Raw genomic sequence first — 56,262 nt, 5'->3', positions numbered from 1 at the left:
GCCACTGCGCCGGTCCGTCCTGCCCGCCTCTCGCGGACGGAAGGACCACGGAACGCCCGCGAACGAGAAGGACGACGAAGCGAACGACGAAGCGAACGACGAAAAGAAGAAGGGCCGGGCACGCCCGTCGGCGCCCGGCCCCACTCCGCGTCAGCCCTTCAGCGACGCCATCCACGCCTCGACCTCGTCCGACCGGCGGGGAAGCGCGGCCGACAGGTTCCGGTTGCCGTCCTCCGTGACGAGGATGTCGTCCTCGATGCGGACCCCGATGCCCCGGTACTCCTCCGGCACGGTCAGGTCGTCCGCCTGGAAGTACAGCCCCGGCTCGACGGTCAGGCACATGCCCGGCTCCAGCGTGCCGTCCACGTACGTCTCCGTGCGGGCGACCGCGCAGTCGTGGACGTCCATGCCGAGCATGTGGCCGGTGCCGTGCAGCGTCCAGCGGCGCTGCAGCCCCAGCTCCAGGACCCGCTCGACCGGACCCTCGACGAGCCCCCACTCGACGAGCTTCTCGGCCAGCACCCGCTGGGAGGCGTCGTGGAAGTCCCGGTACTTGGCGCCGGGCCGCACGGCCGCTATGCCCGCCTCCTGGGACTCGTACACGGCGTCGTAGATCTTCTTCTGGATCCCCGAGTACGTGCCGTTGACCGGCAGCGTGCGCGTGACGTCGGCCGTGTAGAGCGTGTGGGTCTCCACGCCCGCGTCCAGCAGGAGCAGGTCCCCGGAGCGCACCGGGCCGTCGTTGCGCACCCAGTGCAGCGTGCACGCGTGCGGGCCCGCCGCGCAGATCGAGCCGTAGCCGATGTCGTTGCCCTCGACCCGCGCGCGCAGGAAGAACGTGCCCTCGATGTAGCGCTCGCTGGTCGCCTCGGCGCGGTCCAGGACCCGTACGACGTCCTCGAAGCCTCGCACGGTCGAGTCGACCGCCTTCTGCAGCTCGCCGACCTCGAACTCGTCCTTGACCAGGCGGGCCTCGGAGAGGAAGACCCGCAGTTCGGCGTCGCGCTCCGCGGTGACCTTGTCGGTGAGCGCCGCCTCGATGCCGGCGTCGTACCCGCGCACGACCCGGACCGGGCCGGTCGCCTCGCGCAACTTGTCGGGGAGCTCGCGGACGTCCGAGGCGGGGATGCCGTACAGCCGCTCGGCCTCCGTCAGGGAGTGGCGGCGGCCGACCCACAGCTCGCCCTGGCCGGAGAGCCAGAACTCGCCGTTCTCGCGGTCGGAGCGCGGCAGCAGGTAGATCGTGGCCTGGTGGCCGTCCGCGGTCGGCTCCAGCACCAGGACGCCGTCCTCGGTGAGGTTGCCGGTCAGGTACGCGTACTCGACCGAGGCGCGGAAGGGGTACTCCGTGTCGTTCGAGCGGGTCTTCAGGTTGCCCGCCGGAACGACGAGGCGCTCGCCCGGGAAGCGCGCGGAGAGCGCGGCACGGCGCGCGGCGGTGCGCGCGGCCTGCGCGATCGGCTCCAGGCCATGCAGCTCGGTGTCGGCCCAGCCGCTCTTCATGTTCTCGGCCAGCTCGTCCGACACGCCCGGGTACAGGCCGTTCTTGCGCTGCTTGATGGGCTCTTCTTCGTCCGCCTGGTCGGCGGCATCGTCAAGCACGGCTTCCGGGGTCTCCGGATTGAGCGCCTCCGACACGATCTGCCTCCTCGATACGACACTGGACGCAACCCATCGTACGGTCGTACGGAAGGGCGCCCGGGGCCGGAAGCCCCGATGACGTGCGGCTCGTCCGAGAGGCGCGCGCCTCCCTCGAACCACGCCGTGAACGGCCGACCCACTCGAACCGTGCCGTGAGCGTCCGTCTCACGTGAACCACGCCGTGAGCGTCCGGCTCACTCGAACCGTGCCGCGAGGAGCACCACGTCCTCCTCGCCGGCGGCGTTGTCGAGGTCGTTCGGCAGCATGGTTCCCAGGACGTGACCGGCGACGGCGCCCGGATCCGCGCGCAGCGCCCGGGGCACGCTCGCGGCGGCCGCGTGCAGTCGCGAGAACGCCCGGTCCATGGGATCGCCCGTACGGTGCAGCAGCCCGTCCGTGTAGAGCAGAACCGTCTCTCCTGGTTGCGCCCGGAACTCCACGCTGGGCGCCTCCCAGCAGGCGAGCATTCCCAGGGGCGCCGAGAGCGACGTTTCCACGTACTCGGTGCGCCGCTCGCCGATCACCAGCGGCGGACTGTGCCCGGCCCCGGCCAGCGTGATCTTGCGCAGGGCGGGCTCGCAGTACGCGAACAGGGCGGTGGCGGAGCGGGCCGGCTCGGTCAGCCGCAGCAGCAGTTCGAGGTCGGACAGGACGGCGACCGGATCCTCGCCCTCCATCACGGCGTAGGCCCGCAGTGAGGCCCGCAGCCGGCCCATCGCCGCGACGGCGCTGGGCCCCGCCCCGGTGACGGACCCGACCGCGAGGCCGAGCGCGGCGTCGGGCAGCGGCAGCGCGTCGTACCAGTCGCCGCCCCCGCGCGGCCCCGTACGGTGCCGGGCGGCGAGCTGGACCCCGGAGACGCGCGGCAGCCGGGAGGGCAGCAGTTCCTCGGAGAGCGTCGTCACGCGCGCGCGTGTGCGCTCCAGTTCCACCAGGCGGGTCAGGTGCTCGGCCGCGTACCCCGCGTAGAGGCCGGCCAGGTGGCGCTGCCGCTCGACCGGTTCGGCCGGTTCGTCGTAGAGCCACACCGCGGCGCCGAGGCGGGCCTCGGCCTGGGTGCGCAACGGCAGCGCGTAACTCGCGGCGTAGCCGAGCCGGACGGCCACCTCGCGGTGCCGGGGATCGAGCCCTTCCTCGGAGAGGAGGTCGGGCCGGGCGATCTCGCCCTCGCCGCCGGGGAGCCCGTCGAGGATCCTCCCGTACGACATGGAGCTGCGCGGGACGGTCTCGATGTGCCCCAGGTCCGCCCGGGCGAGCCCGAGTCCGGCCGTCGTGTCCGGTCCGAGCCCGTCGCCCGGTTCCAGCACCACGAAACCGCGCCGGGCGCCCATGAGGGAGGCGCCCGCGCGCAGCAGTTCCTGGAGCGCGTCCGCCAGGGAGGAGGTGCGGGCCAGACGCTCGGTGAGTTCGTGGAGGGTGGTGAGATCGGAGACCCAGCCCGCCAGCCTGTCCTGGAGAACGGCGCCCGGGGCGTGTGGAGGAGTGACGGACGGGGAACCCGGGGTGGCACGTGCCGGTGCGACAGTGTGTGCGGGTGACGGAACCGTTGAATCGATTCCGGCCACTTTCGGGAGGTGCGGGGCGTTCATGGCGTCCGGCTTTCCGACCGGTGCGTAGTGCTCGATAGCATCGCAAACCCCCATGTCATTCTGCGTCGCAGCAGTGTCTCCACATGTACACGCACTCGTAAGGAGATGTCCAGCATTGTCCTGCCGGGTTTCCCGGTGTCCGTGGAGCCGCTATGGAAAGGTAAAGTTGGCTTAAAACCGACTCCAGTCACGGCATATTGCGGTCGACTGGCGTTGTTCGACGGAGCGTCACAGCGGTCGTGGTGGGTACGTACTCGGTGAAGGCCAGGTGTGGTTGGGATCCTCCCGGAACCTGGCGACGGACCCGGGCGTCTTAACCACCGACGACCGTGCCCCATCCTCCCGTGGCGGAGGCGGCAAGAAGTACGCGGGACAGCAAACGCCATGCGCCGCCACCCCACGCCATGCCCGTGCTCGGAACGGACGCAGTGTGGACGCGGACGCAGCCGGCGCTCGGCCCACAGGGATTCCCCTTGTCCTTGTCCGGGGCGTCCTTGCCCGGGACGAAGGTGTGATGCGCCACCAGGTACGCACAGTGAAGTGATCGACACATGGTGTGATGTGGTTCCTCGGCGTTCAACGGAAAGGAACGAGCGCATATGCGCGAGATCCTCGGAAGGCGACGCAAACTCCTGTCCAGGCGAAACGACGGAAGGCCTGAGATGCTCAGCGCGGCCCTGACCTTCGCGACCGCCTGGCGGTGGCCCGTGCTCCCGGGCGTGGCCCCGGACCCGCAGGGGCGGGCCCGGTGCGCGTGCCCCGACCCGGAGTGCACGGTGCCGGGTGCCCACCCCTTCGACCCCGGCCTGCTCGCGGCCACCACCGATGAACGCATGGCGCGCTGGTGGTGGACGAACCGGCCGACGGCGCCGATCATCCTCGCCACCGGAGGAAGCGCCCCGTGCGCGGTGAGCCTGCCGGCTCCGGCCGCCGCGCGTGCGCTGACCGCGCTCGACCGCATGGGGATGCGCCTCGGTCCCGTGATCGCGTCCCCGACGCGCTGGGCGCTGCTCGTGAAGCCGTACTCCCTGGAGCAGCTGGGCGAGCTGCTCTACGCGAAGGACTACGTGCCTGGTTCGCTGCGCTTCCACGGCGAGGGCGGCTATGTGGCCCTGCCCCCGTCCGAGACCGGCCAGGGCGGGATCCGCTGGGAGCGGGCTCCACTGCCCGGTTCGGCCGCCCCCTGGGTGCCGGACGTGGAGGCCGTGGTGGACGCCGTCGTGGAGGCGCTCACTCGTACGGGTGTGAGCGCCCCCGAGTTGTAGGGGATTCGGGCGCGCGGCGAACCGCGCGCCCGCCCTCGCTCGTTATCGTCCCTCTCATGCTGCGCCACTCCGGGGGACGACTCCTGGACCCCCGAAAGATCCGCCCGCTGGTCCTGACGGGCACCTTCGTGCTCATGGCCGCGCTGCCGCTGGCCGTGGCCTCCGCGGGGCCGGTCTGGGACGAGGCCCCCGCCCCTGCCTCCGCCCCCGCCGATGCGCGCACCTCCGTACGTACGGACGTGAACACCTCCGCCCGTACGGTCGGGAGCGCCCCCGGGCACACCTACGGGCACACCTCCGACGGCGCCGTACGCGACGCGGGCCGCCGGGCCTCCGCCGGTGGCCGTGACTCCGGGGGACGTGGCTCCGAGGGGGCGCCCGTCTCCGGCCGGGAGGCAGGACACGACGACGGCGGAGAGGGCGTCCCGGCCCCCGCAGGGCCGGCTCCCGCAGGGCCGGCCCCCGCAGGGCCGGCTCCCGCCGGGGCCGGAAGCCCTCCGGCGCCGGGTGCGGCACCTGCCACCGCCGCCCGCTGCGGTCCCGAGGTCACCTCCCCCGTGGGCATCGAGGCGCAGACGTGTGTACTGACGCGGGGACGGGAGACCTGGGCACGCACCTATTACCGCAACGCGACCGGTGGCGCCCTCACGTCCGTACTGACGCTCATGGCGCCCGACGGCCGCACCGTGCGGATGCACTGCGCACTGGGCGCCGACGACGAGCCCGGGGCGTGCGAGACGCCGCGGCAGAACACCGCCGGCAAGGCGTCTGAACACACGGCGGTCGCCGAGTTCGCGGAAGGCGCCGGCAAGCCGCTGCTGCTGCGCTCGGGAAGCAACTCGCCGTCGCGGAACGGGCGTTGACTGCTTCGTTTTCGTTGACTGCTTCGTTGACCGTCTCGTCGACGACGTCCCCGCATCCGGGCGCGCATCTGCGCGGATATGCGCTCATGCGTCCGGGCATGAAAAGACCCGGTTGCTGGCGACGGGGGATGCACCAGCAACCGGGCTATTGGAACGGTAACAAGAGATCGGCTGTTCGCAAATTCGATCTCGGCTATTCAGACACCGATTCCCTTGTCATGAGCGGGAGTTGTGACAGGAGTCACCTGCATGGTGCACCTGTCCTACGCCCGTCCTCCGGCTGACCGACCGGTCAGCCGGAGCCGGGTGGACGCCGGGCGTCAGCTGAGGGTGACCTGACGGTTGGTGAGGCCGCCGCGGGCCCGGCGCTCGTCCGCGGTGAGCGGTGCGTCCGTGGCCAGCGCGGCGGAGAGCCGCTCGGCGAACTCCGACGCGGGCTTCTCGACGTCCTCCGCGGTGACACCGGTCGGCAGGTCCCACACCGGCACGGTGAGGCCGTGGGCGCGGAAGGAGCCCACCAGGCGGGTGCCCTCCCCGAGGCTCGACCCGCCCGCCGTGTGCAGCCGCGCGAGTGCGTCCAGAAGTTGCTCCTCGGGATGCGGCATGACCCAGCGCAGGTGGTTCTTGTCGGGCGTCTCGCACCAGTACGCCGCGTCCACGCCGGCGAGCCTCACCGTCGGGATGGCGGCGGCGTTGGCGCGCTCCAGGGAGGCGGTCACCTCCGTGGTCGCGTTCTGCGCGTCCGGGACCCAGAACTCGAAGCCCGAGTGCACAACTGGCTCGAACGCGCCTTCGGGGTCGAGGAGGTCCTGCAGCCGCACCCCGTCGCCCGGGGCGCGGCGGCCCTGCACGGGAGTGCCCGGCTCGGCCGTGAGCGCACGCTGGAGGGTGTCGGCCAGGTCGCGGCTGATGTCGCCGGACGCCGTGTCGTTCTGCAGGCCGATGAGGACCGAGCCGTCCTCGCGGCGCAGGGCCGGCCAGGCCATCGGCAGCACCGTCGCGAGCGTGACCGACGGGACGTCCTCCGGGAGAGGCTCCTTGAGGTGCAGCTCGACGGTGGCCGCGGGGACCAGCTCCCGCAGCGCGATCCAGTCGCCCTCGTTCGGCAGGCCCTCGAAGGGGCGCTGCACCAGTTCGGTCACGGCGTGCGCGGCGGCGCGTCCGTGACAGGCCTTGTAACGGCGGCCGCTGCCGCAGGGGCAGGACTCGCGTGCCCCGACCACCGGCACGTGTCCGTCGGCGCCGGCGGCGCGGGCCCCATCCTTCGGCTGCGGCCGCTTGGCCTTCGTCTGGGGTCGCTTCTTGGCCATCGTGGATGTCTCCCGGTTACGGCTCGACTCGTACGGGCGCGAGCCTAGCCGCTCGTACGAGGCCCCATGGGACCCTGTGACTGTTCTTCGGCCCGCTGCCGTGGCCCGTTTCAGTCCAGGCCGTCGAAGACGTCCGCGAAGCCCAGGTCGGACACCGCAGACACCGCAGACACCGCCGGAGCCGTGGCCCGTGCGGCGAAGTCCTTGCGACGGCGTACGGGCCGCGCGTCCTTGTGTACGACCGCCCACACCGTGACCTCGCCGCGGGTGTCGTCCCTGACCCCCCAGTCGTCGGCCAGTGCCGTGATGATGTTCAGTCCGCGGCCGCCGTGGGCGGTGACCGAGGGGGTGGCCGGAGCCGGACGGGTGGGACCGCCGCCGTCCGTCACCTCGACGGTCAGCCTGCCGGTCGGTTCGACGTGCCAGGCGGCCCGGACGTCCCCGTCCCCGGCCGGCGCGTCACCCAGCGGCCTGCCGTGCCGGCAGGCATTGCTCAATAGTTCGGAAAGGATCAATACGGCATCGTCGATGACCGTTTCCGCAACGCCTCCGGTGCGTAGTTGATCTCGCATCCGGTGTCGCGCCTCGCCCACGCCCGCAGGGCCATGGGGTACGGCCATGCTCGACGACGCGGGCACTTCCTGTGCCACCACCAACGCCACCCCCGAGACCTCCTTCGCCCCACGCCACGGTGTGGATGCCCTCCCGGACTGGGCCGGAAACCGGCCGTTGCGCGGGCGGTGACGCATTCGCAACGATCGAATACGGACCGAACGCGCCGGAGCACTCCCTGTAGTCGAGCGGCTCGAAAGTGGTGGTATGGCCTGAAAGGGACCTCGTGTGGGCGGTGTGTGGGCTCTCCGTGAACCCTCTGTGAACCGCCCGCGGGCGGTGGGCGCGGTGGGTGCGATTGGTGCGGGATCTGCGGGATCTGCGGGACCTGCGGGATCCGGGCGGCGGAGGTGTCAGCGGCCCAGCTGGTGCAGCACCGCGCGCGGGCGGTTGGTGATGATGGCGTCGACGCCCAGTCCGACGCACAGGTCGACGTCCCGGGACTCGTTCACCGTCCACACGTGGACCTGGTGACCGGCGCCCTTCAGGCGCTCGATGTACGCCGGTTGACTGCGTGCGATCCGCAAGGAGGGGCCGGCGATGCGCACACCCGGGGGCAGTCGTCCGTCGCGCAGCCGCGGGGAGACGAACTGCAGCAGGTAGACCGTCGGCAGCGTCGGGGACGCGGCGCGGACGCGCTGCAGGGAGCGCGCCGAGAAACTCATGACGCGTACGGGCGACTCCTCGGGTGAGGGCGGCGCGTCGAGGCCGAAGCGCTTGAGGAGGGCGAGCAGGCGCTCCTCGACCTGGCCCGCCCAGCGGGTCGGGTGCTTCGTCTCGACGGCCAGCCGTACGGGGCGGCCGGCGTCGACCACGAGTTCGAGCAGGCGCTCCAGTGTGAGGACGGACTGCTGCTCCCAGGAGGGGGGTCGCTGCTGTTCCCAGTCGGGCGCTTCGTCGCGGTTCTTCCAGGAGCCGAAGTCCAGGGCGGCGAGATCCGCGAGCTCCAGGGCCGAGACGGCGCCGCGGCCGTTCGAGGTGCGGTTGACGCGACGGTCGTGGACGCAGACGAGATGCCCGTCCGCGGTCAGCCGTACATCGCACTCCAGGGCGTCGGCCCCGTCCTCGATCGCCTTCTCGTACGCGGCCAGGGTGTGCTCGGGGGCCTCTTCGGAGGCCCCGCGGTGGGCGACGACCTGAGGCGGGTGCTGTCGTGCGTGGGTCACCGCGTCATGGTGTCACCGCACGTGGGTACGCGTACGGTCGACGCCGCGGAACACACAGTCCTTTCGTCCGACCTGTCCTATATAAGCAAAGACCGTGGAGTCACAGGTGCCGCTTATGGCGCCCTGACGTCCCGTGGGAAAAGCTGACGGCATACAAAAGCACCTGCACAACTGAATCGTGCCGGATCCGCACACGCGTGAGTGCAGTCTTGAATAGACGCGATCGAATGTGACTGGATGCGAACTTACTGAACAGTCGTGGATCGAGAGGAAGAGCTGTGAGCACCGAGAACGAGGGCACTGCAGTACCCCCGGCCCCGTCTGCACCTCCCGTGCCGGTGGACACTCCCGCTGCTTCCGTGCCTCCGGAACAGGCGGCCGCACCGGGGGCCGGCCCGGCGGGTCCCCATCAGGGCACGGCCCACCCGCAGGGTCCGGGTCCCTTCCAGGGAGACACGCCGACGACCACGTTGACCCCGGTGAACCCCGAGGCTCCCCAGGGTGCCGCCCCCGCTCCCGAGGCGGGCTCGTGGCCGCCGCCTCCGCCGCCGGCCGCGCCTTCGTACGGAGGCGGCGGCGGGACCGCTCCCGGTGTGTACGCGGCTGCCGGAACCAGCGGTGCTCCCGGTGCGTACGCGGCGACCGGGGGTGAAGGAGGCTCCGGACCGTACGGCGCAGGGAACGAGGGCGGTTCCGGACCGTACGGGTCCGGGGGCGAAGGCGGTTCCGGGGACGTGTGGGGCTCCTCGTACCGGCAGCCCGCGCCCGGGCCGAAGTCCGGCGGGCGCGGCGGTCTGATCGCCGGGGTCCTGGTGGCCGCGCTGGTCGCGGGCGGTGTGGGCGGCGGCGTCGGCTACTGGGCGGCGGACCGCAACGACTCCTCGGGTTCGACGACGGTCTCCGCGTCCGACAGCGGCGGCGACCTCAAGCGCGACGCGGGCACGGCCGCGGGCGTGGCCGCCACGGCCCTGCCGAGCACCGTCACCATCGAGGCGGAGGGCAGCAACGGCGAGGGCGGCACCGGTACCGGCTTCGTCTTCGACAAGCAGGGCCACATCCTCACCAACAACCATGTGGTGGCCGAGGCGGTCGAGAGCGGAAAGCTGTCGGCCACGTTCTCGAACGGCAAGAAGTACGACGCCGAAGTGGTCGGCAACGCCCAGGGCTACGACGTCGCGGTGATCAAGCTCAAGAGCGCGCCGGCCGACCTCAAGCCGCTGCCGCTCGGCAACTCGGACAAGATCGCGGTCGGCGACTCGACCATTGCGATCGGTGCCCCGTTCGGGCTCTCGAACACGGTGACCACGGGCATCATCAGCGCCAAGAACCGTCCGGTGGCGTCCAGCGACGGCAGTTCGAGCAGCAAGGCCTCGTACATGAGCGCCCTGCAGACCGACGCCTCGATCAACCCGGGCAACTCCGGCGGCCCGCTGCTGGACGCCAAGGGTGCGGTGATCGGTATCAACTCGGCGATCCAGTCCACGGGCGGCGGGCTGGGCGGTACGAGCCAGTCCGGCTCCATCGGCCTGGGCTTCGCGATCCCGATCAACCAGGCGAAGATCGTCGCTCAGCAGCTCATCAAGACCGGCGAACCCGTCTACCCGGTCATCGGAGCCTCCGTCTCCCTGGAGGAGGGCACGGGCGGCGCGAAGATCAGCGAAGAGGGCGCGAGCGGCTCCGAGGCGGTCACGCCGAACGGACCCGCCGACAAGGGCGGCCTCAAGCCCGGCGACGTCATCACCAAGCTCGACGACCGTGTGATCGACAGCGGACCCACCCTCATCGGCGAGATCTGGACCCACCAGCCCGGCGACACCGTCAAGCTCACGTACACCCGCGACGGCAAGCAGCGGACGGCCGAGGTCACCCTGGGCCAGCGCGAGGGCGACAGCTGATCCACTGTCCCCGTCCCCGTCCCCGTCCCCGTCTCCGTCCCTCCGCTCCGGCCTTTCGGCGGCGTGGGTGGGCGGTGCGGTGCGGAGCCGTCCTGCGGTGACCGCGGCACCCGTGGTGACGGTGGTGCACCCCGCACGTGATCACCAGGGTTTCAGGAGCGTTCGCGGGCGGCCGGACTGTTCAGGCAGAGAGCGATGTTGCGGACCGCGGCGGTGAGTTCCTCGATCACCCGGGCCGCCTGCTCCGCGTTGTGGAAGGCCGGGCGCTCCGCCAGGACCAGGCCGAGTTCCTGCGCGGACCGGAGGACCGGTCCGACGCTCTCGGCGTAGGACGAGGCAGTGGGCAGGCCATTGGGTGGGGCTGCGGGCGGGGCGGTGGGCGCGGGCGCCTCGGCCGTGGAGGCGGGAGGCCCCGGTGCCTCCGGCGCCATCGGCTCCGCCGCGGGTGCGCCGGAGGTCGCGGACGCCGGCCGGGGCGCCGGTTCGAGCACGACCGCCGTCGGCGCCGACGGCGGGCCGGCTGCCGGCGTACCGGACTCCGGCTCCCCCCGGTGCCTGTCGAAGGAGGTGCGCAGGACACTGAGGTCACCGGTCGTGGAGGCGCATTCCTCCTGCCCCGGCCGCGACGGCACGGACGGCACGGACGGCATGGACGACGCAGACGACGCGGACGACGCGGTACGGGGATCCTGGCCCACCCGCCGGACCTGCGTGAGCATGTCCTGCGCGTGCCGTGTGCGGGGGAGGACGAAGTGCTCGAAGCCCGGGAACTCGGAAGCCGAGGAGGACACGGGGGAGGGCGCGGAGGGACGCGGGCTGTACTCGGTCTGCCACTGCATGCGGTAGCAGTCGACCTGGTCGCTGCAGGAGGTGCGGGCGTGGAAGACGGCGGTGTCCTCCCCCAGGTCCGGGTACCAGAGGTTCGGGCCCGGGAAGCGCACGGTCCGCACCCGCGGTTTGATCGGCTCGGCGCACCCCATGCAGCAGTCCTCCGGCACCATGAGGGGGATGCCACCGTTCTGCTCGGGCCAGCGGGGGCCGCCCTCCCAGCGGTACTCCCCGTGACGGCACGGCGGCAGCTCGCCGCAGGCGTGGCAGACGGCATAGTGCTCGGGGAGGACCCGCCAGTCGTGGCTGGCGGGAGCGCACCAGTGCTTCGGTGTGGAGCGGGGCAGGTTCTCGTTGCGCAGCACCAGCACCACCGGACGCTTGTAGAACTCGGCCCGCTCGGGGGCCGGTTTGGCCGTCTGGTTGTTGGCCCGTCGCAGTTCGTTGGCGTGCCACCACAGTTCCACGTGGTCGCGCCAGGCCTTCTCGTAGGAGTCCGGCCACCGGTCGTTCGGGTAGCCGTCGATCTCCAGGATTCGCCACGCCTGCCGGTCGAGTACCACAACGGAGCCGGCCTGCAGCCGCATGTGCGTTCCGTTGTCCCCCTCGTCCGGCCAGTCGTGCCGGCCGATACGGGTGGTCTGGTCTGGGAGCCACCTGCGCATCTGCATGTCATGCTCCTCGGCAACGAAACTTCATAGTTTCAACTGGGGCAGTGGGCAACATTCTGGGCAATAAGGGCGTTTAGGCCGGTGTAGACACGCGCACGCCGCTGATCGAAGGTGATCGGAAACGCCCTCCATGTCGCCACTTCCTTTCGCGCAAGCCTTTGTCAGCAGGCTTTTTCCGGCTTCCGGCCGACGTCGGCCCCGGTTCTCGGCAGTGCTTCAGGAGAGGGCTCCGTACCCCGGCCACCGAATCCAACGCTCACCCGTACGTGTGATGACGCTCGGATCACCGGCACTCCGTACGTGTGGATCGCCCCGTGTGTCCGACGCCGTTGTGTCCTGCGACGGCACGTGGACGAGTCCGGAGAGTGGTATCGGGACGGGCGCCGGGGTCCACCCGTGGACCGTCATCCCGAGACGGGGGCCGGGGCCGGTAGTCTGTACCCGCTTCGTCCCAGGCGGGACGGGCCCAGGTGGGTTGCCCGAGCGGCCTAAGGGAACGGTCTTGAAAACCGTCGTCGCAGCGATGTGACCGTGGGTTCAAATCCCACACCCACCGCGCAGGTCAGACGTTGTGCAGGTCAGAAGGGGTGCCACTCTCCGGAGCGGCACCCCTTCTGTGTGACCTTGTCTCACCCTGATTCGGTGGTATCCCACTCCTGACCAGCGCGTGCGGCCAACCTGCGGCCAGGATTCAGGGCCCCTCGGCTCCCTCTCCGTGCTCCGCCAACCCCTGCTCGATCAGGGCGTTCATCTTCGATTCCTCGCCGTCCAGCACCTTGGCGTAGTAGCGCTGGAGGACGGCGACGCTCTGTCCCGCGCGCCGTGCCGTCTCGGCGAGGCTCACCCCTGAGCGGAGCCAGAACGACACACAGGCGTGCCGTAGGTCGTACGGAATGGCGGCCAGCGGAGAGGCCACCTGCGCGGCGGTGAGCGCCTTCCTGCGAGCCTCCTTCCACACCGCGCCGTACTCCTGCGAGCGGACCGGGCCGCCCCGTACCGCGCTGAACAGTTGGCTACCGGCCGTGGTGCCGAACGTCTTGATGTGCGTCCGCAGGATGGCGACCAGGACCGGCGGAATGGGAACGGGCCGAACCGCGCGGAGGGCTCGGTGCTTCAGTTGCCGTTCCTCGTACGGCTTGCCGTCGTCGGTCCAGGCGGAACCCACCTGCGGGCGGGCGCCGGCGAGCATGAGCCGCCCCCATCCCTCGTCGGGCAGTTCACACTGGTCCGGACTCAGCATGGACACTTCCTCGGGTCGCATCGCGGCGTAGTAGATGCAGGCGAAGAACGCGACCAGGTGAGCACCGCGCGGACCCTGCGCGCGGACGGCGTCCAGCAGCGCCCGCGCTTGGGCGGGTGTGGCAACGCTGCGTACGTCCAGCTCTTCCACGGTTTTGGGGGTCTCCCAGTGCACCCGAAGCAAGGGATTGCCGGGCAGCAACTCGTGTTCGACGGCCAGACGGAGGCAATTGCTCAGCACCGCACGGCGGCGCCGAAAGGTGTTCGCTGCGGCTGGCTTTCCGTCCTGCCGCTTGGCCAGGTGTTCCAGCACGGTGCGCACGCGCTTGGCGTTGTCCAGGTCGACCACGGCCGGCGCATTGCGCTCTACCCATGCCAGGGCTCCGGCCTCCGCTTCCGGAGGGTCCTGGTCATGACGACCGGCATTGAACCCCCACTGATAGAGGGCGCGGCGCAGCAACTCGTCTTCCGGGCGCCCGCGGCCCGCAGGGCACAACGCCATCGTGGCGATGGTCAGGCTCTCCGCGATGCTCGCCCGGTGCTTCGCTGCCGCTGTCGGCCACTTCCGGGCGGCGTGAGCACGCGCGTGGGCGTACCAGCTCGTGCGGTTGCGCTCACGCACCTCGGAGACGGGGAGCCCGGTCTCTGCATCGAATGGCTCGCCCTTCCGGGTAGCCGTCAGGAGCTCCGCCCGGCGGGCGTCCGCGAGCGTCTTGGTCGTGAACCTCTCCTGAAACTCCGTCCCATCCACCTGCCAGCGAAGTTGGAACGGAGCTGCCTTGCTGGGGCGTTTCCGCACGCTCCAAAGGCGCACGTCGTAGCTGTGCATTGATCTCCCTCACACGGAAGGAGGGGCCCCGCCGATCAGTCGGCGGGGCCCCTCCGGGGCGGTCTAGTTCAGACGCTCATCTCGTGCTTCGCCCACCACGCGTCAAGGTCGCTCCTTCGGCAGCGGAGTTGCCCGTTGGGGAGCTTGATGAGCTTGGGAGCCTTGCCGCGGGCGCGCATCCGGTAGAACGCGGCGCGGCTCATCTTGATCTCTTTGAGGACTTCGCGGAGTTCGAGCTTCTCGGTGCTGGGCAAGGCCGTGACTCCTTCTCGGGTGAGACGTCCCGGGGTCCCTCTGGGAAGTCCGCTACTTCCGCTACCGCCGCTACCGTGCAGGTCAGGGGCCTGTTTGAGGTAGCGGGAAGGGGTAGCGGTAGCGGATGGGTAGCGTTGGGGTAGCGGCAACTGGTGCCGGTTGCCGCTACCGTGTTGTTGCTGGTCAGGCCGTGTTTTCGGTGCCCGGTAGCGGAGGTAGCGGACTTTCCGGGGGTGGGGGGCAGTAGCGTTGCCACGCGTCGTGCAGATCGGTGGCGTAGTAGCCCTTGAGGACCCCGCCCCCGCCGGTTTTGATGTTGCGGGAGCTGATCGGATCTCCGTCGGCGGTGACGTACTCGCTGAGCATCTTGGAGAGCCGACGGGAGTCGAGCGGCTTGCCGTTGAAGTCGGCCCACGGCGCGTCATCGAGGGCGTTGAGCCGGTCCAAGATGGCGACGGTGGGCAGGCGGTCGATGCCAGCCAGGACGTGGTCGCGCAGGTCGGTCAGGAGCCGGACGCCGATGCTGCCCTTGTCGTTGGCGCGAGAGGCTTTGACCATGGTCAGGCAGGCTTCCCGGGCCCGCTGCGGCCAGTGCCCGCCGACCGCGTCCGCGATGGCCAGCAGGGGTTCCCACACGTCCGCGGGCCGGTCGGCCACCCCTTCGGGCATCTCGGGGAAGACGTCGGTGACCTGGTCCTGGACGGTTTCGGCCCACTTGGCGAGCCGGTCCCGCAGGGCGTTGCCCTCCCGCACGTGGATGCGGGTGCGCCACTGCTCGATCGTCTCGTTGCGGGCCCGCCGGCGCATGCGGACGATGACGGACCGCGTCATGATCGTGTCGGGCAGGGAGCCGAGTCCGGCGACCGCGACGGCGCAGTACGAGGGGAAGCCCTGTACCTGCTGGTTGGAGCCGTCCCCGACGCACCGGTACATGACGCGTCCGCGGGTGTGGCCGGCGTTGATGAACCCGCGGAGCTGTTCGTTCTCCCCGGCTTTCGGCCCGAAGATCGTGTCAATCTCGTCGAACAGGATCGTGGGCCGGCCACCGTCAACGCCGGACACGGAGCGGAACAGCGCGGAGGCGGAGGCGTCGACTGCGGCCATGGACCGCGGCACGAGAGCTTCCACCACCTCCAGCGCTCGGGACTTCCCCGACCCGGGTTCGGGTGAGAGGAACGCGAGCCGGGGTGTGGAGTCGAACGCGTCGAGCAGGTGGGCGTGGGCGTCCCACAGGGTGACAGCGACGTAGGCGGCTTCGGTGGGAAAGACGTTGAAGCGCCGGTGGAAGGCTTCCACCTCATCCAGCAGCGTCGCGCCGTCGATGGGGTCGGGTGCGCTCATGCGGCGGCCCTTCCTTCCTGCGTGGTGCCGTGCGGGCAGATGCCGACGGTGACGCGGATGGTGAGTTCGATGACGGCAGAACGGCCCCGGACGCGTTCGTGGTGCCCGCAGGCACAGAGCCAGTCGGCTACGGGCGGGTGGGTGAACTGCACCTGCAACCCCTGCCAGATGCCGGAGACGGTGACCACGTCCGGGTCACGGCCAAAAGCAATGCGGACGCCTTCGGCGGCGACCTTCGGCGCGCTACGGCCGGTCGCGGGATCGGCCGGTTCGGCGATGCCGGACCCGGTGGGGGTGCCGGGGATGCTTTTCAAGAGGGGGACGGGGTGGCTGGTCATGCTGCCGTCCTCGGGCGGCATGTACGGATTGACCAGTCCAGTGCGCTGCGGATCGTGGACCGGCACTCGGCCGCGGTGAGTCCGGCGGCCTCTCCCTCTCCTTGAAAAGCGTCTTCGACCACGTGGCGGGGGATGTCGCCCCATGCGACGAAGCGGCCCATGGCGCGGGCGCTCTCCAGAAGCCGGGCGTTGCGTGTGCCCTCCGGGGCCTGCCGCACGTTCCTGCGCCCCCAGATCAGCGCGGCCTCAGCACCCCGCCCCGTGCGCGCCACCGGTGCCGGCGCGGGCCGGGGTGAGGTGGATGGGTGCGGCGGGACGAGCAGGGCCAGCAGCGCCGGGGGCAGAGGGCTGAGGAGCGCGGGGCCCGCAACCTCATACATGCGGCCGTCGACAGTGCTGCCGGCGGCAACGACGTAGCCGCCCCATGCCCGGGTGTCGACCAGCGGGGCGAGGGTCCCGGCGGTGTTGTGCAGCCGCACCGCGGCGGGGGCGGTGAAGTACAGGTGCTGCCCGCCGCTCGCGGTCCGGATCGTGCGGGTGCGCGGGACGGGGAGCCCGGTGCGCTCGCAGAGCGCCTTGAAGGTCGCCGCGCCGCAAGGCGCGTCCGCACTGCCGTTGCTGTTGTCCTGGCTTTTGGGCCTGTCCAGGTCGATGACGAGCAGGCCGGCGGGGCCGGTGGCAATGCCGACGTTGAACGGCGCCCGCGCCCAGGCCGCGCGGATACGGTCGGGGTCGGTGGTGGCGCGCTGTTCCCACTTCGCGTGGCCACTCGCACACGGGCCGGTACGGGGGCACGCCGTCTCACTGTGCAGGGCGGGCCGCTTCGTGCCCGGCCGCAGGGGGAAGACGGGCCAGCCGCGCTCAGCAGCGTTCAGCGCGGCGTTCATCAGGTGGGTGTTCATGCCGCCTCCTGATCGGTGAGCAGCGTCTGCCGGTGGGTAGGGATCGCGCTGATGACGCGCTCGCGCCACTTCAGGGCATAGTCGATGCAGTTCGCGCAGTTCTTGTGCGGGTGGCCGGGCAGCGGCGGGCGGCGGCGCGCGTGGGAGCTCCACGCGGCGGAGTCCGCGGACGCGAGCAGATGCCCGACGCGTTCCAGGCCCAGGATCTTGAAGCCGAAGCCGTGCAGCTTGAAGCCGTGCGCGGCCATCGCGGTAACGATGGCTGCGCCCTCGCGGGTGGACTGCAACCGGCACACCGACCCGAGCCCCACTACCGGCTCACGCCGCAGGTCGACCCCGGCGTTCTCGAACAGCTCCACGCACCGCTCGTATTGCGGGATGCTGCGCCCCTGCAGAACGGGGGCGATGCGCAGGTCCGGGGCGAGGGAGCGCAGTTCCAGGAAGTTGGCCACCGTGAGGCGCTGGTGTTCGGCGACGCTGAGGTGAGTGCCGACGAAGTACTGCCCGCCGAAGGTGCCGCCGTGGATGATGGCGTCCTCACACATCCAGTCCTGTTGCGCGGCCCAGTCGTAGGGGCCGGCGTGCTCCCAGATGCGGCGCAGAGAGTCGATGTACTGGCGCGGGGTGCGGGTCCAGGTGCCCTTTTCCTTCAGTTCCATGAACCCGCCGGAGTCGACCGCGTACGGGCCTTGGGCCACGTCCCACTTCACGGCGCGGTCGAAGTGCTCGGACTTGAGGAACAGCGGCACGTCGGTCAGGCGTAGCCAGTGCCGTTTGTGGGTGGTCAGGTAGAACCGCATTGAGCCCGCGGCGGGAGCTCCCGCCGTACGGGCCCGCGGGATGGTTGTCGGGTCTGCGTTCATGCCGCCACCTCCCACGCGGGAGCCAGGGAGCGCAGGGCGGTGCGGCCGATGTGTTCGGCGTAGGCGGGCGGGATGCATTCGCGGATGCCGTCGCGGGTCATCCACGGCACGCCCATGACGCGGCGGGCGAGGGGCACGCCGGAGAAGTTGCCGACGAACTGCCCGTAGTGACCCGGCGGGACGGGGCGGCCCATCTTCGCCTGCGGCACCGTGTGCGCCGGATGCGGAGGCTGGTCGAGCGTGAAGCCGCCGCCGGGCTCGAAGTACCGGTGCCGGTAGGTCTTCAGGGCGAACATCGTCCCGCAGAGCATCACCGGTTCACGGAGCTTGGGCAGCGCACCCCGTACGTTCTCGATCACCCACGGGCGGCCGGTCGTTTCCAGGGCGGCGCGGGTGGGCTCGATGAGGTCGGGGTGGGTGTTGCTGTGCAGGCGCTGGCAGTCGCTGTCGAGCTGGCACGGGGGTGAGGTGTGGATGAAGTCGAATTCGGCTCCGTGCTCGCGGATGAAGTCGACCGCGTCGCCCTGGACGAACCGGTAGGGGTAGAGCGGCTGGGGGTCGATGTCGATGCCGGTCACGTCAAAACCGGCGTCGTTGTAGCCTTTGCCTGCTCCGCCCTGGCGGCAGAACGCGTCCAGCAGCCGCGGCCGGTGGCCGCGCACTCGCCGGATCGTGGTGGGTTGGGTCATGCTGGAGACCTCCAACAGGTCTGTTGAGGACGGTTGGGCCGGGGCGACCGCGAATCTTTGCCGAGAGGGGCGGTCGCCCCGGGCGTAGCTAGAGGTGCTTGGTGCGGGTGAGGCGGAGGGTGATTCCTCCGATGCCGAGGGGTCCGGCGGCTCCGGCGATGACGGTTGCGGTGTGGGCGGCGGCGTCGAGCAGCGCGCACAGCGCGACGACCAGCCCCCAGCCGCCCAGGGCCGCGGCTGCGGCGACGGCGAGCGGGATGAGGATCCGGCGCCACGGAAGGCCGGCCGGGCCGGTGGTGTGGACGACGATGACGACCGGCGCGCCAGTGGCTTCGGCGCGGCGGTAGGCGTCGGCGGGGACGTGCGGGGCGATGATCCCCGGCGGGTCTCGGTGAGCCATCGACGGCTCCCTTCGGGTGAGCCGAGCGCACGCGTCCGCAGGGGCGTGCGGGCGCGTGCGGGTGGGTGTGACGCGTAGGCGTCAGAGGGTGTGACGGGCGGGTGTGATGACGCGTCACACCCGTGTCTGCCTAGGGGTTTGGGTGTGACGGGCCCGTCACGTGTGACGGGCGTCAGGCGGCCGTGAGGACGGGGACGATGCGCCAACGGCCGGTGATGTTCGTCGCTTCCAGGCGGCCGTCGAGGGCGGCTTCCTTCAGCCGCTTGGACACCCAGGAGCGACCCAGGTTGTGCCGGTCGCACCAGTCCATGAAGTCGACCGGGCCCACGATCATCTGTCCGTTGTGCTCGAACTCCGCGAGCGCTTGGGCGAACAGTTCCCGCGCCTCCTCCGGCGACGGCTTACGCCCCGACTCCTGCCCGAAGATCGGCGTATCGTCGCCGGCCTGCGCGCCGGGCAGGTCGGCTTCCGGATCGATGTCGACGTCTTCCGGGTCCACCCGCGGGCCGACGGTGTCCATGTCGTCCTCCTGAACGGCCCGCAGTCCTGCCGGCTGCGCGGCGGCGTCTTCGTCGGGGCGGCCGGTGTAGGCGGTGCCGGCGACGCTGCGAGCGGCCCCGGCAGTGACGGGGTCGGCGCCGGCGCCGTTGCGCTGGGTCCAGGTGGCGAGCATTTCCATGACCGGCAGTGCCCGGTGGGTGAAGCGCCGGGTGCGGCCCGGGGAGGCGTAGCGGTCCTCGGGGATGCCGGGGGAGACGGCGTAGCAGTAGCCGGGCCGCCGGTTGCCCCACGCCCCGGGGTGCGCGCCCGCGGCCAGCACCTCGTCCGGCAGGGAGAATCCCTCGTCCCGCGGGTCGCACCCGAGGGCGATGACCGATGGCAGGGACGCACGCGTGCTGGTCGACATCTGGTCGTAGGAGGGGCGCTGAAGGGAGACGATCAGGCAGACGCCCGCGGAGCGGGCTTCCTGGGCGATGCCGGTGAACGCGCTATCACCCAGCGCGCGCAGGGTGTTGGCGGCCTCCTCGAACCAGGTGACCAGGAACGGCATCCCCGCGCACCCGCACGCCGTCCCGTCCGGCCGGCAGGTGTGCTCGGCGCTGTTCTGTGTCTTAGCGGCTTCGGGGACCCACTGGCGGTAGCCGTGCGCCCCCAGCCAGCGGGTACGGGCGGGGATGACGGCTTCCACCGCGGCCACCTGGATCTCTGTGGATGCGCCGCCTTCCGCGGCCCAGTCGAGGGCGGGGCGCAGGGTGGCGAAGTCCTGGTACATCTTGGGGTCGGAGAACCACACGATGACGTCCCGGCGCGAGAGCACCTCGGTGAGGAGGTTGAGGGCGGCGTCGCCCTTGCCGGAGCCGGTCCCGCCGGCAATGAGGATGTGGGTGGAGTTGCGGCCCGCCTCCGGGTCGCCGGGCAGCCAGATGAGCAGCGGGGCGCCGTCGTCGTAGCGGCCGATGACCAGCGGATCGGCGATCGAGCCGCCCACGTTCGACGGTCCCTCCCACTCCACCACCTCCGACAGCATGTCTTCGGGGACGATGACCAGCTCCCCACGCCGGTTCGAGTCGGGGTCGGGGGTGTAGCGCACGGCGGAAGTCGGCAGGTCCAGGGCGGAGGCGAGGTTGCCCAGGGCTTTGGCCATGTCCTCGTTGGTCTGCTCGCCCGGGGCGAGCGCGACAGGAGCGGTGACCCGGTTGGGCTCCACCTTCGCCGCGCCGATCTGCGCCCGGGCCAGTCCGACCTTCTCCAGCAGGCCCTTGTCGCCGCTCTCGCCCGAGGGGTCGGAGGTGCGCAGGAGCATCCGCACGTTCCAGGACAGCGCCAGCGCGGGCCCGCCCATCAGGTACAGATCGTCCAGCGGACCGGCCATCGGTCCGGCCAGGCAGGCGGCGGTCACCCAGGCCGACCCGGACGCCACGGTGATCGCGGAGTGCAGGCGCCGTTGCGCGCTGGTGGAGCGGCCGATCCACCAGGTGGCGCCGGACAGCGCCACGGACGCGAGGGTGAGGCCGACGCCAGCGGCGGCGGACTCGCCCCAGCGCCAGTTTCCGAGCGCTCCGGCCACACCGGCCGCCCCGACTCCCAGCCAGGGGGGAAGGTGCGGCTTGGCCCGGTTGAGGAGGTAGGCGCCGATGCTGCCGCCCGTGCTCTGGCCGGCCAGCGGGTAGGGGGCCATGACGCTCCCCTCCTCGGGAAAGTCCGCGCGGCTGCGGCCGCGGGTGTTCCTGCTCATACGGTGGCCTCCCTTTCTACTGCTGGGCCCAGTTCATGACCGGCGCCTGCGGCTTGCGGGCACGGTGGCGCACCCGGTTGATCTCCTCCTCGTATTCCTGCTGGAAGGTGGCGTAGCAGGCGGCGGCGCTGCGCGCGGCATGGCGCAGGTCATCGGCGGCTTTCTGCATCTTGCGGGCCACCTTCGCGGCCCGGATGCGGGAGCCGAAAGCGCGCCCGTCCGGGTCGGGGACCGCGGCCAGGACGCCCTTGAGGATCTCCGCGCCCATGGCCACCTCGATGGAGAGCGTCACGCCGGCGGCCCGCAGGGTGTTGCAGTAGTCGCGCACCTGCGCCGGGGAGGTGAACTCCGGGGCCGGAAGCAGCGAGCTGCCCTGCGCGTGCTGGACGACCGCGCCGTTGCCCCGGTTAATGTTGATGTTGACGGGCGGGACGAACGTACTGCCCATCGCACCGACGAACCCGCCGGCCGCGGCTCCCGCGTTGGCGAACTTGTTGCCCTTGTCTGCCATGGAGGTCTCTTCTCAGCTCAGTGGGTGCGGCGGACGATGAGCCAGGCGGTCTGTGCGGTGAGCAGCATCAGCAGCCACCACACCTCCAGCGCTCCGGCCAGCGGCCCGAAGCCGGCGGCCAGCGCCAGCCACGCCAGCGAGGAGGCGGCCAGGGCGGCCAGGGCGATACGCCAGGCCAGGGCGGTGCCGGCGGCGGGGCGGCGGCGCTGCATGACCAGCAGCCACACCAGCGGACCCGCCGCGACAGGGGCCAGGACCAAACCCGACCACCACGCGATCATGTGCAGGACGGCGCTCACCACCAGGGCGAGCACGGCGAAGCCGGTGGGGGCCAGCGCGCCGCGGAAGTGCCACAGCAGAGCTCCCACGGCGGCCAGGGTTTCGCGGGTGAGGGAGGGGCGTTCGGGCATCACGACCACGAACGGCTGAGCACTACGGCGCCCGCGCTGGCGCGGGATACGGACAGTGGTGGCCCCGGCGGGCACCTTCACGGTGCGGCGGGGGCGGGTACGGCTGGTCACAGCGAAACTCCCAGACAGGTTGAGGGATGTTCAGGCGGCGCGCTGTTCGTCATCGGGAAAGGCGCAGGGCACGCACACCCCCAGCGAGGTGGGGATGACGTAGCCGGCATCGCGCCGGCACTGCGGGCACGTGCGGCGCGCGGTATTCGCCCTGGCCAGCGCGGCCCGCTTGGCCGGCGTCATCGGGCGCACGGGCTTGGCCCGGTCGAGGCGGTAGAGGTAGGCCACCAGCGGGCCGCGCCGGTAGCGCGGGCGCAGCACCTGCCCCGCGATCGGCTGACCGCCGGGGCGCAGGCCCCGGGCGCGGAGCTGACGGCGGGTGGCCAGACCGTCCGGGGCGTAGCGCCAGGGGAAGGTGGGTATCCCGTGGCGGGCGCCGGTGGGGTCGAAGCACTTGGCGAAGGAGTACGACATGAGCGCCGTCCTGCCGTTCAGCCGGCGATCGTGGCGGGAAGGTCGGCCAGGTACGGTTCACGGGCCTTGACCCGGCCACGCGCGGTGCGGGCCGTCGACTCCGACGCCCCCAGCCCCGCCGCCGTCATCGCCTGCGTCATCCGCGCCGTACTCGGCTGCACGAAATCCGTGCCATACAGCGCCCGCACCAACTGATCGATTCGGTTCGCGTAGACCACCGGCGCGCACAGGTCGACGGGCGTCGAGGCCGCGTCGACGGAGGCCGGCTCCGGGTCGACGGGCGTCGACCCGGCCACCGGCGCCACCGGCACAGCCGGAGCCACGGGCACCGGATCGAGCACCGGAGGCACAGGCGCGGCCGGTGTCTCGGGCTCGCGGTCGACGCGCACGTCGACGGGCGTCGAGGGTGCGTCGACGCCCGTCGAAGCGCGGCGGGCAAGGTAGGCGTGCACCTGCCGCATCAGCGCCCCGAACGCCAGCAGCGCGGCCACCGGGGGAACCGCGGCCACCACGTAGTTCAGGGCGTCCGCGTCCTGCCCGACACCGGCCACGTTCAGCGCGATGGAGGCGCCGTCACCTGCGGTGACCAGGCCAATGGCCCACCAGTCGACCCGGTGGGCGAGGGAGGCGCGCAGGATCAGCAGCTCTCCGATCACGATGAACAAATCCACCGTGGCCGGCCACGCCCAGGAGCGGGCGACCGCTTCCTGCATGCCGTGCCGGGCGGCAACCTCCTGCAAGTGCTCATAGGAGAGCCAGAACGCCACCGCCGTCAGCAACACCGTGAGCACCGCAGCCAGCGCGGTGATGGCACGATCCACAGCGACGGGCGTCGAGGTGGCTTCGACGGGCGTCAACGACGCGTCGACGCGAGCCGCGGCACTCACGCCGCACCCCCGGCCGGTACCGGGGTGACGATATCCGCGTAGCCCGTCAGGTGGACCGCGGCGCCCGCATGGTCGACGCCCGCGCGCAGGACCCCGGTCTGCCCGTCATTCTGCTCGCGATAGGTCACCGCCTCCGGGACGATCCCCAGCGCCTCCCGCCACCTCTCGAAGCCGGAAAGGTCGTCGTAGAACGTCAGCTCCAGGCGCTGCGGGTAGATCGTGGACACGTGCACGCTCGGAGCCGGCAGGTGCCCGAAGTCCACCGCCAGCAGACGCAGCGCCCGCAGCGGCACGGCCACCTCATCCAGCGTCAGGCTCTCCCTCATGCCGCCACCGCCCTGGAGACGACCAGGAAGCGGTCCGTGTCCAGGTCCATGACGACCGTGACGCTCTCGCCCTGCTCCCGCAGCGCGACGGCCCGCTCCTCCGCGGGCCAGCTCCCGCGCGGGTGACCAGCGGGGAAGCTGTCGAGGATCTCGCGTTCGCTCATGCCCCAACCCCCGCGAACGTGATCGAGCGGTTGGCCAGCTCACGGCGCGCGGCCAGCACCCGGCGACGGGCCCGACGGATCCGCCGCGCGTCCAGCTCGCTCGGGGTCCGGTCAAGGGTGGTGATCTGCGCGTCCAGCAGCTCGACACCGGCCAGGATGAACGGCATCTCCCGCTCGATCGCGTCCAGCTCCGCGGCCGTCGGCTCGCAGTCGAAAACGTCGGCGGTAACAACCGCCTGAACAGCACCGATGTGCTTCATGGGTCGTGTCTCCCTAATCAGTGGAACGGCCCGAACGCGGTCCCCGGGGTGCCACCCGGGGACCGCTCGCCGTTGAAGTCGGATCTCCGGCTCCCCTCAGCGCTGCTCGTACGAGACGAGCAGCGGAGGCAACCGGCCGCAGCGTTGAGCTGCGGAAAGGTCGAGTCGCGCTGTACCGCACACGTGAGATTCCGTGTGGCCGCCTACTTGGCCGAGGAGAGGCGGCGTGATCCCCATTCAGTTGTCAAAGAGCCTGTGCTTCCTTCGTACTCACCCCGCGGGCTTTCCTCCGGGCACTTCTGTGCAGGTCAAGCAGCCACGACAGACCACCCCCGGTTTGCCTAGGGGGGCTTGACGTCTCGCTTGATAGGTACGGTAGGCAAACTGGGAACTGCGCGCAACCCCCTCTCGCGGTAGAGTCTGCTATCCCCCCTAGGCGATGATCGGAGAGTCGTGCACTACGACATGGAGCAGGTCCCTGGGATCGCGGACCCCGTAGACCGGGCCAAAGCCGCAATCGACCTGATGGCGCGGTATCAGAGCCACGTGAATGAGCTGTCCCGCATCCGCCGGGAGGCGATCGAAGAGGCGCAGGCGTCGGGCATGACCCAAGCCGAGATTGCGAAGCGACTCGGAGTCAGCAGGGGGCGCGTGGGTCAGCTCGCGTCATCAGGGCCCCCGCCGGAGCGCGCGTTCTTCGGTACGGACCTCGTCACGGTCTCGCTCGGAGGCAAGTACGAAGCAGGGAAGACGCCCGATCAGAACCCCAGCGAGGTGGTCGCTCGGGAAGACCTCAGCAACTTCGAGCACCTTCGCAAGCTGCTGGGTGGCATGAAGCTGGACACGCAGTACGAGGTGATTCCGCCAACCGGAATCGTCAACCTGAACAGGGACAACCACGTCGTCGTCTGCGGCCCCCGCCTGTCCCCGATCGTGGCGCAGGTGCTCGAAGGGGACGACAACCTTCGGTTTGCCAAGGATCACGCGTGGCACCTGGTCGACCAGGTAGCCGGGAAAGAGTTCCGGTCACCACAGGATGAGGACGGGTCGGCCGGCGATGTTGGATACCTGGGACGTCTCCCTCGCCTGGACGGAAAGGGAACGTTCCTCTACATCGCCGGTGTCCACGCCATCGGAGCGAACGGAGTCGTTCACTTCCTGGAGAACAACCTGGCAGAGCTGTATAGAGAGGTCCGCACGCGCCGCTTCTCCACCCTTGTTTCGTGCCGTTACGACCCGACAACGCTCGAAGTGCTGGAGAGTCGACGCGTCACCCCGCTGTACCGACACGAAGGCTGAGCATGCGCGTCGCGATTGACACCCGCCCTGGTGGAGCCGCATCCAATGAAGATTGGGTGGCCGGCACGCCAGCTCTTGCCGTTGTGCTAGACGGACTCAGCACTGCGGGTCTGGGCACAGGATGCCGTCACGGCGTTCCGTGGTACGTCGCGCACCTGGGCAGTCAGCTCATGGCCGCACTGGCCGATCCGGAGCGCTCACTGTCGTCCGGCTTGGCCGATGCCCTGGAACGCGTTGCGGCCAAACACCCCGAATGCGACTTGGGGAATCCGGGGACCCCGTCCGCGACGGTGGCCGTCCTCCGGCAGCGCGAAGGTTTTTTCGATCACCTTGTCTTGGCCGACTCCCCGATCGTGCTCGAAGGTCACCACGGCTTCTCTGTCCTCACGGACCTGCGCGTAAAGGAGATCCTTCCGGAGTTGAAGGCGGAAGTCGATCGGTACGAGACCCATACGGCAGAGCACAAAGAGGCTCTGCGCCGTCTGGTGCTCGCGCAGCGGCAGACCCGCAACACGGCAACCGGGTATTGGGTCGCGGCTTCCGGACCCGAAGCCGCTGAACACGCGCTGACCGGCAGCACCCCCGCAGAGGATCTACGCGCCGCCGCGCTCTTGTCCGACGGGGCATCGTGCCTCGTGACGGACTACGAAATGGCGACCTGGCCCGACGTCTTCAGGACGCTCCGTGCCGGCGGGCCACGAGAGCTGATCGACGCGGTTCGCAAGGTGGAGGCCACAGACCCTCACGGGCAGCGGTGGCCGCGCTACAAGTCTGGGGACGACGCTTCCGTTGCCTTCTGCGAGTGGGGATAGTGCCTGCTCAGAGCTGACGCGCTCCGTCTCAGTTTCCGTCTCATTCACCCTCGTCCGGAGCCGTTCGCAGCGGTTCACGCAAGGAACGGGCGTACGAGAATGAACGAGGTTGAACGCGTGCGGATCAAGCGCTGACCAGCACGAACAGACCTCGAAAGCGAGTATGGAGCAAGTCGCCGATTGTTCAAACTCCTCCGCTACTCGAAATCGCCGAAAGTAGCAACAGAACGGTCCGCATCAAATGCTGAAACCTGCATTATCGCTCGTTTTCCGGGAGTAGCATCAAGAATTCCTCTCACGACTACCGGCCGACGCTCGCCATGATAGCGAGCGGCGCGCCGGTAGACGTCCAGGGGGAGCTCAAATGAAACCACCCTGGTTTTTCCATCAAGCACTGTCTCCATGGAAACATGCCCGGTGTTCTCGTTTTTCTTGAGTGATAGACGTCTGATTACGCCGTACAGGATTCGTTCCGCAGGGGCGTTGGCCTCTTTTAGATCGCTCTCGACCTGCTGAATTAGCTCAGCTGATCCACCTGCGAACACAATATTTCCGGCTGTTGAAGCGGGAGGGAGAGATGTGGGAGCCCAGTTAAAGGTCACGTCGAATACATCGACGCCACCCTTACCGATAACGTCGAGTACGGCGGCGCACAGCTCACTGGAGACGCCTTCATCGACCGCGTCGCGCATCTCGTCGCTAGTTGGCGCGTGGTCTCGTACTGTGGTCATCTCGGCCAGTACCTCAAGGGCTCCCGAGAGGGTAGTTAGCATCCGCCGTTCGAAGTATGAATTGTCGGCGCCTACCTCAATACGAGGCTCATCAAAACTATTGTTTACCAACTCGCCGAAGCGAGCATTGCTGATAATCGGAACGATGTAGGAACCTGGCCTTGTTTGACCCAGGCGCATGCGGCGGGCGTGCCTGTGAGCGGCTTTGGGCATTGAATTCCCATAGTATCCCTGGCGGTGCAAGGTTGCGGCGGCAGCTGAAACCATGAGCCGGTGAGCGGAATTAAAAAGCCCGAGTCCTGCTAGTAGCGGAATAGTTCCATCGGAAATGTCTTCGTCTTCAGCTCTCAAATCCGTGACGTCAATAAACTGGCGTGAGATTTCTAGTCGGATTTCATCCGGTGACCGGTTTTCTTTTTTCGCCAATTCGCCTGTGAGGATGTGTAGCGTTTTCGAGAAGTCGGGCGCATCCGGCTTCTTAGGAACAAGGATTGAGGTGTCTTCATCGCCCCCGGGATGCCAAATCTCTGCGAGTGGTCCTGCAAGTGATCGCTGCCAACCTGAACGACTCAAATACGAAACGATCTCATCGACACCGACGTCGGAAGTATCCATCACACCCCGTCCCCGCCAGCGGACCCGAACAAGCGCTTATGGGCGTAAGTGAAGACATCTTCCATTCCCGCCTGGTCAATCCTTTGCGCTTTAGGCAGGTGGATTCTCTTGGTTTCCTGTCCGACTACCTCGGGGAGGTTTTGAATCTGAGCGTAATAGCCAGAGCAGTGCATTAGAAGCGTCTCGCTATCGTGCGCAAGCCACTCCCCAACGTCTTTAGTCACAACGACCAAGCCGAGATATCCGGCTGCGCTTCGCTCTCGCTCCCTGAGGGCATCGTACGTCTGTATATCCAGATCAAACGCGTAGGTTTCGCCGTCCCCAAGGATAGTTGGGGAAAATGTGCATTTCATCTGGAATTCGACAAGAATGTGATTGCGCTTTAGCGTCACATCTACGCCGTCTTTGTCTACGTTCCAAGTAGCGGATGTAGCTCCAGCGCGTGTGGCCACGGCTGAGAGGTAAGCAAGGCTAATCTGCTCTTGCTGCCAGCTCGCCGGCTTCGCCACATGGCCCCCCTTGATCACGCTAAGCCAAGCGTATCTCACCCTCCGCCATTGTGGTGATTGGTGACAGGGGCGCGCTCCTGCTGACCGATTTAGTGAATTTTGCACCTTTGGTTCGCTTACGTGAAGGCTTGCCTGGCGCATCAGCATCCCTTCACGCTCCTCATGCGTGCCGACAAGGGCACTAGTTCAAGCATCGTCGCACGCATGTACGACACTGCGTCCAGTGCTTCCGGGTGGATACCCGCGGGTGAGCCTTGTGCGTCCGAGGATGGGGTATATCCCCGCGAGTCGCTAGCCACGACTCGCATGACCTCTGTGTGCGTGCGGGCTTGGTCAATCGTTTCGTGGCTGGAGGAGTAAGCGATGCTACGGCTCTGGGAAGCGGAGCGTGAGGGTCATGCGGCCCTCGGCCATCCTCCGGCCAGAATGGACTTGTTCTGAAACTTCACGAGCCGAAACTTGCTGGTCAGGAAGCGTTTTGCGGCGCGGTAGCGGTCGGTCTTGAAAACCGTCGTCGCAGCGATGTGACCGTGGGTTCAAATCCCACACCCACCGCACGTGAACGGCCCCTGACCAGGTGAATCGGTCAGGGGCCGTCGTGCTGCGCGCTGTCCGTGGGTGACTGTCGTTCCCCGGGGTTCCCCGCTCGATCGGGCACGGAGGGGGCACGGGATCTTCCGCGCTCTGCAGACGTGAGTACTCCTACGGCTTCGGCAGTTCGGTGACGAACGTGCCGATGCCCGGCTGCATCTGCGCCAGTCCCGCTTCCCGGAGTTCGGTGAGGACACGTCGGGCCGTCATCTGCGCGATACCGAACGCACCCTGAATCGCGAGAACGCCCGGCAACTGACTTCCCGGACAGATTCGCCCCGGTGCTTCGTGGCGACGGCGCATCTGAGTACCTGTGCTCATGTGCAGTGCCCGCTCCAACACCATGCTGACTCCATGTACTTAGCAGATCGGCCTGAAGACGGGACGGCAGTGGGCAGGGGGCAGGCGGATGAACCATCAACCGGCCGGCAGATCGCGGTCAGCGTGGCGCTGCTCGTCATCGACTTCATGGTCATCGCCTGTGCTGTGTACGTCTACGGGATGACGGGGTGGGCCGAAAGCTACGACAGTGACAACACCAGTCCGTCGAGTGCGTCGGAGATGGCATCGCAGGCATCGTGGCTTCTTGTCGGTGGCGCAGTAGTCACAGGCGGTGGCCTCCTGGCCAAGGGTTGGCGTATTGCTGGCATCGTGCAGCTGGTTGTCCTTGGGGGTGCGGCGGTGCTGTTCTCTTCTGCTGTCGGTGGACAGCCCGCCCCTGCCCCTGTGCCCATGTGTCCTGTGCCCTGTCCGTGAGGAACCGTCGTTCCTCGGAGCGCCTCGCTCGATCGGGCACGGATGAGGCGCGGATGTGCGCGGATGGGCACGGCCGCCCGATCGTCGGGCTCTGCCGAGGGTGACGGTTCATTTGAGTGGCTGTACTCATGCGGCAGTACCTGCCACGGCAGGATGCTGGGCGGTATGCGGCCAACAGGATGTCAGCGGTTGAGGGAACGTCGGCGAGCATGAGACCTGGGGGTGCGCCGTCGACGGGTGAGCAGGTCGGGGTCGGCGTGGTGCTGCTCGTCGTCGACCTGATGGTCATCGCCTATCTGCTGTTCGTCCGCTACGGGACGGCGAGCTGGGCTGACGTCTACGACAGCGGCAACCCGCCGGATGCGCCCGGGGAAGCATTGCGGGGAATGTGGCTTCTTGTCGGTGGCGCAGTGGTCACGGGCGGTGGTCTCCTCGCCCTGGGATGGCGCATTCCGGCAGTTGTGCAACTGGTTGTCCTGGTAGCCGGAGCGGGGCTGCTCGCCTGCTTCGCCGTCCGCGGATAGCGCACCTCTGCCGAGCAACCTCAAGCCACCGCCCTCCCCGGTTTCCATGGGGAGAGCGGCCGGCGGTGTGACCGAAGCGTCTGTGCCCGTCCGACCTGCGGCGGGTTCAGGTGTCAGGGGCGGCGGGTCGTCATGCGGGAGGCCGATGTGATCGTCGAGCGGGCCTCGCGCTCGGTGAGGCCCGTGCGGACGGCGGCGTCCACCAGGGCTTCGGTGAGCTGCGGGCCGAAGCCGTTCTCGTACGCGCGGCAGGCCGCCCAGAACAGGCGGGTGTTGCGCTGTCCCTCGTGCGCGGCGAGGACGAACTGGACCAGACCCTGGCCCTGCCGGTCCGACGGGGCGGACACCGCGGTGTGCGACCGCGGCGGCGGCATGAGGAGGCGTAGCAGCGAGGGCGGGCAGGGCGCGGGCGCCAGGTGGGCGGTGCCCGGGGCCGTGGCGTAGACGCCGTGCTCGGTACGTGAACCGGGGCCGACGAGGTAGCCGCCCGCGCCGCGGATGTCGATGCCCGGGGCGAGACGGCCCGCGGAGTTGGGGACGACGGTGTCGGGCGGGCCGCTCAGCCAGAGGTGGCGGCCGCCGCTGGGGGTCAGTACGACGACCGTCTCGGGGATCGTGAACAGGTGGCGCAGCGCCAGCTCCCGCAACGCCGCGGACGAGTCCGTGCCCGACTTGGTGTCCAGGTCGACGCCGATGAGGCGGTACGGGTCCAGGCCGCAGGCGATGCCGTAGCCGGTGGCCCTGGGGGCTGCGGCGAAGAGGGCGCGTACGCGGCGGGGATCGGTCGAGGCGTCGTACACACCGTGCCCGAACCGGCCGCACTCGCCGTGGCAGGGCGGTGCGGTCGGGTCGTCGCGGTGGGGCGACCGCAGCGCGGGGAGCTTGGTCCGGGACAGCGGGATGACGGCCAGTCCGCGCTCGGCGGCTGACAGGGCGTGCGCGAGGGCCAGTGTCGTGGCCTGCCGGTCCATGGTGGCCATGACTCCATGTTCGTACGGGTGTTCGAAAAAGGGAAGAGGTGAGGGGCGGGCCCGGCAAAGAAGGCGGGTCCGGCCGCGGCGTGGCGGTCTCCGGTTCCCGTCGGGCGTCCGCGTGCGCGGACCTTGACAGTCGGCGTGAGCTGACGGACAGTCAGAAACTCTTCAGCCCGTACGAGGCCAGTCCGGGAGGGCCGTCGTCGTGCATCTCGCCCCCACCGAGCGTCAGCGACGGCTGCGCGCCGAGCTCCGCTCGTACTTCCGGGATCTGCTGCCGGACGGACCGCCCCCCGCCGGGCACGGAGGACAGCGGGCACTGCTGCGGCGAATCGGCGCCGACGGGTGGCTGGGGCTCGGCTGGCCGCGGGCCTACGGCGGCCAGGGGCGGGGCGCCGACGAGCAGTTCGTGTTCTTCGACGAGGCGTGCCGGGCGGGCGCCCCGGTGTCCATGGTCACGTTGAACACGGTCGGGCCGACGCTCATGAAGCACGGGACCGAGGAGCAGAAGGACTTCTTCCTGCCGCGGATCCTGCGGGGCGAACTCGTGTTCGCGATCGGGTACAGCGAGCCGTCGGCGGGGACCGATCTGGCGGCGCTGCGGACGCGGGCCGTACCGGTCGACGGCGGTGCGTGGCGCGTCGACGGGCAGAAGGTGTTCACCTCCAACGCCCAGCACGCCGACTGGATCTGGCTCGCCTGCCGTACGGATCCCGGCGCGCCCAAGCACCGGGGCATCTCGATCCTGCTGGTCCCCACGGACGCTCCCGGGTTCTCGTGGACGCCCATCGAGACCGTGGGCGGCCTGACCACGACGGCCACCTACTACGACGGGATCAGGGTTCCGGCGTCCCGTCTCGTCGGCGAGGAGAACGGCGGCTGGAGGCTCATCACCGACCAGCTCAACCACGAGCGGGTCGCCCTCGCGGCCCTCGGCATGCAGGCCGAGGACTTCTACGCGGCCGCGCTGGCCGCCGCCCGCACGCCCGATCCGGTGACCGGGCGGCGCAGGGCCGACGAGCCGTGGGTGCGTTCGAGGCTGGCCGAGGCGCATGCCCGGCTGGCGGTGACGCGCCTGCTCAACTGGCGTCTGGTGGACGACGTGGGGGCCGGCCGGCTGGCGCCCGGAGACGCCAGCGGCGTGAAGGTGGCCGGTACCGAATCGACTGTCGCCGTGTACCGCCTGTGCCAGGAGGCCGTCGGACCGGACGCGCTGATCCGCTCAGGTTCGCCCGGCGCCTTCGAGGACGGCGGACTGGAGCGGATGAACAGGGCGGCGCAGATCAACACGTTCGGGGGCGGCGTGAGCGAGGTGCAGCGCGAGATCGTGGCGACGATGCGGCTCGGGATGACCAGGGGGCGGCGGTGAACTCACGACGTCCGGACGGCGGCTGTGACGGTAACGGCGGCAGCGGCAGCGGCAGCGGCAACGACAGCGGCAACGACAGCGGCAACGGTGGCGGTGATGCGGAGCGTCGGCGCGAGCGCGAGTACGAGGACGTGTACGCGCGGCTGAAGGCGTACGAGGGGCGGGCCGCCGCCGTCGCGGGTGTGGGGAAGGACCCGGTCAACGAGCCGATGATCCGGCACTGGTGCGAGGCGACGGGGGACACGAACCCGGCCTACGCGGGCCCGGACGCCGTCGCGCCGCCCACCATGCTGCAGGTCTGGACGATGGGGGGCCTGTCCGGGCACGGGGAGCGTTCGGGGGCGTACGACGAACTGCTCGGGCTGCTCGACGGCGCCGGGTACACCGCCGTGGTCGCCACCGACTGCGAGCAGGAGTATCTGCGGCCCCTGCGGCCCGGGGACCGGATCACCTTCGACGCGGTGATCGAGTCGGTCTCCGAGCGCAAGACGACCAGACTGGGCACGGGGTACTTCGTCACGACGCGGACGGAGGTACGGGCAGGGGGCCGGCTCGCGGGGACGCATCGGTTCCGGATCCTCAAGTACGTACCGGCGAAGCAGCGCCGGAAGGACGGCGAGAGGGAGGCCGGGAAAAGCCGCACGGGGCACACAAGTCACACAAGCCATGCAGGCCGCACGGACTGTACGGGCCGGGGAGCCGCCGGAAGCGGGGCGGCCACCCGGCCCGTAAGGCCCCGTCCCGTCGTCAACCGGGACAACGCCGGCTTCTGGGAAGGCGTGTCCCGCCACCGGCTGCTCATCCAGCGCTGCACGGAGTGCGGAACACCGCGTTTCCCCTGGCTGCCGGGGTGCAACTCCTGTGGATGCCCGGAGTGGGACACGGTCGAGACGGCGGGCGAGGGGACCGTCTACTCGTACGTGGTCATGCACCACCCGCCCTTCCCGGCGTTCGACCCCCCGTACGCCGTCGGGCTGGTCGAGCTCGCGGAGGGCGTCCGGATCATCAGCAACGTGGTGGGGGTGCCGCACGACCGCGTACGGATCGGGATGCCCGTGCGGCTGGAGTTCGAGCGGGTGGACGAGGAGCTGGAGCTGCCGGTCTTCCGCCCCGTCGGGGCAGACGGGAGCTGACATGGACTTCGCGCCGACGGAGGAGCAGGCGGCGGCCCGCGATCTGGCCGCGCGGATCTTCGGCGACCTGTCCACGCACGAGCGGCTGACCGCCGCCGGGACGGGCAGCGACGGCGAGCTGTGGAAGGCCCTGTGCGAGGCGGGGCTGCCGGCCTCCGTCGAGGAGACGGGGCTCCTCGGTCTCGTGCTCCTCCTGGAGGAGCAGGGGCGGACGACCGCCCAGGTACCGTTCGCCGCGAGCTGTGTCTACGGGCTGCTGGCGGTGTCCGCGCACGGCTCTGTACGGCAGCGGGAACGGCTGCTGCCCGGGATCGCGGACGGAACGGTCGTCGTGGCCGGGGCCCTGCCCGCGGCCGCCGTGCGGGCAGGCCCGCCCGGGAAGCTGAGCGGAGTCGTCTCCGTGGTGCCGTGGCTGCGCGACGCCACGCACGTGCTGGTCGCCGACGGCGAGCACCGGCTGTGGCTCGTACGGACCGCCGACGCGGGGTGCGAACCCGTCGAGTCGACGGCGCCCTGGTCGGCCGGACGGCTGACCCTGACCGCAACGCCGGCCGAACCGCTCGGCACCCCCGCGGAGGAAACGGAGGGGGAAGGAAACAGCGGAAACAGCAGAAACAGCAGAAACGGGATAAATGGGAGAAACAGGAGAGGAATCGAGGCGTACGGCGACGTGCTCGCCACCGCGCGGATCGCCTTCGCGGGGTTGCAGGCCGGGGTGTGCGCGGGCTCGGTGGCCAGGGCGGTGGCGTACACCAACGCCCGCGAGCAGTTCGGGCGCCCCCTCGCGGCCAAGCAGGGGGTCCGGCTCCGCGCGGCCGACGCCCACATGGACACCGAGGCGATACGGGTCGCGGCGTACGAGGCGGCGTGGCGGAGGGACGAGGGGCTGGACCACGCCGTGCACGCCCTCACCGCCGCCTGGTGGGCGTCGGAGGCGGGGCACCGCGTCGTCCACGCCGGACAGCATCTGCACGGGGGCATCGGCGCCGACCTGGCCCATCCCGTGCACCGGTACTTTCTGTGGGGGCGCCAGCTGGACGCGTACCTGGGTTGCGGGAGCGAGCTGCTGCAGGAACTCGGCGAACTGATCGCGGGCGAGCCGGGCGAGCCGGGCGAGCCGGGCGAGCCGGGCGAGCAGGGTGGGGCGGACGAGGTGGACGAGGAGAGGGACGCATGACGATCAGGGACGGGACCGGGGGCGGGGCCGTGCGGGTCGGTGACGTGCTGCCGTCGCTGGAGATCTCGATCACCCGCACGCTCGTCGTCGCAGGGGCGATCGCGTCGCGCGACTACCAGGACGTGCACCACGACGCGGAGGCGGCACGGCGGAAGGGTTCGCCGGACATCTTCATGAACATCCTGACGACCAACGGGCTGGTCGGACGCTACGTCACGGACCACTTCGGATCCGGAGCCGTACTGCGAGGGGTGGCGATCAGGCTGGGCGCGCCCAACCACCCGGGCGACACGATGGTGCTGACCGGCGTGGTGGAGGACGTCCGGGACGACACGGTGACGGTACGGGTCGTCGGCGCCAACGGCCTCGGCAGACACGTCACGGGAACGGTGACGGTGACGGTGACAGCGCCGGTACCGGTACCGGTACCGGTACCGGCGCCGGAGGCGGGAGCGGTGCCGGGGGCGGGAGCGGGAGCGGGCGGCGCCGCGGTCCGGAGCGCGGAGGAGGCCCCGTCGTGAGCGTACGGGCGAGGGACAGCCTCGGCGGCCGCGCGGCCGTCGTCGGGATCGGCGCCACCGAGTTCTCCAAGGACTCGGGGCGCAGTGAGCTGCGGCTCGCGGTGGAGGCCGTGCGGGCCGCGCTGGACGACGCGGGACTCACACCGGGCGACGTGGACGGCATGGTGACGTTCACGATGGACACGAGCCCCGAGATCACCGTCGCGCAGGCGGCCGGCATGGGCGAGCTGTCCTTCTTCTCCCGGATCCACTACGGCGGCGGGGCGGCCTGTGCGACCGTCCAGCAGGCCGCGCTCGCGGTGGCCGCCGGGGTGGCCGACGTGGTGGTCTGCTACCGGGCGTTCAACGAGCGGTCGGGGCGGCGGTTCGGCTCCGGGGTGCAGCGCCGGGAACCGTCGGCCGAGGGCGCCGCGCTCGGCTGGGCACTGCCCTTCGGACTGCTCACGCCCGCGTCCTGGGTGGCGATGGCGGCCCGACGCTATCTGCACGCGTACGGGCTGACGACGGAGGCGTTCGGGCGGGTCGCGGTGGTCGACCGGAAGTACGCGGCGGCCAATCCGGCGGCGTACTTCCACGGCCGGCCGATCACGCTCGCGGATCACGCCGCCTCGCGCTGGATCGTCGAGCCGCTGCGGCTGCTCGACTGCTGCCAGGAGACCGACGGCGGCCAGGCCCTGGTCGTCACCTCGGTGGAGCGGGCCCGCGACCTGCCGCACCCGCCGGCCGTGGTCGTCGCGGCCGCCCAGGGCGCGGGGCGGGCGCAGGAGCAGATGACGAGTTTCTACCGGGAGGATCTGACGGGGCTGCCGGAGGCGGGTGTGGTGGCACGGCAGCTGTGGCGTACCTCGGGGCTGACGCCCGCCGGGATCGACGTCGGGATCCTGTACGACCACTTCACGCCGTTCGTGCTCATGCAGCTGGAGGAGTTCGGGTTCTGCGGGCCGGGTGAGGCCGCCGACTTCGTGGCCGAGGAGCGGCTGCCGCTGAACACCCACGGGGGACAGCTCGGGGAGGCGTACCTGCACGGGATGAACGGGGTCGCGGAAGGGGTACGGCAACTGCGCGGCACGTCCGTGAACCAGGTGCCCGGAGCCCGCCGGGTGCTGGTGACCTCGGGGACGGGCGTTCCGACGTCGGGACTGGTCCTGGGCACGGACGACCAGGGTTGATCGGCTGGATCGCGGGGCGGGTGTCCAGGGCTGATCGGCTGGATCGCGGGGGCGGACGGATGAACGCGGCGCGTGTCCGGGCCGCACGGCGCGGACGGGGCCGTTGACTCGGCCCATGTGCTGGCTGCGATGTCACAAGACGATCGTCGGACTCGGATTCGTCCTGCTTCTGCTGGGCCTCACCGCGGCCCCACCGGCGGGAGCCGACGTGAGAGCGAGGGCGTCGGGCCCTGTCGCCGCTCCGGAGTCCCGTGCGTGGGCCGCGGCACGTACGTTCAAGGGCCGGGCCTTCGACACCTGCCGGGCGCCGTCCGCGGACACCATGCGCCGGTGGCGGGCGTCCCCGTACCGGGCGGTGGGCGTCTACTTCGGCGGCCGCGGACGGGCCTGCCGGTCGCAGCCGCATCTGAGCAGCCGCTGGATGCGGACGGTGGAGGGCCAGGGCTGGCGGGTGCTGCCCCTGTACGTGGGCTCGCAGGCGACCTGCGTGTTCGCGAAGAACAAGAAGAACGTACGGATCGGGCGGCACCCCTGGAAGCAGGGGACGGCGGAGGGCCGCGACGCGGTGAAGAGGGCGGCGGCACTCGGCATCCGGCCGGGCAGTCCGCTCTTCCTGGACATGGAGGCTTATGCGCACGGGAAGAAGCAGTGTGCCCGCACCACGCTCCTGTTCGTGCGCGGATGGGACCGGGAGGTGGCGCGCCGGGGGTACCTGGCGGGCTTCTACAGCAGCGCCGAGTCGGGCATCCGCCACATGGAGCGCTCGCGGCGGGCCGGTGTACGGGACCTGCCGTCGGTGGTGTGGTTCGCGCGGTGGGGCGCACGGAGCGGGCTGTACAGCGAGCCCGTGCTGCGGAAGACCGCGTGGATGCCGGCCCGGCGCATCCACCAGTACGCAGGGAACGTACGGGAACGGCACGGCGGCCGTACGCTGCTGATCGACCGCAACCAGATGCACGCGCCGGTCGCACGCATCGGCTGAACCGCCGGCGTACACGCCGGTCGTGCAGCAGTCGGACCAGCGGAGCACGCGCCGGTCGTGCAGCCGTTGAACCGCCGGGGCACGCACCGGTCGTACATCAGCTGAACCACCGAGGCATGCGTCGGTCGCGCATCGGTTGAACCGCCGAGGGCTGCCGGAGCGCACGGTCTGCTCCTCCCGCACCACGTCCGGGCACGGGCTACTGCGGGAGGAGTGCGGCGGGAGCCGTCTCCCAGGGGTGAACCCCCAGGGGTCGGAAGCCTCGTGTCCACCTTCAGGAGGTGGGGCCCGCCCCCCTCCTACAACCTGAGGCGGACACGGCTTCGGGACCTGCGGCCGATCCGCCGGAGCGGGGGCGATCCTAGCGTGGAGCCATGACCACACCCGTCTGCACCAGCGCTTCGAACGCGGCGACGCGGACCCATGCGTACCCGTCGTTCTCCTCGTATGTCAGGGCCCGCCAACCCGTGTTGCTGCGTACCGCGCGCTCGCTGACCGCGAACCCGTGCGACGCGGAGGACCTGCTGCAGACCGCGCTCACCAAGACGTACGTCGCCTGGGAGCGGATCGAGGACCACCGGGCGCTCGACGGCTATGTGCGGCGCGCGCTGCTGAACACGCGGACGTCGCAGTGGCGCAAGCGGAAGGTCGACGAGTTCGCGTGCGACGACCTGCCGGAGCCGCAGGCCCCGCCGGCCGGGGACCCCGCCGAGCAGCAGGCACTGCACGACGCGATGTGGCGCGCGATCACGAAACTGCCGGCGCGGCAGCGGGCCATGGTGGTGCTGCGCTACTACGAGGACCTGAGCGAGGCGCAGACGGCGGAGGTGCTGGGCGTGTCGATCGGCACGGTCAAGTCGGCCGTGTCACGCGCGCTGGGCAAGCTCCGCGAGGACCCCGAGCTGGGCCCGGTGCGCTGACCGGGTCGGGTACCGAGGGCGTGGCCAGGTCAACACAGGGCGTGTGAGGGGGCGGGCAATCCCCGCCGTGACGTGATCGATCGCCCCGGAGTAGTGACATACCGCGCGGTATGTGAGCAGAATCAGCCCAACCTTTACTACCGCGTAGGCAATGCCGCCCCGGGAGGACGCCGTGCTGAGCACGATGCAGGACGTACCGCTGCTGATCTCAAGGATCCTGACCCACGGGTCGGCAATCCACGGTTCGTCACAGGTGACCACCTGGACCGGTGAGGGCGAACCGCAGCGACGCTCGTTCGCCGAGATCGGAGCACGGGCGGCCCGGCTGGCGCACGCGCTGCGCGACGACCTCGGAGTCCGGGACGACGACCGGGTCGCGACCCTGATGTGGAACAACGCCGAGCACGTCGAGGCGTACTACGCCATCCCCGCCATGGGCGCGATCCTCCACACGCTCAACCTCCGGCTCCCTCCCGAGCAGCTCGTCTGGATCGTCAACCACGCGGCCGACCGCGTGGTCGTGGCCAACGGTTCGCTCCTCCCGCTCCTCGCGCCGCTGCTCCCGCACCTCAAGACGGTCGAGCACGTGGTCGTCTCCGGCCCCGGGGACCGCTCGCTGCTCGACGGGGCGACCGTCCGGGTGCACGAGTACGAAGACCTGATCGCGGACAAGCCGGACAGCTACGAGTGGCCCGCGCTGGACGAACGCCAGGCCGCCGCCATGTGCTACACCTCCGGCACGACCGGCGACCCCAAGGGCGTCATCTACTCGCACCGCTCCATCTACCTGCACTCGATGCAGGTCAACATGGCGCAGTCCATGGGCCTCACCGACGGGGACACGTCCCTCGTCGTGGTTCCGCAGTTCCATGTCAACGCCTGGGGCCTGCCGCACGCGATGTTCATGACCGGCGTGAACGTGCTGATGCCGGACCGCTTCCTGCAGCCCGCGCCGCTGGCCGAGATGATCGAGAAGGAGCGTCCCACGCACGCGGCCGCCGTCCCCACCATCTGGCAGGGTCTGCTGGCGGAACTGGGCGCCAAGCCGCGCGACGTGAGTTCACTGACCCAGGTCACCATCGGCGGCTCCGCCTGTCCGCCGGCCCTCATGAAGGCGTTCGACGAGTTGGGCATGCGCGTGTGCCACGCATGGGGCATGACGGAGACCTCGCCGCTCGGCACGATCGCGCGGCCGCCGGCCCATGTGGAGGTGGGTTCGGAGGACGAGTTCGCGTACCGGCTCACCCAGGGCCGTTTCCCGGCCGGTGTCGAGGCACGGCTGACCGGTCCGGGCGGCGAGCGGCTGCCCTGGGACGGCGAGTCCGCGGGCGAGCTGGAAGTGCGGGGCCCCTGGGTCGCGGGCGCGTACTACGGCGGCCAGGGCGCCGAGTTCCTGCGTCCCGACGACAAGTTCAGCGAGGACGGCTGGCTCAAGACCGGTGACGTCGGCACGATCAGCGCCGACGGCTTCCTGACCCTCACCGACCGCGCCAAGGACGTCATCAAGTCCGGCGGCGAGTGGATCTCCTCGGTCGACCTGGAGAACGCCCTCATGGCCCACCCCGATGTCACCGAGGCAGCGGTCGTCGCCGTCCCGGACGACAAGTGGGGCGAGCGCCCGCTCGCCACGGTGGTGCTGAAGGAAGGCTCGGACGCGGACTTCGGCTCCCTGCGGTCCTTCCTCGCCGACGTGGGCAAGATCGCCAAGTGGCAACTGCCCGAGCGCTGGACGATCATCCCGGCGGTGCCGAAGACGAGCGTCGGCAAGTTCGACAAGAAGGTGCTGCGCAGGCAGTACGCGGCGGGTGAGCTGGACGTCACGCAACTCTGAGACGGTTCTCCTGCTTCCAGGGGATCGTGCTGCGTGCCGCGTACGTGGGTGGGGCGCTGTTTCACGTGAAACAGCGCCCCACCCACCTGTATGTGCACCGGTGCAGGAGCGACCATGGCCAGGCAGCCAGGCAGCCAGGCAGCCAGGCAGCCAGGCAGCCAGGCAGCCAGGCGGTCAGGCGGCCAGACGATCGGACGTCAGGCGGCCGGGTGCAGGGCGGCCGACTGGTCAGGCGGCCAGTCGGTCAGGCAGTCGGCTTTCAATTCGTGCCGATCCGTGCGAGCAGGTCCACGATCCGGTCCTGCACCTCGGTGCTCGTCGAACGCTCGGCCAGGAACAGCACCGTCTCCCCCGCGGCAAGGCGCGGCAGTTCGGTCTGGTCGACGGCCGCGGTGTAGACGACGAGTGGAGTGCGGTTGAGCTGACCGTTCGCGCGCAGCCAGTCGACGATTCCGGCGCGTCGGCGGCGTACCTGCAACAGGTCCATCACCACCAGGTTCGGCCGCATCTGCCCGGCCAGCATGACCGCGTCCTCGTCGGACGAGGCCCGCGCGACCTGCATCCCGCGCCGTTCCAGTGTCGAGGTCAGCGCGAGCGCGATCTCGGCGTGCTCCTCGATGAGGAGGACACGCGGCGGGTGCTGTTCACTGTCGCGCGGTGCCAGCGCCTTGAGGAGTACGGCGGGATCGGCCCCGTACGCCGCCTCGCGTGTCGCCTGGCCCAGGCCCGCCGTCACCAGGACCGGCACCTCGGCCGCGACGGCGGCCTGCCGCAGTGACTGCAGGGCCGTGCGGGTGATGGGACCGGTGAGCGGGTCGACGAACAGCGCGGCCGGGAAGGCGGCGATCTGCGCGTCGACCTCCTCGCGGGAGTGCACGATGACGGGCCGGTAGCCGCGGTCGCTCAGCGCCTGCTGCGTGGTGATGTCCGGCGCGGGCCAGACCAGCAGCCGGCGCGGATTGTCCAAGGGCTCCGGGGGCAGCTCGTCGTCCATCGGCTGCGGCTGGGGCTGGTTCGCGACCTCCACCGCACCACCGGGGCCGTCGAGCGGCTCGGGGCCCTCGTCCGCGTTCTCGTCGGGTGCCCCTATGGCGTACGACCGGCCGGCGCCCTCGGTGCCGGGGGCGAGCCGGGACTGCTGCCCCCCAGTCCCCGGATGCGGGCGCGCCGTGGTGTCCGCCTGCTCGGCGACGGGCTCGGGACGGGTGCCGAGCTTACGGCGCCGCCCGGAACCGTTGGTCGAGTGCGGGGGAGGCGTGGGCGCCTGGGGCTGCGGCACGGCCCCCGGCCGGGGCACGGCTCCCGTCTGCGTGGAGGGCTGCGCCGGGGTTTGCGCCTGCGGCTGCGGCTGTCCTTGGGGCGCGGGCGTGGGAGCCGCTGCCCGGCCGGGCCCGGACTGCTGGGCGTCGACCATGCGGCGGCCGAACGGAACGCCCTGTCCGAGCGTACGCACGCTGATCGCCCGGCCCTGGGTCGAGTCGGGGTCGATGGGCGGATCCGCGGCCTCGGCGGGGAGGGGCTGGGCGACGCGCGGTTGCTCGGCGGCGGCGGCCGACGCCGTCTCCGCGACAGCCGGTGTGCCGACCGCGCCCGGCCATGCCTGAGAGCCCGCGGACGGGTCCGCGACCGGTGCTTCCGCCGCAGGCATCTGGGGCTGGGGCTGCGGCTGGGACTGCGGCTGCGATGAGGGTTGCGGCTGAGGCTGCGGTGAGGCGAGCCCCGCGGCCGCGGGGATGCCCTGGGCAGGTGTGGCGGGACCCGCGACCCCGGCCTGGCTCACAGGACCCCGCCCCTCGGGGTCCTGTTCCTCGGCGTACTGATCGACCTGCGGAGGGAGAGGCCCGCCCGGGGCGGGTGGGGCATGCGGCGGGAGAGCCTGACCGGAGGCTCCTGGCCGGGGAGTGCCCTGCGGGGGTACGCCCTGCACGGGTGCGGGCTGAGCGGGTGTGCCCTGCGCGGGGACGGGCTGTGCAGGGACGGATTGTGCGGGGACGGGCTGTGCGGGGGGCAGGTGGCCCGGCAAGGGTTGCTGCCCCGGAGCCCTCTGAGCTCCCGGCGTCCCCGGGACGTTCTGCACGGGACTCGGCTGTCCGGTCCCGCCCTGTCCGGGGACCGGCAGACCCGGGGCCTGGGCGGGAAGTGCTTGTGCCGGGAGCTCCTGTGCCGGGAGCGCCTGCGCCGGAAGGCCCTGACCCGGCACTCCTTGCCCGGGGAGCCTCGGCGTGGACTGCTCCTGCCCGGCGGCGGCCACGGCCGGCCCGACCGCACCGGGCGCGGCCGGAACAGACTGCCCAGGAATCCCCGGTGCTCCATCGGGCGCCGCAGCACCGGCACCGGCACCGGTACCTGCACCCGCGCCGACTGCCTCCCCCGCGCCCTGCCGGGCCCGTCGGCGCCCACTGGGCGCCTGCACCGGGTGCGGCTGGGGCGGGGTGTGATCGTCGGCAGGATCGTGCAACGCCATGCCATGGAGTCCGTCGGCGGCCTCGGGGGAGCGGTCCGCCTCGGCGGGCGGCAGTGCGAACACCGCGCGCGGCCCCGACTCCTGGGCCGCCGCACGCTCCGCCGCGGCGGCCAGGGCCCGCCGACGCCGTCCGGTCGGCTGGGCTCCGCCGCCCTCGGCGTTCCCGGCCGCGCCCGTGTCCGGAGCGGGGGACGGGGAGGGAGCCGCGGGCAGCGCGGCGGGCAGGGCCTGACGGCCGCCGTCCTGGCGTGCCCGCCGTCCGCCCGCGGGAACGGGCACACCCTGTGGAGGTACGGTCTGCCCGAGTCCCGTGGCCGCGGTACCGGCCGCGTGCTCGGCGGCGGTCACGACCGCGCCCTCGGAGACCTCGCCGCTTCCGGGGACTCCGCCGTCCTCGACGGGACTGGGCCTGCCCCGGCGTCGCCCGGTCCCGCCGTCGCCGCCCTCGGCACCGCCCTCGGCACCGCTCTCGTCCGCGGGAACCTGCGCCGCCGGCAGTTCCGGCTGTCCGCCGTCCCCCGCGGCGCGCCTGCGCCGTCCGGTGGGCACGGCCGCCTCGGTCGAGGGCCCGACCCCGCTCTCCAGGAAGGCGTCGACGGAAGCGCGCCGTGCCCGTCGCCGCCCGCTCTGCTGGGAGGCATGCTCGGGCAGCGCGAGCGCGGAACCGGCCTCGCCGGAACCCGCATCCGGCCCCGAACCGGTGTCGAAACGCCCACTCGCGTCCGCAGCCACAGCTGTGTCCATGGTCGCGGCCACACCCGCAACGACGGCCGGGACCGACCCGGCCCCGCCCCCGATGGGCACTTCGAGGACGAACGCGCTGCCGCTCATCCCGGGGACCTCGTGCGTCTGCAGCACCCCGCCGTGCGCGCGCACGATCCCGCGCACGATGGGCTCGTGCACCGGGTCCCCCCCGGTGTACGGCCCCCGCACCTCGATCCGTACGCCCTCACCGCGCTGCGCGGCCGCCACCACGACCGTGTTGTCCATGTAGCCGCCGGCCGAGACCGGCGAGTTGCCCGTGGAGTCGACACCGGCGACGTCCGCGATGAGGTGCGCCAGCGCGGTCGCGAGCCGCCGCGGGTCGACCTCGGCCTCGATGGGCGGCGCGTGCACGGCGAACTGCACCCGCCCGGGACCGATCAGCTCGACCGCCCCGTCGACACCGGCGGCGACGACCGCGTCCAGCATCACCTTCGTACGGGTGACGCCCTCGGCGCCGGAATCGAGGCGCTGGTACGCGAGCACGTTGTCGACGAGTGTGGTGATGCGCGAGTAGCCGGCCGACAGGTGGTGCAGCACCTGGTTGGCCTCGGGCCACAACTGCCCGGCGTCGTCCGCGGCGAGGGTCGCGAGTTCGCCGCGCAACTCGTCGAGCGGTCCGCGCAGGGAGCGCCCCAGGACGGCCAGGAGCTGCTCGTGCCGCGCGGACAGAGCCTCGTAACGGTCCTTCTCGCGCTCGGCGAGGGCCGCGTACCGGTCGTCTCCGGCGGCCAGGTCCTCCTCGTGCTGCTCGCGCAGCCCGGCGAGCGCCCTGGCGTGCTCCTCGCGGAGTGCGGCCAGTTCCCCGGCATGTGCCTCGGAGGCCCGCGCGAGTTCCTGCCGGTGCCGCTCGGCCTCGGCGTCCCTCTCCTCGGCGAGCGCGTCGTACGGCCGGCGGTCGGTGAAGGTCATCACGGCGCCGACGAGCTGGTCACCGTCCCGCACCGGGGCGGTGGTCAGGTCGACCGGCACCTTGTCGCCGCTCTTGGACCACAGCACCTGTCCGCGTACCCGGTGCTTGCGTCCGGAGCGGAGGGTGTCGGCGAGCGGGGACTCCTCGTACGGGAAGGGCGAGCCGTCCGCACGCGAGTGCAGCATCAGCGGGTGCAGTTCCTGCCCGCCGAGGTCGCTGGCCCGGAAACCGAGGATCTGGGCGGCGGCGGGATTGACGAGAACGACCCGTCCCTCCGTGTCCGTGCCCACCACCCCCTCGGCGGCGGCCCGCAGGATCATCTCCGTCTGCCGCTGGGAACGCGCGAGCTCCGCCTCCGTGTCGACGGTGCCGGAGAGATCGCGCACGACGAGCATCAGCAGCTCGTCGCCGGTGTACCCGTAACCGTCGTACGCCTGCTGGGCGTTCTCCAGGTTCGCGCTCGTCACCTCGACGGGGAACTCGCTGCCGTCGGTGCGGCGGGCGACCATCCGGGTCGGCCGGGTGCGGCCGCTCTCGTCGACGGTCTCGGGCCGCCGCATGGTGCCGGGGATGAGCCGGGAGTCGAACTGCGGCAGCAGGTCGAGCAGCCCGCGCCCCACGAGGGCGGTGCCCGGGGCCTCGAAGGCCTCCAGGGCGATGGTGTTGGCGTTGACGACCGTTCCGTTGGCGTTGACCAGCACCAACGCATCGGGAAGCGCGTCGAGTATGGCTGCGAGGCGAGCAGCGCCTCGGGATGGCCTGCTGCTCACGAGACGCTTCCTCCCTGTTACCGCACCTTGCCGACCGCGGTAGCCATCTTGCCAACGGGTCCGCGACGTGTCACGCGAGGGAGTCTACGGGCACTGGTTGCGCTCGCGACGCCGGATGAGAGGGAGGTCGCACGGAGAGGGGACACGGAGGCCACGGAGAACGTATGACCGTGTGATGTGCGACCTCGATCGACCGTGTGACGCGCAGCTCCTGTCGATCGTGTGACACGAGGTCCCGGCCCACCGCGGCGGGCCTGTCCGCGTACGTGGCTACGCGCTGAGATCCGGGAGGACGGGCACGAGGGTGTCCCAGCGGGCGATCTCGCAGCCGTCACCGCGCCGGTACGTCGCGTCGACGGGGCGGCCGGCCCAGGTGCCCGTGATGTGCGCGGTGGCCGGACCGCCGTACTGCATCGTGCACATCCCGCCCTCCCGCGCCGGCGCGAACGGCCCCGTGCCCCACGAGGTCTTCCGGTCCAGCTGCTCGCAGGCGGCCAGGGCGTCGGGGTGGTTGCCGCCGGCCGGGTGGCAGTCGAGCTCGAACGTGCCGTCCCGTCCTTCGCCCGCCTCCCTCACCGTCACGGTGAGGTGGTCGTCGCCCGTACCGCTCACGGGTGGCGGCATGAAGGGGGACGAATCGGCGTACGCGACCGGCGGCGCGGCGGACAGGGCGGCGAAGGACGCGGCGGCGGAGGTGGCGACGGCGAGGACGATGCGACGCAGCATGGAGGGCTCCACGGAGTGCGGGCGGATTCGAGCGGAGTCGGGGCGTGTGCCTGCCGGGCGTGTGCCTGCCGGGCGTGTGCCGGAGCACGTGCCCCACCGCTCTAACGCCGCCCGCCCCGGGACGTTGCGCCGCGGACGGGCTTTGCCGTCGGGCCTCGCCGCCTAGTACCGTAGGAACCGATTGGTGGCAGCACGCTCGTCTGTGTCATCATCTGCACGCACCGTTCGCGCTCGCGCGGGTGGTTGTGCTGGAGGCGTCGCCTAGTCCGGTCTATGGCGCCGCACTGCTAATGCGGTTTGGGACGCAAATCCCATCGAGGGTTCAAATCCCTCCGCCTCCGCAGAAGATCACGAAGCCCCGGTCCTCACGGCCGGGGCTTCGTCCGTTCCATGATCGTCCCCGCCGCTCCACGACCCTGTGCACAGGGCTGCCGGAAGGCTGTTTTCGCAGGTCAGGGCAGGTCTACCAAACGGATTTCGCGTCCCGCCGCCATTCATGTAATGTTGTTCCCGCAACGCCGACCAGGCAGAAAAGCCCGGAAGGAAGAGCGAACACAACAGAACACACAAGCACTCGTAGCTTAACGGATAGAGCATCTGACTACGGATCAGAAGGTTGCAGGTTCGAATCCTGCCGAGTGCACACAGGTCAAAGGCCCCGGATCACTCCGGGGCCTTTGACGTTTCAGGGGCGTACAGCAGCGAAGTACAGCAACCGCGTCAACCGGTACCGCCCACCGCGTCCGACAGCTCGCCGATCGCGGCCTGTACCGCTTCCTCGCTCGCCTCGGCGTAGACCTCCGTCCTCATGGCGATCTGCGAGTGCCGCAGGATGCGCTGAGCCACCTTCGGGTGCACCTTCAGTGCCACCAGGAGCGAGCTGCACGTGTGCCGGGTGTTCCGGAGCGGGATCACCCGGAGACCGGCGCGACGGGGCCGCAGGGCGAACATGCGGGTCAGGTTGCCCGGCTCGATCGGCGTGCCGTACTTCGTGGTGAAGACCAGATCGTGACTGTTCTGCCAGAGCTCCCCGGCAGCCTTCCGGTCCCCGGCCTGCTGGGCACGGCGCATCCGCAGGGCCTTCAGGCAGGGTGCCGGCAGCGGGAGGAAGTCGTCCGAGCCCTCGGTCCCGGTCTCCCGGTGCAGGATCTGCCGCCCGGCACGCTGGATCTGGTGGTCCACGTACAGTTCACCGGTCTCGAAGTCGATGGACTGCTGCGCGTCCTCGCCTCGCAGGCAGGTGCCGAGGTGCACGGGCCAGAACAACGGATCGTCAAGGTAGGCACCGCCCTCGACCAGAGGGCCGCCTTCATATCCGGGGATCTTCAGCACGCGAGGATGATGGCACGAGGGACCGGCACCGCCGGGGCGTGCGGGTCGGCCCGCTCCGTCTCGGTTCCCGTCTCATTCAGTGCCGTTCGCGGCCGTTCACGGCCGTTCGGACGAGACCCAGAGCCCTCCCCGCCCCGATGGCCGGCCGCCCATGAACGCAGGTGAACGTCCGAGGCCGACGCCCACCACCGACCAAACACGGTCGGAAAGCGTATTGGCCCTCATGGCAGCGCCGACCCACGACACCGCCAGTCCCGGCAGCTAGGTTGAGGGCGTGAACGAGGAAGCGATCACCATCAAGCTCACGCGCGATCAAGCGTTCGTACTGTCGGACTGGCTCTACCAAGTCGTGTTCCAGTCCGACGACCTTGAGGGGATCATGCACGACCGAGCTGTCTGGTCACCGATCTACGCGATCTCCGGAACGCTGGACAAGACGCTGGGCGAGATCTTCATGCCCGACTACGGCCCACGCCTTGAAGCGGCCAAGGAGCGCCTCCGCGCCGATCTGTACGGGGGAGCAGACGAGCCGGCGACGTCGGGCCAGGACACGATCGACGCACCACAAGCGCACCGGATCGAGCGGGGAACAGCGGGGAACCACGGTGAGAGCGACCAAGGGCGATGAGACCCGGTGCCAGGTGGAAGCCCAGTTCAGCAGCCCTACCAGCCGCACATGCCCGCAGCTTCCCAAGCTCATGGTGTGGTGCCCATGCCGGAAGGACCTCAGTAGAGGACGGCCCTCCAACGCTCGACCCACAACAGTCGCCCACTGTTCGTGTCGAGCACCTGGACCCGGTCGTCCTCCACCTGCCGGACCGTGCCGTAGAGCGTTCTTTCCGGAAGGTCCGCTCTGACGATGTCGTACACGTCCAGGTCGTCCTCGATCGGACGGGACCACGAATGTCTGCATCGCCCGCAGGTGTAGCCGACCGCATCGCGCTCCGCGGCCGGCACAAGGCTGCCTGTGCGGATCTCCTCGACCAGGCACCGGGGGCACGGGTCGGCGGTGTGCGCGCCTGCTGAGCGGGACATCGGCCGATCCTGCATGACAGCAACGAAGTACGGCAACCCCAGCAACCGGCAGCGCCCGACGCCGACGCTCACAGCCCTCACCTCAGCCTGTATGACCTCCAATGACCGATCTCTGTAGAGCCACGGATCAGAAGGTTGCGGGTTCGAATCCTGCCGAGGCACAACCGGCCAGGGGCCCTGTGGAGTGATCCGCAGGGTCCCCTCCCTGGCTGTTTCTCTTGGTGGTGGGGTTCGATGGAGGACGGGATCTGGCCTACAGCGTCTTTAGCGTGCCCCTGGCGGACGGAACAGGACCACCGAGAGGCGGAGACCATGATCGACAGTGAGCCGACCACCCGCGACCGGAGCGAGCGCCCGGCCGTCACCGGCGAGCGTGCCCACTGGCTGGAGTCGCTGGCCAAGCAGCGGCACTTCCTGCGCTTCACGACCCGTGACCTCACCGATGAGCAGGCCCGTCTGCGGACCACCGCCAGCGAGTTGTGCCTGGGCGGTCTGGTCAAGCACGTCACGGAGGTGGAACGGGCCTGGGGGGACTTCATCCTGAACGGCCCGTCGGCCATGCCGGACTTCACGGCGATGACCGACGCCGACTGGGCGCAGCGGGCGGACGGGTTCCGGTTGCTGCCCGGGGAGACGCTGGCCGGTGTGCTGGCCGACCACGTGAAAGTGGCCGACCGGACCGACGAACTGGTGGTCACTCTGCCCGACCTGGACGCCACGTGGCCGCTGCCGAAAGCCCCGTGGACCGAGCCCGGGGCGCAGTGGTCGGTCCGTCAGGTGCTGATGCACATCGTTGCGGAGACCGCGCAGCACGCCGGCCACGCCGACATCATCCGCGAGTCCCTGGACGGGGCCAAGAGCATGGGGTAGGCCCCGTCGGGCCGTCGGGCACCGGCCGGGGTCCCGTTGTCAGTGGTGCCCCCTACGCTCGTGAGCAATGGCACAGATGTGGAGATGCACGGGGCTCCGGTGGGTCGGGGGTGAGCCCGTGCTGACGTGGGACGGGGGGCGTCGCAGTGCGTTGTCATGGGGGAAGCGGGTCGCGTTCGCAGTCGTGGACGGGAGCGTGCGGCGGTGTGTGGGGGCGCGGGGGAACAGTTGCCCCCTGGGGGTCGCGGTGTCCGGGCGGAGCGTCGGGGCCCGGTGCGAGGAGTGTGCCCGGCTGGACAGGGCTCATTCCGTCGCCGCGGACACCCTCGCCGACGATCCCCGGCCCTACTCCGTCTACCTGGCGTGGTTCGGACCCGGGATGGTCAAGGTCGGCATCACCGCGGTCGAGCGCGGGCCGGTGCGGCTGCTGGAGCAGGGGGCCGTCGTCTTCACCTGGTTGGGGCGGGGGCCGTTGATGTCCGCCCGGCGCAGTGAGGAACTGCTGCGTACGGCACTGGGGGTGCCGGACCGGATCGCGTACGACGCCAAGAGGGCCGTACGGAGTGCGCTGCCGGAGTCCGCGGCCCGGGAGGCCGAGGTCGGGGAGCTGCATGCGCGGGCCGTGGGACTGGACCGGTGGCCGGAAGCCCTGGAGCGGATGCCGTTCGAGCCCGTCGACCACGCGGGGGTGTTCGGGCTCGACGGGCTCGACCCGGCCGTGGCCGTCGTCGGCGAGCTGGTGCCCGGCGGGGTCGTGCGGGGCGAGCTGGTCGCTGCCGCCGGGCCCGATCTGCATCTTCGGACGGGGAGAGGGGTCGTCGTGCTCGATACGCGGCTCATGACCGGATGGGATCTGACCGGGGCGCCCGGACCGGATGGTCCAGGAGGTCCGGATGTTCCGGGAGGTCCGGGAGGGGAGGGGGGCGGCCGTGGTGAAGTCAGCGTGCCGGTGCGGGAGTTCGGCGGCGTTCAGGACGGGCTCTTTTGAGACGGGTGGCCGGAGGGGGTGGGGCCGAGGGCGTACGGCGCTTCTGGAAGGCAACAGATGCACCGGATGCGTCAGGTGCGTCGGATGTCTCTGATTGCATCAGAGACATCCGAGAGGCCCTTGTGCCGCCCGGATATGTGGCAGGGGCGGGCGGGGAGGGGAAGCGGGTGCGGGCGTGTTCCTGTTCCTGAGAGGTGTCTGTGGGTTTCTCAGAGAATTCACAGGCGGGGGAAAGCGTGCTCTCAGAGCGGCCCAGCACTGTGTGAACCATGACCACGACCTCGCCCCAGGGGCGCACCGAACTGCTGAGGCCGGACGGGAGCCCCGTCCGCGTGCTCGTGGTGGACGACGAGCTGTCGATCACCGAGCTGCTGTCCATGGCCCTGCGCTACGAGGGCTGGCAGATCCGCAGCGCGGCCGACGGGACCGGTGCGGTGCAGACCGCGCGGGAGTTCCGGCCCGACGCCGTCGTCCTCGACATGATGCTGCCGGACATGGACGGCCTCGCCGTCCTCGGACGGCTGCGCCGGGAACTGCCCGACGTGCCCGTTCTCTTCCTGACCGCGAAGGACGCGGTCGAGGACCGGATCGCGGGTCTGACGGCCGGCGGCGACGACTACGTCACCAAGCCCTTCAGCCTGGAGGAGGTCGTGGCCCGGCTGCGCGGCCTCATCCGTCGCTCCGGTGCCGCCGACCGCCGCTCCGACTCGGTGCTCGTCGTCGGCGACCTCACCCTGGACGAGGACTCCCACGAGGTGTCGCGTGCCGGTGACGGCATCCACCTCACCGCGACCGAGTTCGAGCTGCTGCGGTTCCTGATGCGCAATCCGCGCCGGGTGCTCAGCAAGGCGCAGATACTCGACCGCGTGTGGTCGTACGACTTCGGCGGGCAGGCCAACGTCGTCGAGCTGTACATCTCCTACCTGCGCCGCAAGATCGACGCCGGTCGTGAGCCGATGATCCACACGCGGCGCGGCGCCGGGTACCTGATCAAGCCAGCGGTGTCGTGAGCGGTCGGCGCCGGCCGCGGACGCGACGGCAGGGGCTGCCCCGGCCCCTGCCGACGCGACGGCGCCGGCAGCCCCGGTCCCTGCGGACGCGGCTCGTCGTCTCGGCGGTCGCGCTCATCGCGGTGGTGTGCACGGTGATCGGCACGGTGACGACGATCGCGCTCCGCTCCCACCTGTACGAACAGCTCGACGGCACGCTGGCCGACGCCGCCATGCGGGCGACGGGCCCCCTGGATCCCGGTGGCGTCCAGCCCGGCCCCGACGGCAGGGAGAAACCGGAAAAGTGGAACAGGCCGCTGTCGGAGTTCGTCAGCCAGGGCCTGCAGCCCAGTGGCACGGTGGCCGCGGAGACCACGGACGGCAGCATCACCGAGGCATGGGTCGGCAAGAAGACCAAGAGCGACGAGGGGGTGCCGGACGTCGACCCCCAGCCGCTCACCGCGGCGCAGCAGGCCGTGCTGACGGACGTACCGCGGGACGGCGAGCCGCACACGGTGACCCTGCCGGGCCTCGGCGAGTACCACGTCCGGTACCAGCGGGGCGAGAACGGCTCGTTCTACGTGGGCATGCCCACCGAGGACGTCACCACCACGCTGAACACCCTCGTCCTCGTCGAGGTCAGCGTCACGCTCGCCGGTCTCATCGCCGCCTCGTTCGCCGGGGCCACCATCGTGAACGTCGCCCTGCGCCCCCTGCGCAAGGTCGCCTCCACCGCCACCCGCGTCTCCGAACTGCCCCTCCACACCGGCGAGGTGACGCTCGACGAGCGCGTCGCCGAGTCCGAGACCGACCCGCACACCGAGGTCGGGCAGGTCGGGGCCGCGCTCAACCGCATGCTCGACCACGTCCACGGTGCCCTGCACGCACGACAGGAGAGCGAGACACGCGTACGGCAGTTCGTGGCGGACGCCAGCCATGAGCTGCGTACGCCGCTCGCGTCCATCCGCGGTTACGCCGAGCTGACCAGACGGGGGCGCGAGGAGACCGGGCCCGACACCCGGCACGCGCTGGCCCGGATCGAGTCGGAGGCCGGGCGGATGACCGGCCTGGTCGAGGACCTGCTGCTGCTCGCGCGCCTCGACGCGGGCCGGCCGCTGAGCTACCAGCACGCGGACCTCTCCCCGCTGGTCGTGGACGCCGTGAGCGACGCCCGCGCGGCCGGCCGTGAGCACAACTGGCGCCTGGAACTGCCCGACGAGCCCGCGGTGGTGTCGGCGGACGTCGCGCGCCTGCAGCAGGTCATGGTGAACCTGTTCGCGAACGCGCGCACGCACACCCCGCCGGGCACGACGGTGACCGCGCGCGTGCGCCGTCAGGGGTCCTGGGTGTGCGTGGACGTCCAGGACGACGGCCAGGGCATCCCGCCGGACCTGCTGCCGCACGTCTTCGAGCGGTTCGCGCGGGGTGATTCCTCGCGTTCGCGGGTCTCCGGGTCCACCGGACTGGGGCTCGCCATCGTGCAGGCCGTGGTCACCGCGCACGGCGGCGCGGTGACCGTCGACAGCGTGCCCGGCCGCACCGTCTTCACCGTGCACCTGCCCGCGCCGGAGCCCCGGGCGCCCCGTTCTCACGGGGCGTTCATCTCCGCGTCCGGCCCGTCGCCGCACTCCCCGGCACCGCACTCTCCGGCACCGCACTCACAGGCACAGCACAGCACGACCACATGGGTGCGACAGGACGCTTGACGACAGTCGTCGTCATGCAAACCGAACCTTCCCCCGGCACCCTGCCGGCGCGGGAGCACCTCCCGGCCGGACATGCCGGTACGCCTGTCCTGGACGTAGTGATCCCCGTCTACAACGAGGAGAAGGACCTCCAGCCGTGCGTGCTCAGACTGCACGAGCACCTCTCCCGTACCTTCCCGTACGCCTTCCGCATCACGGTCGCGGACAACGCGTCCACCGACGCCACCCCCGTGGTGGCGGCGCGGCTGGCAGAACGGCTGCCCGGGGTCAGGTCGTACCGGCTGGAGCAGAAGGGCCGCGGCCGGGCGCTGCGCGCCGTCTGGTCCGCCTCGGACGCCCCGGTCCTCGCCTACATGGACGTCGACCTCTCCACCGACCTCAACGCGCTGCTCCCGCTGGTCGCCCCGCTGATCTCCGGCCACTCGGACCTGGCGATCGGCTCGCGCCTGGCACGCAGCTCGCGGGTGGTGCGGGGCGCCAAGCGGGAGTTCATCTCCCGTACGTACAACCTGATCCTGCGCGGTTCGCTGCAGGCCCGGTTCTCCGACGCGCAGTGCGGCTTCAAGGCGATCCGGCGCGATGTCGCGCAGGCGCTGCTGCCGCTCGTCGAGGACACCGGCTGGTTCTTCGACACCGAGCTGCTGGTCCTCGCCGAGCGGGCGGGACTGCGTATCCACGAGGTGCCGGTCGACTGGGTCGACGACCCGGACTCGACGGTGCACATCGTGCGGACCGCGACCGACGACCTCAAGGGCGTGTGGCGCGTGGGGCGCGCCCTCGCCACCGGCTCGCTGGCGCTCGGCCGGCTCACCCGGCCGTTCGGCGACGATCCGCGCGACCGTGAGATCAGCGGTGTGCCGAAGGGGCTCGCCCGCCAGCTCATCGGGTTCGGGGTCGTGGGTGTCCTGTCCACGCTGTTCTACCTGGTGCTCTACAGCGGCTTCCGTACGTTCTCGGGGTCGCAGGCCGCCAACGCGCTCGCCCTGCTCGTCTCGGCGGTCGCCAACACCGCGGCCAACCGGCGCCTGACCTTCGGCGTACGCGGCCGGGGCGGCGCGGTGCGGCACCAGGCGCAGGGCCTGGTTGTCTTCGGCATCGGGCTCGCCCTCACCAGCGGCTCGCTCGCCGCCCTGAACGCGGCGACGGACGCACCCGCGCACTCCACCGAGCTGGCCGTCCTGATCGTCGCCAACCTCGCGGCGACCGTGCTGCGGTTCCTGCTCTTCCGGGCCTGGGTGTTCCCGGACCGGCACGGCGAGTCGCCGTCGACCGCCGCCGCTCCGCACGCCTCCGTCACCCCGCAGGCTGGCCCGGCTGGGTCGACCGGGTCGACCGTGGCGCCCGCCTACGCGACGGCGCCGCGGTTTCCGTATGGCACGTACGGCACCGCCGACACGTACGGCACCGCCGACACGTACGACACGGCCGGCTCCTCGTACGACCACCAGACCTGGGGAGACGCGACCGTGCGGATGCAGCCGGTGCGCCCCACCGACCACGATCCGAGGGACGCACGATGACGACGACGCAGCACAACCGTGCGGCTGCCGCGGCTGCCGGGGCTGCCGGGGCTGCCGGGATTTCCGGAGCTGCCGGGGCTGCCCGTCCCGGCCTGCGGTCGCCCGCCCCGGCAACCGCACGGGAACCGGCGGTTCCGGGAGAGCCCGCCGCCGGTCCGGGGGACGGCGGTCCCGAGCAGCCCTTCGCGCGGCGCCTCTGGCGCGGGCGGCCCGAGGACGGCCGCTGGGTGCGCCCCGCCCTCCTCGGCGCGTTGCTGCTGATCGGCGCGCTCTACACCTGGAACCTCACGGCCTCCGGGTACGCCAACTCCTTCTACTCCGCGGCCGCCCAGGCCGGCAGCCGGTCCTGGAAGGCATTCTTCTTCGGCTCGCTCGACTCGGCCAACGCCATCACCGTCGACAAGCCCCCGGCCTCCCTGTGGCCGATGGCCCTGTCGGTGCGGCTGTTCGGCCTGAACTCCTTCGCGATCCTGTTCCCGCAGGTGCTCATGGCCGTCGCCACGGCCGCGGTGCTGTACGGGGCCGTGCGCCGCCGGTTCCGTGCCGCGGCCGGCCTCCTCACCGTGGCGGTCCTCGCGCTCACGCCCGTCGCCGCGCTGATGTTCCGCTTCAACAACCCGGACGCGGCCCTCGCCCTCCTGATGGCCGTCACCGTTCACTGCGTGCTGCGCGCCATGGAGAAGGCCGAGACGAAGTGGCTGGTCCGGGCCGGCGCCGCCGTCGGTCTCGCCTTCCTGGTCAAGACCCTCCAGGCATTCCTGATCCTGCCGCCCCTCGCGCTGATCTACCTGGTCCTCGCCCCGGCGACCCTGCGCAGGCGCGTCGGGCAGGTGCTCCTGTCCGGTCTGTCGATGATCGTCGCGGGCGGCTGGTGGGTGGCGCTGGTCGAGCTGTGGCCCGTGTCCTCCCGCCCGTACATCGGCGGCTCGCAGAACAACTCCTTCCTGGAGCTGACCTTCGGCTACAACGGGCTCGGCCGGATCAACGGCGAGGAGACCGGCAGCGTCGGAGGGGGCGGCGGGGGCGGCGGCTGGGGCGAGACCGGCTGGGACCGGATGTTCGGCTCCTCCATCGGCGGCCAGATCTCCTGGCTGATCCCGGCCGCGCTGGTCCTGCTCGCCGCGGGCCTCGTCCTGACCCGGAAGGCCGGGCGGACCGACACGGCCCGTGCCGCGTTCCTCGCCTGGGGCGGTTCGCTGCTGATCACCATGGTGGTCTTCAGCTTCATGCAGGGCATCTTCCACGAGTACTACACCGTGGCCCTCGCCCCGTACGTCGCCGCCGTGATCGGCATGGGCGCGAGCGTGCTGTGGGAGGAGCGCGGCCGGATGCCGATCGCGCTCACCATGGCGGCCGGCGCGACGGCCACCGCGGTCTGGGGGTACGTCCTGCTGAACCGTTCCTCCGACTACCTGCCCTGGCTGAAGTGGCTGGTCCTGGTGGGCGGTCTGGTCGCCGCGCTCGGCCTGGTCTTCGTCGCGCGGCTCGGGCGCCGGCTCACGCTCGGGGTGGTCGGGCTCGCCCTCGTCGCGGCGCTGGCGGGTCCGGCGGCGTACACGCTCACCACGCTGAACGAGGGCCACAGCGGCTCCATCGTCACGGCGGGCCCGTCGGTCCCGGGCGGTCGCGGCGGTCCGGGCGGCGGTGGCGGCATGGGCGGTGGCCCCGGTGGCGGCGGCATACCGGGCCGGAACCAGCAGGGCGGCGGCCCGGGGCAGCCCCCGACGGGCGGCCTTCCCGGCGGCGGCCAGGGCCAGGGCCAACCGGGTGGCGGCACCGGTACCGGCGACGGCGGAGGCATGGGCGGTCCGGGCGGTGGCGGTATGGGCGGTCTGCTCAACGGCGCGACCGTCGGCTCCGAGGCCAAGGCCCTCCTGGAGAAGGACTCCGGTGACTACACCTGGGCCGCGGCGGCCGTCGGCGCGCAGAACGCGGCGAGCTACCAGCTCGCCACGGGCGACCCGGTGATGGCGATCGGCGGCTTCAACGGCAGCGACCCGTCGCCGACCCTGGCCCAGTTCAAGGAGTACGTGGAGGACGGGAGGATCCACTACTTCATCTCCTCCGGCTCCATGGGTGGCGGTGGCGGTGGTGGCGGTGGTGGTGGTGGCAGCGGCGGCGACTCCGGCACCGCGTCGGCGATCAGCGCATGGGTACAGGACAACTTCAAGGAGGTGACGGCGGGTTCGTCCACCTTCTACGACCTGACACAGTCCACGAACGGCTGACGGCTTTGCCCCGAAGGGGGTGGGAGTGGGG

At 70.7% G+C, this 56,262-nt stretch carries 51 protein-coding genes, 3 tRNA genes and 1 pseudogene; 25 read left to right on the top strand and 30 right to left on the bottom strand.

What is annotated here, in order from left to right; genetic code table 11:
* Positions 1 to 150: 150 nt before the first annotated feature.
* Together KM933_RS05915 and KM933_RS05910 are read right to left on the bottom strand one after the other, a co-directional pair.
* Complete coding sequence (locus tag KM933_RS05915; protein ID WP_430727284.1) at positions 151 to 1,638, bottom strand: aminopeptidase P family protein; 1,488 nt, start codon at positions 1,636 to 1,638, stop codon at positions 151 to 153.
* 197 nt (positions 1,639 to 1,835) lie between these two features.
* Entirely contained in the window at positions 1,836 to 3,230 is a 1,395-nt protein-coding gene (locus KM933_RS05910) for a PP2C family protein-serine/threonine phosphatase (RefSeq protein ID WP_260333097.1), read from the bottom strand.
* A gap of 599 nt (positions 3,231 to 3,829) precedes the next feature.
* On the opposite strand from KM933_RS05910, the gene KM933_RS05905 reads away from it, so the two are divergent.
* Together KM933_RS05905 and KM933_RS39030 are read left to right on the top strand one after the other, a co-directional pair.
* Positions 3,830 to 4,495 carry a bifunctional DNA primase/polymerase gene (locus KM933_RS05905; protein ID WP_221348820.1) on the top strand — a complete coding sequence of 222 codons (666 nt, stop codon included), beginning with the start codon at positions 3,830 to 3,832 and terminating at the stop codon, positions 4,493 to 4,495.
* A gap of 56 nt (positions 4,496 to 4,551) precedes the next feature.
* Entirely contained in the window at positions 4,552 to 5,358 is an 807-nt protein-coding gene (locus tag KM933_RS39030) for a hypothetical protein (protein ID WP_260333096.1), read from the top strand.
* Between the two features lie 320 nt (positions 5,359 to 5,678).
* Here KM933_RS39030 and KM933_RS05895 read toward each other — a convergent pair whose 3' ends face one another.
* From KM933_RS05895 to KM933_RS05885, 3 genes are all read right to left on the bottom strand, one after another.
* Positions 5,679 to 6,668, bottom strand: coding sequence for a DUF5926 family protein (locus tag KM933_RS05895; protein WP_221348818.1), 990 nt, complete (start codon positions 6,666 to 6,668; stop codon positions 5,679 to 5,681).
* A gap of 110 nt (positions 6,669 to 6,778) precedes the next feature.
* A complete protein-coding gene (locus tag KM933_RS05890) occupies positions 6,779 to 7,417 on the bottom strand; it encodes an ATP-binding protein (RefSeq protein ID WP_221348816.1) in 639 nt (212 codons plus the stop codon).
* A gap of 216 nt (positions 7,418 to 7,633) precedes the next feature.
* Complete coding sequence (locus KM933_RS05885) at positions 7,634 to 8,446, bottom strand: glycerophosphodiester phosphodiesterase (protein WP_221348814.1); 813 nt, start codon at positions 8,444 to 8,446, stop codon at positions 7,634 to 7,636.
* A 278-nt stretch (positions 8,447 to 8,724) separates the two neighbouring features.
* Between KM933_RS05885 and KM933_RS05880 the strand changes: the two genes are divergently transcribed.
* Positions 8,725 to 10,341: a S1C family serine protease gene (locus KM933_RS05880; protein WP_221348812.1), complete on the top strand. Its 1,617-nt coding sequence runs from the start codon at positions 8,725 to 8,727 to the stop codon at positions 10,339 to 10,341.
* Between the two features lie 152 nt (positions 10,342 to 10,493).
* Here KM933_RS05880 and KM933_RS05875 read toward each other — a convergent pair whose 3' ends face one another.
* A complete protein-coding gene (locus KM933_RS05875) occupies positions 10,494 to 11,840 on the bottom strand; it encodes an RAD23 family protein (protein ID WP_221348810.1) in 1,347 nt (448 codons plus the stop codon).
* 469 nt (positions 11,841 to 12,309) lie between these two features.
* On the opposite strand from KM933_RS05875, the gene KM933_RS05870 reads away from it, so the two are divergent.
* Positions 12,310 to 12,396: transfer RNA gene (locus tag KM933_RS05870), tRNA-Ser, on the top strand.
* A gap of 135 nt (positions 12,397 to 12,531) precedes the next feature.
* Here the strand turns inward: KM933_RS05870 and KM933_RS05865 are convergent.
* The 16 genes from KM933_RS05865 to KM933_RS05790 all read right to left on the bottom strand — a co-directional run bounded on the left by KM933_RS05865 (position 12,532) and on the right by KM933_RS05790 (position 24,015).
* Positions 12,532 to 13,908 carry a tyrosine-type recombinase/integrase gene (locus tag KM933_RS05865; protein WP_221348808.1) on the bottom strand — a complete coding sequence of 459 codons (1,377 nt, stop codon included), beginning with the start codon at positions 13,906 to 13,908 and terminating at the stop codon, positions 12,532 to 12,534.
* A gap of 68 nt (positions 13,909 to 13,976) precedes the next feature.
* On the bottom strand, positions 13,977 to 14,162 hold the full coding sequence (locus KM933_RS05860; RefSeq protein WP_221348806.1) for a helix-turn-helix transcriptional regulator: 186 nt from the start codon (positions 14,160 to 14,162) through the stop codon (positions 13,977 to 13,979).
* 184 nt (positions 14,163 to 14,346) lie between these two features.
* Complete coding sequence (locus KM933_RS05855) at positions 14,347 to 15,504, bottom strand: DUF3631 domain-containing protein (RefSeq protein ID WP_221348804.1); 1,158 nt, start codon at positions 15,502 to 15,504, stop codon at positions 14,347 to 14,349.
* A complete protein-coding gene (locus KM933_RS05850; protein WP_260333095.1) occupies positions 15,501 to 15,863 on the bottom strand; it encodes a hypothetical protein in 363 nt (120 codons plus the stop codon). Before KM933_RS05850 ends, KM933_RS05855 begins: the two co-directional genes overlap by 4 nt.
* A complete protein-coding gene (locus KM933_RS05845) occupies positions 15,839 to 16,744 on the bottom strand; it encodes a bifunctional DNA primase/polymerase (RefSeq protein ID WP_221348802.1) in 906 nt (301 codons plus the stop codon). Before KM933_RS05845 ends, KM933_RS05850 begins: the two co-directional genes overlap by 25 nt.
* Entirely contained in the window at positions 16,741 to 17,607 is an 867-nt protein-coding gene (locus tag KM933_RS05840) for a deazapurine DNA modification protein DpdA family protein (RefSeq protein ID WP_260333094.1), read from the bottom strand. Before KM933_RS05840 ends, KM933_RS05845 begins: the two co-directional genes overlap by 4 nt.
* The gene (locus KM933_RS05835) at positions 17,604 to 18,296 is read right to left on the bottom strand and encodes a class I SAM-dependent methyltransferase (protein ID WP_221348800.1); all 693 of its coding nucleotides are present in this window, start codon (positions 18,294 to 18,296) and stop codon (positions 17,604 to 17,606) included. Before KM933_RS05835 ends, KM933_RS05840 begins: the two co-directional genes overlap by 4 nt.
* An 88-nt stretch (positions 18,297 to 18,384) precedes the next feature.
* Entirely contained in the window at positions 18,385 to 18,696 is a 312-nt protein-coding gene (locus tag KM933_RS05830) for a hypothetical protein (RefSeq protein WP_221348798.1), read from the bottom strand.
* A 172-nt stretch (positions 18,697 to 18,868) separates the two neighbouring features.
* Positions 18,869 to 20,875 carry a plasmid transfer protein TraB gene (traB, locus tag KM933_RS05825; protein WP_221348999.1) on the bottom strand — a complete coding sequence of 669 codons (2,007 nt, stop codon included), beginning with the start codon at positions 20,873 to 20,875 and terminating at the stop codon, positions 18,869 to 18,871.
* A 73-nt stretch (positions 20,876 to 20,948) separates the two neighbouring features.
* Positions 20,949 to 21,443: a plasmid transfer protein TraA gene (traA, locus tag KM933_RS05820; RefSeq protein ID WP_221348796.1), complete on the bottom strand. Its 495-nt coding sequence runs from the start codon at positions 21,441 to 21,443 to the stop codon at positions 20,949 to 20,951.
* Positions 21,444 to 21,460: 17 nt separating this feature from the next.
* On the bottom strand, positions 21,461 to 21,964 hold the full coding sequence (locus KM933_RS05815) for a hypothetical protein (RefSeq protein WP_221348794.1): 504 nt from the start codon (positions 21,962 to 21,964) through the stop codon (positions 21,461 to 21,463).
* Between the two features lie 30 nt (positions 21,965 to 21,994).
* Positions 21,995 to 22,378: an RRQRL motif-containing zinc-binding protein gene (locus tag KM933_RS05810; protein WP_221348792.1), complete on the bottom strand. Its 384-nt coding sequence runs from the start codon at positions 22,376 to 22,378 to the stop codon at positions 21,995 to 21,997.
* 17 nt (positions 22,379 to 22,395) lie between these two features.
* Positions 22,396 to 23,265, bottom strand: a complete 870-nt coding sequence (locus KM933_RS05805) for a DUF2637 domain-containing protein (protein ID WP_221348790.1) — start codon at positions 23,263 to 23,265, stop codon at positions 22,396 to 22,398.
* Positions 23,262 to 23,591, bottom strand: coding sequence for a hypothetical protein (locus KM933_RS05800; RefSeq protein WP_221348787.1), 330 nt, complete (start codon positions 23,589 to 23,591; stop codon positions 23,262 to 23,264). The genes KM933_RS05805 and KM933_RS05800 overlap by 4 nt, the downstream gene beginning before the upstream one ends.
* On the bottom strand, positions 23,588 to 23,755 hold the full coding sequence (locus KM933_RS05795) for a hypothetical protein (RefSeq protein WP_221348786.1): 168 nt from the start codon (positions 23,753 to 23,755) through the stop codon (positions 23,588 to 23,590). The genes KM933_RS05800 and KM933_RS05795 overlap by 4 nt, the downstream gene beginning before the upstream one ends.
* A complete protein-coding gene (locus KM933_RS05790) occupies positions 23,752 to 24,015 on the bottom strand; it encodes a DUF6284 family protein (protein WP_221348783.1) in 264 nt (87 codons plus the stop codon). The genes KM933_RS05795 and KM933_RS05790 overlap by 4 nt, the downstream gene beginning before the upstream one ends.
* 453 nt (positions 24,016 to 24,468) lie before the next feature.
* Here KM933_RS05790 and KM933_RS05785 point away from each other — a divergent pair, with 453 nt between their 5' ends.
* Positions 24,469 to 25,314: a sigma factor-like helix-turn-helix DNA-binding protein gene (locus KM933_RS05785; protein WP_221348781.1), complete on the top strand. Its 846-nt coding sequence runs from the start codon at positions 24,469 to 24,471 to the stop codon at positions 25,312 to 25,314.
* Positions 25,315 to 25,316: 2 nt separating this feature from the next.
* Positions 25,317 to 26,126, top strand: coding sequence for a protein phosphatase 2C domain-containing protein (locus KM933_RS05780; RefSeq protein ID WP_221348779.1), 810 nt, complete (start codon positions 25,317 to 25,319; stop codon positions 26,124 to 26,126).
* Positions 26,127 to 26,323: 197 nt separating this feature from the next.
* Here KM933_RS05780 and KM933_RS05775 read toward each other — a convergent pair whose 3' ends face one another.
* The 3 genes from KM933_RS05775 to KM933_RS05765 form a co-directional block, all read right to left on the bottom strand.
* A complete protein-coding gene (locus KM933_RS05775; RefSeq protein WP_221348777.1) occupies positions 26,324 to 27,472 on the bottom strand; it encodes a hypothetical protein in 1,149 nt (382 codons plus the stop codon).
* Positions 27,472 to 27,981: a DUF4365 domain-containing protein gene (locus KM933_RS05770; RefSeq protein ID WP_221348775.1), complete on the bottom strand. Its 510-nt coding sequence runs from the start codon at positions 27,979 to 27,981 to the stop codon at positions 27,472 to 27,474. Before KM933_RS05770 ends, KM933_RS05775 begins: the two co-directional genes overlap by 1 nt.
* A 702-nt stretch (positions 27,982 to 28,683) precedes the next feature.
* Positions 28,684 to 28,917 carry a GntR family transcriptional regulator gene (locus KM933_RS05765; protein WP_221348773.1) on the bottom strand — a complete coding sequence of 78 codons (234 nt, stop codon included), beginning with the start codon at positions 28,915 to 28,917 and terminating at the stop codon, positions 28,684 to 28,686.
* A gap of 9 nt (positions 28,918 to 28,926) precedes the next feature.
* Here KM933_RS05765 and KM933_RS05760 point away from each other — a divergent pair, with 9 nt between their 5' ends.
* Positions 28,927 to 29,328, top strand: coding sequence for a DUF6234 family protein (locus tag KM933_RS05760; RefSeq protein WP_260333093.1), 402 nt, complete (start codon positions 28,927 to 28,929; stop codon positions 29,326 to 29,328).
* Between the two features lie 209 nt (positions 29,329 to 29,537).
* The gene (locus tag KM933_RS05755) at positions 29,538 to 29,852 is read left to right on the top strand and encodes a hypothetical protein (protein WP_221348771.1); all 315 of its coding nucleotides are present in this window, start codon (positions 29,538 to 29,540) and stop codon (positions 29,850 to 29,852) included.
* 113 nt (positions 29,853 to 29,965) lie between these two features.
* Here the strand turns inward: KM933_RS05755 and KM933_RS05750 are convergent, their stop codons facing one another.
* Positions 29,966 to 30,832 carry a bifunctional DNA primase/polymerase gene (locus KM933_RS05750; RefSeq protein ID WP_221348769.1) on the bottom strand — a complete coding sequence of 289 codons (867 nt, stop codon included), beginning with the start codon at positions 30,830 to 30,832 and terminating at the stop codon, positions 29,966 to 29,968.
* A gap of 199 nt (positions 30,833 to 31,031) precedes the next feature.
* Between KM933_RS05750 and KM933_RS05745 the strand changes: the two genes are divergently transcribed.
* From KM933_RS05745 to KM933_RS05710, 8 genes are all read left to right on the top strand, one after another.
* The gene (locus tag KM933_RS05745; RefSeq protein ID WP_221348767.1) at positions 31,032 to 32,195 is read left to right on the top strand and encodes an acyl-CoA dehydrogenase family protein; all 1,164 of its coding nucleotides are present in this window, start codon (positions 31,032 to 31,034) and stop codon (positions 32,193 to 32,195) included.
* A 131-nt stretch (positions 32,196 to 32,326) separates the two neighbouring features.
* Entirely contained in the window at positions 32,327 to 33,328 is a 1,002-nt protein-coding gene (locus KM933_RS05740) for a bifunctional MaoC family dehydratase N-terminal/OB-fold nucleic acid binding domain-containing protein (protein ID WP_221348995.1), read from the top strand.
* 1 nt (position 33,329) lies between these two features.
* Positions 33,330 to 34,505 (top strand): acyl-CoA dehydrogenase family protein, encoded by a 1,176-nt coding sequence (locus KM933_RS05735; protein WP_221348765.1) that lies wholly within the window; start codon positions 33,330 to 33,332, stop codon positions 34,503 to 34,505.
* A complete protein-coding gene (locus KM933_RS05730) occupies positions 34,502 to 35,026 on the top strand; it encodes a MaoC/PaaZ C-terminal domain-containing protein (RefSeq protein ID WP_260333092.1) in 525 nt (174 codons plus the stop codon). The genes KM933_RS05735 and KM933_RS05730 overlap by 4 nt, the downstream gene beginning before the upstream one ends.
* Positions 35,023 to 36,195, top strand: a complete 1,173-nt coding sequence (locus KM933_RS05725) for a lipid-transfer protein (protein WP_221348763.1) — start codon at positions 35,023 to 35,025, stop codon at positions 36,193 to 36,195. The genes KM933_RS05730 and KM933_RS05725 overlap by 4 nt, the downstream gene beginning before the upstream one ends.
* 115 nt (positions 36,196 to 36,310) lie before the next feature.
* A complete protein-coding gene (locus KM933_RS05720) occupies positions 36,311 to 37,177 on the top strand; it encodes a glycoside hydrolase domain-containing protein (RefSeq protein WP_221348761.1) in 867 nt (288 codons plus the stop codon).
* Positions 37,178 to 37,551: 374 nt separating this feature from the next.
* Positions 37,552 to 38,097, top strand: coding sequence for a SigE family RNA polymerase sigma factor (locus KM933_RS05715; RefSeq protein ID WP_221348759.1), 546 nt, complete (start codon positions 37,552 to 37,554; stop codon positions 38,095 to 38,097).
* Positions 38,098 to 38,248: 151 nt separating this feature from the next.
* Complete coding sequence (locus KM933_RS05710) at positions 38,249 to 39,928, top strand: long-chain fatty acid--CoA ligase (RefSeq protein WP_221348757.1); 1,680 nt, start codon at positions 38,249 to 38,251, stop codon at positions 39,926 to 39,928.
* A 259-nt stretch (positions 39,929 to 40,187) separates the two neighbouring features.
* Here KM933_RS05710 and KM933_RS05705 read toward each other — a convergent pair whose 3' ends face one another.
* On the bottom strand, positions 40,188 to 44,837 hold the full coding sequence (locus KM933_RS05705) for a PAS domain-containing protein (protein ID WP_221348755.1): 4,650 nt from the start codon (positions 44,835 to 44,837) through the stop codon (positions 40,188 to 40,190).
* 270 nt (positions 44,838 to 45,107) lie between these two features.
* Positions 45,108 to 45,563 carry an SSI family serine proteinase inhibitor gene (locus KM933_RS05700; protein WP_221348753.1) on the bottom strand — a complete coding sequence of 152 codons (456 nt, stop codon included), beginning with the start codon at positions 45,561 to 45,563 and terminating at the stop codon, positions 45,108 to 45,110.
* A gap of 250 nt (positions 45,564 to 45,813) precedes the next feature.
* Between KM933_RS05700 and KM933_RS05695 the strand changes: the two genes are divergently transcribed.
* Together KM933_RS05695 and KM933_RS05690 are read left to right on the top strand one after the other, a co-directional pair.
* Positions 45,814 to 45,904: transfer RNA gene (locus KM933_RS05695), tRNA-Ser, on the top strand.
* 229 nt (positions 45,905 to 46,133) lie between these two features.
* Positions 46,134 to 46,206, top strand: a tRNA-Arg gene (locus KM933_RS05690).
* A 77-nt stretch (positions 46,207 to 46,283) separates the two neighbouring features.
* Here the strand turns inward: KM933_RS05690 and KM933_RS05685 are convergent.
* Positions 46,284 to 46,847 (bottom strand): annotated as a pseudogene (locus KM933_RS05685) (tyrosine-type recombinase/integrase); the annotation flags it as partial.
* Positions 46,848 to 47,169: 322 nt separating this feature from the next.
* Here KM933_RS05685 and KM933_RS05680 point away from each other — a divergent pair.
* The gene (locus KM933_RS05680; protein ID WP_221348751.1) at positions 47,170 to 47,523 is read left to right on the top strand and encodes a hypothetical protein; all 354 of its coding nucleotides are present in this window, start codon (positions 47,170 to 47,172) and stop codon (positions 47,521 to 47,523) included.
* 98 nt (positions 47,524 to 47,621) lie between these two features.
* Here KM933_RS05680 and KM933_RS05675 read toward each other — a convergent pair whose 3' ends face one another.
* Positions 47,622 to 48,002: a hypothetical protein gene (locus tag KM933_RS05675; RefSeq protein WP_308013270.1), complete on the bottom strand. Its 381-nt coding sequence runs from the start codon at positions 48,000 to 48,002 to the stop codon at positions 47,622 to 47,624.
* A 240-nt stretch (positions 48,003 to 48,242) separates the two neighbouring features.
* On the opposite strand from KM933_RS05675, the gene KM933_RS05670 reads away from it, so the two are divergent.
* From KM933_RS05670 to KM933_RS05645, 6 genes are all read left to right on the top strand, one after another.
* A complete protein-coding gene (locus KM933_RS05670; protein WP_221348749.1) occupies positions 48,243 to 48,800 on the top strand; it encodes a DinB family protein in 558 nt (185 codons plus the stop codon).
* A gap of 67 nt (positions 48,801 to 48,867) precedes the next feature.
* The gene (locus KM933_RS05665) at positions 48,868 to 49,788 is read left to right on the top strand and encodes a DUF2797 domain-containing protein (RefSeq protein WP_221348747.1); all 921 of its coding nucleotides are present in this window, start codon (positions 48,868 to 48,870) and stop codon (positions 49,786 to 49,788) included.
* A gap of 269 nt (positions 49,789 to 50,057) precedes the next feature.
* Positions 50,058 to 50,798: a response regulator transcription factor gene (locus tag KM933_RS05660; RefSeq protein WP_221348745.1), complete on the top strand. Its 741-nt coding sequence runs from the start codon at positions 50,058 to 50,060 to the stop codon at positions 50,796 to 50,798.
* Positions 50,795 to 52,483 carry a sensor histidine kinase gene (locus KM933_RS05655; RefSeq protein WP_221348743.1) on the top strand — a complete coding sequence of 563 codons (1,689 nt, stop codon included), beginning with the start codon at positions 50,795 to 50,797 and terminating at the stop codon, positions 52,481 to 52,483. The genes KM933_RS05660 and KM933_RS05655 overlap by 4 nt, the downstream gene beginning before the upstream one ends.
* A 14-nt stretch (positions 52,484 to 52,497) precedes the next feature.
* Positions 52,498 to 54,003, top strand: coding sequence for a bifunctional glycosyltransferase family 2/GtrA family protein (locus KM933_RS05650; RefSeq protein ID WP_221348741.1), 1,506 nt, complete (start codon positions 52,498 to 52,500; stop codon positions 54,001 to 54,003).
* Positions 54,000 to 56,231 carry an ArnT family glycosyltransferase gene (locus KM933_RS05645; protein WP_221348739.1) on the top strand — a complete coding sequence of 744 codons (2,232 nt, stop codon included), beginning with the start codon at positions 54,000 to 54,002 and terminating at the stop codon, positions 56,229 to 56,231. Before KM933_RS05650 ends, KM933_RS05645 begins: the two co-directional genes overlap by 4 nt.
* The last annotated feature ends 31 nt before the right edge of the window (positions 56,232 to 56,262 follow it).

It is taken from the genome of Streptomyces beigongshangae (assembly GCF_019710745.1).
GTDB lineage: Bacteria > Actinomycetota > Actinomycetes > Streptomycetales > Streptomycetaceae > Streptomyces > Streptomyces beigongshangae.
Note: the sequence above shows the minus strand (reverse complement) of the source record. Positions and strands in the feature narration are given on the sequence as shown.

Excerpts from the sequence above, each read along its gene's own strand:
- KM933_RS05910 (WP_260333097.1), bottom strand. The coding sequence starts at position 3,230 with ATGAACGCCCCGCACCTCCCGAAAGTGGCCGGAATCGATTCAACGGTT.
- KM933_RS05905 (WP_221348820.1), top strand. The coding sequence starts at position 3,830 with ATGCGCGAGATCCTCGGAAGGCGACGCAAACTCCTGTCCAGGCGAAAC.
- KM933_RS39030 (WP_260333096.1), top strand. The coding sequence starts at position 4,552 with ATGCTGCGCCACTCCGGGGGACGACTCCTGGACCCCCGAAAGATCCGC.
- KM933_RS05895 (WP_221348818.1), bottom strand. The coding sequence starts at position 6,668 with ATGGCCAAGAAGCGACCCCAGACGAAGGCCAAGCGGCCGCAGCCGAAG.
- KM933_RS05890 (WP_221348816.1), bottom strand. The coding sequence starts at position 7,417 with ATGCGTCACCGCCCGCGCAACGGCCGGTTTCCGGCCCAGTCCGGGAGG.
- KM933_RS05875 (WP_221348810.1), bottom strand. The coding sequence starts at position 11,840 with ATGCAGATGCGCAGGTGGCTCCCAGACCAGACCACCCGTATCGGCCGG.
- KM933_RS05865 (WP_221348808.1), bottom strand. The coding sequence starts at position 13,908 with ATGCACAGCTACGACGTGCGCCTTTGGAGCGTGCGGAAACGCCCCAGC.
- KM933_RS05855 (WP_221348804.1), bottom strand. The coding sequence starts at position 15,504 with ATGAGCGCACCCGACCCCATCGACGGCGCGACGCTGCTGGATGAGGTG.
- KM933_RS05850 (WP_260333095.1), bottom strand. The coding sequence starts at position 15,863 with ATGCCGCCCGAGGACGGCAGCATGACCAGCCACCCCGTCCCCCTCTTG.
- KM933_RS05845 (WP_221348802.1), bottom strand. The coding sequence starts at position 16,744 with ATGAACACCCACCTGATGAACGCCGCGCTGAACGCTGCTGAGCGCGGC.
- KM933_RS05840 (WP_260333094.1), bottom strand. The coding sequence starts at position 17,607 with ATGAACGCAGACCCGACAACCATCCCGCGGGCCCGTACGGCGGGAGCT.
- KM933_RS05835 (WP_221348800.1), bottom strand. The coding sequence starts at position 18,296 with ATGACCCAACCCACCACGATCCGGCGAGTGCGCGGCCACCGGCCGCGG.
- KM933_RS05830 (WP_221348798.1), bottom strand. The coding sequence starts at position 18,696 with ATGGCTCACCGAGACCCGCCGGGGATCATCGCCCCGCACGTCCCCGCC.
- traB (WP_221348999.1), bottom strand. The coding sequence starts at position 20,875 with ATGGCCCCCTACCCGCTGGCCGGCCAGAGCACGGGCGGCAGCATCGGC.
- traA (WP_221348796.1), bottom strand. The coding sequence starts at position 21,443 with ATGGCAGACAAGGGCAACAAGTTCGCCAACGCGGGAGCCGCGGCCGGC.
- KM933_RS05810 (WP_221348792.1), bottom strand. The coding sequence starts at position 22,378 with ATGTCGTACTCCTTCGCCAAGTGCTTCGACCCCACCGGCGCCCGCCAC.
- KM933_RS05800 (WP_221348787.1), bottom strand. The coding sequence starts at position 23,591 with ATGAGGGAGAGCCTGACGCTGGATGAGGTGGCCGTGCCGCTGCGGGCG.
- KM933_RS05795 (WP_221348786.1), bottom strand. The coding sequence starts at position 23,755 with ATGAGCGAACGCGAGATCCTCGACAGCTTCCCCGCTGGTCACCCGCGC.
- KM933_RS05790 (WP_221348783.1), bottom strand. The coding sequence starts at position 24,015 with ATGAAGCACATCGGTGCTGTTCAGGCGGTTGTTACCGCCGACGTTTTC.
- KM933_RS05780 (WP_221348779.1), top strand. The coding sequence starts at position 25,317 with ATGCGCGTCGCGATTGACACCCGCCCTGGTGGAGCCGCATCCAATGAA.
- KM933_RS05775 (WP_221348777.1), bottom strand. The coding sequence starts at position 27,472 with ATGGATACTTCCGACGTCGGTGTCGATGAGATCGTTTCGTATTTGAGT.
- KM933_RS05765 (WP_221348773.1), bottom strand. The coding sequence starts at position 28,917 with ATGGTGTTGGAGCGGGCACTGCACATGAGCACAGGTACTCAGATGCGC.
- KM933_RS05760 (WP_260333093.1), top strand. The coding sequence starts at position 28,927 with ATGTACTTAGCAGATCGGCCTGAAGACGGGACGGCAGTGGGCAGGGGG.
- KM933_RS05755 (WP_221348771.1), top strand. The coding sequence starts at position 29,538 with ATGAGACCTGGGGGTGCGCCGTCGACGGGTGAGCAGGTCGGGGTCGGC.
- KM933_RS05750 (WP_221348769.1), bottom strand. The coding sequence starts at position 30,832 with ATGGCCACCATGGACCGGCAGGCCACGACACTGGCCCTCGCGCACGCC.
- KM933_RS05735 (WP_221348765.1), top strand. The coding sequence starts at position 33,330 with ATGGACTTCGCGCCGACGGAGGAGCAGGCGGCGGCCCGCGATCTGGCC.
- KM933_RS05730 (WP_260333092.1), top strand. The coding sequence starts at position 34,502 with ATGACGATCAGGGACGGGACCGGGGGCGGGGCCGTGCGGGTCGGTGAC.
- KM933_RS05720 (WP_221348761.1), top strand. The coding sequence starts at position 36,311 with ATGTGCTGGCTGCGATGTCACAAGACGATCGTCGGACTCGGATTCGTC.
- KM933_RS05715 (WP_221348759.1), top strand. The coding sequence starts at position 37,552 with ATGACCACACCCGTCTGCACCAGCGCTTCGAACGCGGCGACGCGGACC.
- KM933_RS05710 (WP_221348757.1), top strand. The coding sequence starts at position 38,249 with ATGCCGCCCCGGGAGGACGCCGTGCTGAGCACGATGCAGGACGTACCG.
- KM933_RS05700 (WP_221348753.1), bottom strand. The coding sequence starts at position 45,563 with ATGCTGCGTCGCATCGTCCTCGCCGTCGCCACCTCCGCCGCCGCGTCC.
- KM933_RS05670 (WP_221348749.1), top strand. The coding sequence starts at position 48,243 with ATGATCGACAGTGAGCCGACCACCCGCGACCGGAGCGAGCGCCCGGCC.
- KM933_RS05665 (WP_221348747.1), top strand. The coding sequence starts at position 48,868 with ATGGCACAGATGTGGAGATGCACGGGGCTCCGGTGGGTCGGGGGTGAG.
- KM933_RS05660 (WP_221348745.1), top strand. The coding sequence starts at position 50,058 with ATGACCACGACCTCGCCCCAGGGGCGCACCGAACTGCTGAGGCCGGAC.
- KM933_RS05650 (WP_221348741.1), top strand. The coding sequence starts at position 52,498 with ATGCAAACCGAACCTTCCCCCGGCACCCTGCCGGCGCGGGAGCACCTC.
- KM933_RS05645 (WP_221348739.1), top strand. The coding sequence starts at position 54,000 with ATGACGACGACGCAGCACAACCGTGCGGCTGCCGCGGCTGCCGGGGCT.